At 70.6% G+C, this 54,643-nt stretch carries 59 protein-coding genes and 2 tRNA genes (2 of these 61 cut by a window edge); 35 read left to right on the top strand and 26 right to left on the bottom strand.

The features are described from left to right. A protein-coding gene (gene macS, locus AB0I59_RS03105) for a MacS family sensor histidine kinase (RefSeq protein WP_358129445.1) crosses the window boundary here: on the top strand, positions 1-541 show its end. It extends 707 nt beyond the left edge of the window; 541 of the gene's 1,248 nt are visible here — the last part of the coding sequence; its start codon lies beyond the left edge, outside the window; the stop codon is at positions 539-541. Continuing rightward, positions 453-1,082: a response regulator gene (locus AB0I59_RS03100; RefSeq protein ID WP_061253609.1), complete on the top strand. Its 630-nt coding sequence runs from the start codon at positions 453-455 to the stop codon at positions 1,080-1,082. The genes macS and AB0I59_RS03100 overlap by 89 nt, the downstream gene beginning before the upstream one ends. A gap of 31 nt (positions 1,083-1,113) precedes the next feature. Here the strand turns inward: AB0I59_RS03100 and AB0I59_RS03095 are convergent, their stop codons facing one another. Continuing rightward, positions 1,114-1,407 carry a YiaA/YiaB family inner membrane protein gene (locus AB0I59_RS03095; protein ID WP_061253608.1) on the bottom strand — a complete coding sequence of 98 codons (294 nt, stop codon included), beginning with the start codon at positions 1,405-1,407 and terminating at the stop codon, positions 1,114-1,116. A gap of 150 nt (positions 1,408-1,557) precedes the next feature. Here AB0I59_RS03095 and AB0I59_RS03090 point away from each other — a divergent pair, with 150 nt between their 5' ends. After that, positions 1,558-3,186 carry an ABC-F family ATP-binding cassette domain-containing protein gene (locus AB0I59_RS03090; protein WP_061253607.1) on the top strand — a complete coding sequence of 543 codons (1,629 nt, stop codon included), beginning with the start codon at positions 1,558-1,560 and terminating at the stop codon, positions 3,184-3,186. Here AB0I59_RS03090 and AB0I59_RS03085 read toward each other — a convergent pair. The 4 genes from AB0I59_RS03085 to AB0I59_RS03070 form a co-directional block, all read right to left on the bottom strand. Further along, on the bottom strand, positions 3,173-3,628 hold the full coding sequence (locus AB0I59_RS03085) for a roadblock/LC7 domain-containing protein (RefSeq protein WP_061253606.1): 456 nt from the start codon (positions 3,626-3,628) through the stop codon (positions 3,173-3,175). The two genes, AB0I59_RS03090 and AB0I59_RS03085, sit on opposite strands and share 14 nt — an antisense overlap. Positions 3,629-3,689: 61 nt before the next feature. Next, positions 3,690-4,397, bottom strand: coding sequence for a hypothetical protein (locus AB0I59_RS03080; RefSeq protein ID WP_358129441.1), 708 nt, complete (start codon positions 4,395-4,397; stop codon positions 3,690-3,692). Positions 4,398-4,422: 25 nt separating this feature from the next. Beyond that, positions 4,423-4,803 (bottom strand): roadblock/LC7 domain-containing protein, encoded by a 381-nt coding sequence (locus AB0I59_RS03075; protein ID WP_358129439.1) that lies wholly within the window; start codon positions 4,801-4,803, stop codon positions 4,423-4,425. A gap of 147 nt (positions 4,804-4,950) precedes the next feature. Beyond that, the gene (locus AB0I59_RS03070; RefSeq protein ID WP_061253603.1) at positions 4,951-6,000 is read right to left on the bottom strand and encodes a hypothetical protein; all 1,050 of its coding nucleotides are present in this window, start codon (positions 5,998-6,000) and stop codon (positions 4,951-4,953) included. A 321-nt stretch (positions 6,001-6,321) separates the two neighbouring features. On the opposite strand from AB0I59_RS03070, the gene AB0I59_RS03065 reads away from it, so the two are divergent. The 5 genes from AB0I59_RS03065 to AB0I59_RS03045 all read left to right on the top strand — a co-directional run bounded on the left by AB0I59_RS03065 (position 6,322) and on the right by AB0I59_RS03045 (position 12,925). Beyond that, positions 6,322-6,705: a roadblock/LC7 domain-containing protein gene (locus AB0I59_RS03065; RefSeq protein ID WP_358129437.1), complete on the top strand. Its 384-nt coding sequence runs from the start codon at positions 6,322-6,324 to the stop codon at positions 6,703-6,705. Positions 6,706-7,314: 609 nt separating this feature from the next. Further along, the gene (aspS, locus tag AB0I59_RS03060; protein ID WP_061253601.1) at positions 7,315-8,640 is read left to right on the top strand and encodes an aspartate--tRNA(Asn) ligase; all 1,326 of its coding nucleotides are present in this window, start codon (positions 7,315-7,317) and stop codon (positions 8,638-8,640) included. An 846-nt stretch (positions 8,641-9,486) separates the two neighbouring features. Then, the gene (locus AB0I59_RS03055) at positions 9,487-10,902 is read left to right on the top strand and encodes a M14 family zinc carboxypeptidase (protein WP_358129434.1); all 1,416 of its coding nucleotides are present in this window, start codon (positions 9,487-9,489) and stop codon (positions 10,900-10,902) included. A 179-nt stretch (positions 10,903-11,081) separates the two neighbouring features. Then, positions 11,082-11,972 carry a MurR/RpiR family transcriptional regulator gene (locus AB0I59_RS03050; RefSeq protein ID WP_063818654.1) on the top strand — a complete coding sequence of 297 codons (891 nt, stop codon included), beginning with the start codon at positions 11,082-11,084 and terminating at the stop codon, positions 11,970-11,972. A 71-nt stretch (positions 11,973-12,043) separates the two neighbouring features. Then, positions 12,044-12,925 carry a DUF4429 domain-containing protein gene (locus AB0I59_RS03045; protein WP_358129431.1) on the top strand — a complete coding sequence of 294 codons (882 nt, stop codon included), beginning with the start codon at positions 12,044-12,046 and terminating at the stop codon, positions 12,923-12,925. An 87-nt stretch (positions 12,926-13,012) separates the two neighbouring features. Here the strand turns inward: AB0I59_RS03045 and AB0I59_RS03040 are convergent, their stop codons facing one another. After that, positions 13,013-15,211, bottom strand: coding sequence for a PxKF domain-containing protein (locus AB0I59_RS03040; RefSeq protein ID WP_358129523.1), 2,199 nt, complete (start codon positions 15,209-15,211; stop codon positions 13,013-13,015). A 494-nt stretch (positions 15,212-15,705) separates the two neighbouring features. After that, positions 15,706-18,408 (bottom strand): helix-turn-helix transcriptional regulator, encoded by a 2,703-nt coding sequence (locus AB0I59_RS03035; protein ID WP_358129427.1) that lies wholly within the window; start codon positions 18,406-18,408, stop codon positions 15,706-15,708. Between the two features lie 63 nt (positions 18,409-18,471). Between AB0I59_RS03035 and AB0I59_RS03030 the strand changes: the two genes are divergently transcribed. Continuing rightward, entirely contained in the window at positions 18,472-19,200 is a 729-nt protein-coding gene (locus AB0I59_RS03030; RefSeq protein ID WP_061253594.1) for an ABC transporter ATP-binding protein, read from the top strand. Continuing rightward, positions 19,194-21,665 carry an FtsX-like permease family protein gene (locus tag AB0I59_RS03025; protein ID WP_358129424.1) on the top strand — a complete coding sequence of 824 codons (2,472 nt, stop codon included), beginning with the start codon at positions 19,194-19,196 and terminating at the stop codon, positions 21,663-21,665. The genes AB0I59_RS03030 and AB0I59_RS03025 overlap by 7 nt, the downstream gene beginning before the upstream one ends. Positions 21,666-21,852: 187 nt before the next feature. Here the strand turns inward: AB0I59_RS03025 and AB0I59_RS03020 are convergent. Then, positions 21,853-21,929 (bottom strand) — tRNA-Lys (locus tag AB0I59_RS03020). A gap of 146 nt (positions 21,930-22,075) precedes the next feature. Here AB0I59_RS03020 and AB0I59_RS03015 point away from each other — a divergent pair. Continuing rightward, positions 22,076-22,432, top strand: a complete 357-nt coding sequence (locus tag AB0I59_RS03015; protein ID WP_358129421.1) for a PRC-barrel domain containing protein — start codon at positions 22,076-22,078, stop codon at positions 22,430-22,432. A gap of 101 nt (positions 22,433-22,533) precedes the next feature. On the opposite strand, the gene AB0I59_RS03010 is transcribed toward AB0I59_RS03015, so the two are convergent. Next, positions 22,534-23,133 carry a nucleotidyltransferase gene (locus AB0I59_RS03010; protein WP_061253590.1) on the bottom strand — a complete coding sequence of 200 codons (600 nt, stop codon included), beginning with the start codon at positions 23,131-23,133 and terminating at the stop codon, positions 22,534-22,536. A gap of 55 nt (positions 23,134-23,188) precedes the next feature. Here AB0I59_RS03010 and AB0I59_RS03005 point away from each other — a divergent pair, with 55 nt between their 5' ends. Further along, entirely contained in the window at positions 23,189-23,704 is a 516-nt protein-coding gene (locus AB0I59_RS03005) for a DUF1360 domain-containing protein (protein ID WP_358129419.1), read from the top strand. A 28-nt stretch (positions 23,705-23,732) separates the two neighbouring features. On the opposite strand, the gene AB0I59_RS03000 is transcribed toward AB0I59_RS03005, so the two are convergent. Next, the gene (locus AB0I59_RS03000; RefSeq protein WP_358129416.1) at positions 23,733-24,704 is read right to left on the bottom strand and encodes a TIGR03557 family F420-dependent LLM class oxidoreductase; all 972 of its coding nucleotides are present in this window, start codon (positions 24,702-24,704) and stop codon (positions 23,733-23,735) included. 111 nt (positions 24,705-24,815) lie between these two features. On the opposite strand from AB0I59_RS03000, the gene AB0I59_RS02995 reads away from it, so the two are divergent. Continuing rightward, a complete protein-coding gene (locus AB0I59_RS02995) occupies positions 24,816-24,965 on the top strand; it encodes a GPGG-motif small membrane protein (RefSeq protein ID WP_228637425.1) in 150 nt (49 codons plus the stop codon). Between the two features lie 111 nt (positions 24,966-25,076). On the opposite strand, the gene AB0I59_RS02990 is transcribed toward AB0I59_RS02995, so the two are convergent. The 3 genes from AB0I59_RS02990 to AB0I59_RS02980 all read right to left on the bottom strand — a co-directional run bounded on the left by AB0I59_RS02990 (position 25,077) and on the right by AB0I59_RS02980 (position 27,166). Further along, on the bottom strand, positions 25,077-25,799 hold the full coding sequence (locus AB0I59_RS02990) for a metallophosphoesterase family protein (RefSeq protein ID WP_082776585.1): 723 nt from the start codon (positions 25,797-25,799) through the stop codon (positions 25,077-25,079). Further along, entirely contained in the window at positions 25,796-26,041 is a 246-nt protein-coding gene (locus tag AB0I59_RS02985; protein WP_061253587.1) for a BON domain-containing protein, read from the bottom strand. The genes AB0I59_RS02990 and AB0I59_RS02985 overlap by 4 nt, the downstream gene beginning before the upstream one ends. 75 nt (positions 26,042-26,116) lie before the next feature. Next, positions 26,117-27,166: a glycosyltransferase family 9 protein gene (locus tag AB0I59_RS02980; RefSeq protein WP_358129411.1), complete on the bottom strand. Its 1,050-nt coding sequence runs from the start codon at positions 27,164-27,166 to the stop codon at positions 26,117-26,119. A gap of 153 nt (positions 27,167-27,319) precedes the next feature. On the opposite strand from AB0I59_RS02980, the gene rfaE2 reads away from it, so the two are divergent. Both rfaE2 and AB0I59_RS02970 read left to right on the top strand, forming a co-directional pair. Further along, positions 27,320-28,738: a D-glycero-beta-D-manno-heptose 1-phosphate adenylyltransferase gene (rfaE2, locus tag AB0I59_RS02975; RefSeq protein WP_358129409.1), complete on the top strand. Its 1,419-nt coding sequence runs from the start codon at positions 27,320-27,322 to the stop codon at positions 28,736-28,738. Positions 28,739-28,747: 9 nt separating this feature from the next. Then, positions 28,748-29,035 (top strand): hypothetical protein, encoded by a 288-nt coding sequence (locus AB0I59_RS02970; protein WP_358129407.1) that lies wholly within the window; start codon positions 28,748-28,750, stop codon positions 29,033-29,035. Between the two features lie 136 nt (positions 29,036-29,171). Here the strand turns inward: AB0I59_RS02970 and AB0I59_RS02965 are convergent, their stop codons facing one another. Then, positions 29,172-29,570, bottom strand: a complete 399-nt coding sequence (locus tag AB0I59_RS02965) for a ChaB family protein (RefSeq protein WP_061253583.1) — start codon at positions 29,568-29,570, stop codon at positions 29,172-29,174. 167 nt (positions 29,571-29,737) lie between these two features. Between AB0I59_RS02965 and AB0I59_RS02960 the strand changes: the two genes are divergently transcribed. Further along, a complete protein-coding gene (locus AB0I59_RS02960; RefSeq protein ID WP_358129404.1) occupies positions 29,738-30,280 on the top strand; it encodes a shikimate kinase in 543 nt (180 codons plus the stop codon). Here the strand turns inward: AB0I59_RS02960 and AB0I59_RS02955 are convergent. After that, positions 30,261-30,773 (bottom strand): ATP-binding protein, encoded by a 513-nt coding sequence (locus tag AB0I59_RS02955; protein ID WP_061253581.1) that lies wholly within the window; start codon positions 30,771-30,773, stop codon positions 30,261-30,263. The two genes, AB0I59_RS02960 and AB0I59_RS02955, sit on opposite strands and share 20 nt — an antisense overlap. A gap of 129 nt (positions 30,774-30,902) precedes the next feature. Then, positions 30,903-31,523 carry an ROK family protein gene (locus tag AB0I59_RS02950; RefSeq protein ID WP_358129402.1) on the bottom strand — a complete coding sequence of 207 codons (621 nt, stop codon included), beginning with the start codon at positions 31,521-31,523 and terminating at the stop codon, positions 30,903-30,905. 124 nt (positions 31,524-31,647) lie between these two features. Here AB0I59_RS02950 and AB0I59_RS02945 point away from each other — a divergent pair, with 124 nt between their 5' ends. Both AB0I59_RS02945 and AB0I59_RS02940 read left to right on the top strand, forming a co-directional pair. Then, a complete protein-coding gene (locus AB0I59_RS02945) occupies positions 31,648-32,109 on the top strand; it encodes an SPW repeat protein (RefSeq protein WP_061253736.1) in 462 nt (153 codons plus the stop codon). Between the two features lie 141 nt (positions 32,110-32,250). Next, positions 32,251-32,961 (top strand): maleylpyruvate isomerase family mycothiol-dependent enzyme, encoded by a 711-nt coding sequence (locus AB0I59_RS02940; protein ID WP_061253579.1) that lies wholly within the window; start codon positions 32,251-32,253, stop codon positions 32,959-32,961. A 29-nt stretch (positions 32,962-32,990) separates the two neighbouring features. Here AB0I59_RS02940 and AB0I59_RS02935 read toward each other — a convergent pair whose 3' ends face one another. Beyond that, positions 32,991-34,814, bottom strand: a complete 1,824-nt coding sequence (locus tag AB0I59_RS02935) for a glycoside hydrolase family 15 protein (protein WP_061253578.1) — start codon at positions 34,812-34,814, stop codon at positions 32,991-32,993. Between the two features lie 108 nt (positions 34,815-34,922). Between AB0I59_RS02935 and AB0I59_RS02930 the strand changes: the two genes are divergently transcribed. Then, a complete protein-coding gene (locus AB0I59_RS02930) occupies positions 34,923-35,306 on the top strand; it encodes a thiol-disulfide oxidoreductase DCC family protein (RefSeq protein ID WP_082776583.1) in 384 nt (127 codons plus the stop codon). Positions 35,307-36,103: 797 nt separating this feature from the next. Here AB0I59_RS02930 and AB0I59_RS02925 read toward each other — a convergent pair. Next, entirely contained in the window at positions 36,104-36,622 is a 519-nt protein-coding gene (locus AB0I59_RS02925) for a hypothetical protein (protein WP_061253576.1), read from the bottom strand. Positions 36,623-36,782: 160 nt separating this feature from the next. Here AB0I59_RS02925 and AB0I59_RS02920 point away from each other — a divergent pair, with 160 nt between their 5' ends. The 10 genes from AB0I59_RS02920 (at position 36,783) to AB0I59_RS02875 (ending at position 44,413) form a co-directional block, all read left to right on the top strand. Next, positions 36,783-37,544, top strand: a complete 762-nt coding sequence (locus AB0I59_RS02920) for a DeoR/GlpR family DNA-binding transcription regulator (RefSeq protein ID WP_061253575.1) — start codon at positions 36,783-36,785, stop codon at positions 37,542-37,544. Beyond that, positions 37,541-38,482, top strand: coding sequence for a 1-phosphofructokinase (gene pfkB / locus AB0I59_RS02915; protein WP_061253574.1), 942 nt, complete (start codon positions 37,541-37,543; stop codon positions 38,480-38,482). Before AB0I59_RS02920 ends, pfkB begins: the two co-directional genes overlap by 4 nt. Before the next feature lie 39 nt (positions 38,483-38,521). Beyond that, positions 38,522-39,628 (top strand): mannitol-specific PTS transporter subunit IIC, encoded by a 1,107-nt coding sequence (gene mtlA, locus AB0I59_RS02910; protein ID WP_061253573.1) that lies wholly within the window; start codon positions 38,522-38,524, stop codon positions 39,626-39,628. Positions 39,629-39,633: 5 nt separating this feature from the next. Continuing rightward, positions 39,634-39,942, top strand: a complete 309-nt coding sequence (locus tag AB0I59_RS02905; RefSeq protein ID WP_061253735.1) for a PTS sugar transporter subunit IIBC family protein — start codon at positions 39,634-39,636, stop codon at positions 39,940-39,942. Next, the gene (locus AB0I59_RS02900) at positions 39,935-40,402 is read left to right on the top strand and encodes a PTS mannitol transporter subunit IIA (RefSeq protein ID WP_061253572.1); all 468 of its coding nucleotides are present in this window, start codon (positions 39,935-39,937) and stop codon (positions 40,400-40,402) included. Before AB0I59_RS02905 ends, AB0I59_RS02900 begins: the two co-directional genes overlap by 8 nt. Beyond that, complete coding sequence (locus AB0I59_RS02895; protein ID WP_061253571.1) at positions 40,399-41,427, top strand: zinc-dependent dehydrogenase; 1,029 nt, start codon at positions 40,399-40,401, stop codon at positions 41,425-41,427. Before AB0I59_RS02900 ends, AB0I59_RS02895 begins: the two co-directional genes overlap by 4 nt. A gap of 41 nt (positions 41,428-41,468) precedes the next feature. Further along, positions 41,469-41,741: an HPr family phosphocarrier protein gene (locus tag AB0I59_RS02890; protein ID WP_061253570.1), complete on the top strand. Its 273-nt coding sequence runs from the start codon at positions 41,469-41,471 to the stop codon at positions 41,739-41,741. Further along, positions 41,734-43,404 carry a phosphoenolpyruvate--protein phosphotransferase gene (gene ptsP / locus AB0I59_RS02885; RefSeq protein ID WP_061253569.1) on the top strand — a complete coding sequence of 557 codons (1,671 nt, stop codon included), beginning with the start codon at positions 41,734-41,736 and terminating at the stop codon, positions 43,402-43,404. Before AB0I59_RS02890 ends, ptsP begins: the two co-directional genes overlap by 8 nt. A gap of 56 nt (positions 43,405-43,460) precedes the next feature. Then, a complete protein-coding gene (locus AB0I59_RS02880; protein WP_061253568.1) occupies positions 43,461-43,883 on the top strand; it encodes an SRPBCC family protein in 423 nt (140 codons plus the stop codon). 80 nt (positions 43,884-43,963) lie between these two features. Continuing rightward, the gene (locus AB0I59_RS02875; protein ID WP_358129393.1) at positions 43,964-44,413 is read left to right on the top strand and encodes a ribosomal maturation YjgA family protein; all 450 of its coding nucleotides are present in this window, start codon (positions 43,964-43,966) and stop codon (positions 44,411-44,413) included. Here the strand turns inward: AB0I59_RS02875 and AB0I59_RS02870 are convergent. Further along, complete coding sequence (locus AB0I59_RS02870; RefSeq protein ID WP_061253566.1) at positions 44,392-45,219, bottom strand: ABC transporter permease; 828 nt, start codon at positions 45,217-45,219, stop codon at positions 44,392-44,394. The genes AB0I59_RS02875 and AB0I59_RS02870 overlap by 22 nt on opposite strands. Then, positions 45,216-46,172, bottom strand: coding sequence for an ATP-binding cassette domain-containing protein (locus AB0I59_RS02865; RefSeq protein WP_358129389.1), 957 nt, complete (start codon positions 46,170-46,172; stop codon positions 45,216-45,218). The genes AB0I59_RS02870 and AB0I59_RS02865 overlap by 4 nt, the downstream gene beginning before the upstream one ends. Positions 46,173-46,249: 77 nt before the next feature. Here AB0I59_RS02865 and AB0I59_RS02860 point away from each other — a divergent pair, with 77 nt between their 5' ends. After that, entirely contained in the window at positions 46,250-46,873 is a 624-nt protein-coding gene (locus AB0I59_RS02860) for a TetR/AcrR family transcriptional regulator (RefSeq protein WP_358129386.1), read from the top strand. Between the two features lie 121 nt (positions 46,874-46,994). Here the strand turns inward: AB0I59_RS02860 and AB0I59_RS02855 are convergent, their stop codons facing one another. Beyond that, positions 46,995-47,564, bottom strand: a complete 570-nt coding sequence (locus tag AB0I59_RS02855; RefSeq protein WP_358129383.1) for a CGNR zinc finger domain-containing protein — start codon at positions 47,562-47,564, stop codon at positions 46,995-46,997. Positions 47,565-47,635: 71 nt separating this feature from the next. On the opposite strand from AB0I59_RS02855, the gene AB0I59_RS02850 reads away from it, so the two are divergent. Next, the gene (locus tag AB0I59_RS02850; protein WP_061253563.1) at positions 47,636-48,409 is read left to right on the top strand and encodes a class I SAM-dependent methyltransferase; all 774 of its coding nucleotides are present in this window, start codon (positions 47,636-47,638) and stop codon (positions 48,407-48,409) included. A 21-nt stretch (positions 48,410-48,430) separates the two neighbouring features. Here the strand turns inward: AB0I59_RS02850 and AB0I59_RS02845 are convergent, their stop codons facing one another. The 3 genes from AB0I59_RS02845 to AB0I59_RS02835 all read right to left on the bottom strand — a co-directional run bounded on the left by AB0I59_RS02845 (position 48,431) and on the right by AB0I59_RS02835 (position 50,161). Further along, a complete protein-coding gene (locus AB0I59_RS02845) occupies positions 48,431-48,787 on the bottom strand; it encodes a nucleotide pyrophosphohydrolase (protein WP_358129380.1) in 357 nt (118 codons plus the stop codon). 132 nt (positions 48,788-48,919) lie between these two features. Then, positions 48,920-49,672: a hypothetical protein gene (locus tag AB0I59_RS02840; RefSeq protein ID WP_358129377.1), complete on the bottom strand. Its 753-nt coding sequence runs from the start codon at positions 49,670-49,672 to the stop codon at positions 48,920-48,922. Positions 49,673-50,089: 417 nt separating this feature from the next. Then, positions 50,090-50,161 (bottom strand) — tRNA-Arg (locus AB0I59_RS02835). A 121-nt stretch (positions 50,162-50,282) separates the two neighbouring features. Here AB0I59_RS02835 and AB0I59_RS02830 point away from each other — a divergent pair. Together AB0I59_RS02830 and AB0I59_RS02825 are read left to right on the top strand one after the other, a co-directional pair. After that, entirely contained in the window at positions 50,283-50,675 is a 393-nt protein-coding gene (locus AB0I59_RS02830) for a response regulator transcription factor (RefSeq protein ID WP_061253728.1), read from the top strand. Between the two features lie 2 nt (positions 50,676-50,677). Beyond that, the gene (locus tag AB0I59_RS02825) at positions 50,678-51,229 is read left to right on the top strand and encodes a hypothetical protein (protein ID WP_061253554.1); all 552 of its coding nucleotides are present in this window, start codon (positions 50,678-50,680) and stop codon (positions 51,227-51,229) included. A gap of 19 nt (positions 51,230-51,248) precedes the next feature. Here AB0I59_RS02825 and AB0I59_RS02820 read toward each other — a convergent pair whose 3' ends face one another. After that, positions 51,249-51,959, bottom strand: coding sequence for an alpha/beta fold hydrolase (locus tag AB0I59_RS02820; protein ID WP_061253553.1), 711 nt, complete (start codon positions 51,957-51,959; stop codon positions 51,249-51,251). 107 nt (positions 51,960-52,066) lie between these two features. Here AB0I59_RS02820 and AB0I59_RS02815 point away from each other — a divergent pair, with 107 nt between their 5' ends. Continuing rightward, positions 52,067-52,642: a TetR/AcrR family transcriptional regulator gene (locus AB0I59_RS02815; protein WP_061253552.1), complete on the top strand. Its 576-nt coding sequence runs from the start codon at positions 52,067-52,069 to the stop codon at positions 52,640-52,642. A 147-nt stretch (positions 52,643-52,789) separates the two neighbouring features. Then, complete coding sequence (locus AB0I59_RS02810; protein WP_061253551.1) at positions 52,790-53,374, top strand: hypothetical protein; 585 nt, start codon at positions 52,790-52,792, stop codon at positions 53,372-53,374. A gap of 69 nt (positions 53,375-53,443) precedes the next feature. Here the strand turns inward: AB0I59_RS02810 and AB0I59_RS02805 are convergent, their stop codons facing one another. Next, positions 53,444-54,643: the 3' end of a glycosyl hydrolase gene (locus AB0I59_RS02805; protein ID WP_358129372.1), read on the bottom strand. The gene runs 1,545 nt beyond the window's last position; only the last 1,200 of its 2,745 coding nucleotides appear in the window; its start codon lies beyond the right edge, outside the window; it ends in the stop codon at positions 53,444-53,446.

Genomic DNA, 54,643 nt, shown 5'->3' with positions numbered 1-54,643 from the left:
CGCACGCGCGGGGCTCTCCGACCTGGGGACGCTGCTGCGCCGGTTCGGCTCCGCCGCGGTGACCGTGTCCACGCCCGCGACCCCGCTGCTCCTTCCCGCCGGGCACGCGGAGGAGGTGGCGGCGGCGGTCGGCGCGGCGCTGGACAACGTACGGCGGCACTGCGGCGAGGGCGCCAGGGCCTGGGTGCTCGCGGAGGAGGACGACGGCTCCGTGACCGTGACCGTCCGCGACGACGGCCCCGGCATCCCCGACGGCCGCCTCGCCGAGGCGGAGGCCGACGGCAGGCTCGGGGTCGCCCGGTCGATCCGCGGCCGGGTCACGGGGCTCGGCGGCACGGTCGCCGTCACCTCCGTCCCCGGCCAGGGCACCGAGGTCGAGCTGACCGTACCCGCGCCCTCCCCGCTCCCCGGCGGGCCGCCTTACAGTTACGGTCGTGAACGCTCTCCGGGTGATGGTGGTGGACGACCATCCGATGTGGCGCGACGCCATCGCCCGGGATCTCGCCGAGGCGGGATACGACGTGGTGGCGACCACGGGTGAGGGCCGCCAGGCGCTCCGCGTGGCGGCGGCCGTCCGTCCCGACGTGGTGGTCCTCGACCTGCGGCTGCCCGACCTGCCCGGGGTCGAGGTGGCGCGCGGGCTGGCCGCCTCCGGGCATCCGCCCCAGGTCCTCGTGCTGTCCGCGAGCGGCGAGCAGGAGGACGTCTTGGAGGCGGTGAAGGCGGGCGCCTCGGGCTACCTCGTCAAGTCGGCGAGCCGGGAGGAGTTCCTCGACGCCGTACGGCGTACCTCCGAGGGCGATCCGGTTTTCACGCCCGGTCTGGCGGGGCTCGTGCTCGGCGAGTACCGCCGGCTCTCCGCGCAGGCGCCCCCGGACGACGGCCCGCGGCTGACCGACCGAGAGACCGAGGTGCTGCGCCTGGTCGCCAAGGGGCTCTCGTACAAGCAGATCGCCGAGCGGCTGGTGCTCTCCCACCGCACCGTGCAGAACCACGTGCAGAACACGCTGAGCAAACTGCGGCTGCACAACCGCGTCGAGCTGGTCCGTTACGCGATCGAGCGCGGACTCGACGAGGGATAGCGCCGGCTCGGCGAGCGATCGGGTCCGGACGTCAGACGCCGTCCACCTTGTACGGGTCGTGCTCGGAAAGGAGCTTCTCCAGACGCGCCTGGTCGACCCGGTTCGACATGCTGTCGAACTCCTGCCGGTCGCGTACGCACTTGGCGAGCCCGAAGGCCGACGTCACCGTGTACATGACCCCGACCGCGAGGAACGCGCGCACCCAGGGGTTGACCGGCAGGTACGCGATGCCGACCGCGACGCTGGTGAGAGCGAGCCCGAACGAGATGACGCACTGGGCGAAGTAGGCGGCGGTCATCGCGGGCTGTATGGGTTTGGGCTTCATGCTTCGATCGTCCGCCCTTGTCCGGCCGGCGCGCCTGAGTACGGATACCCGAGTCGCGGTGAGTACTTCGCGAGACACCCGGGACGCGGACTGCGCTGGTACCTGTCACCGAGCCCGGGTCGGTATCCCGGCCGATAACCTTGGATCCTGATGAGCGCCACTCTTGTTGTGAAGGAACTCGCCGCCGGACACGGTGACCGGGTCCTGTTCACGGATCTCGATCTCGTTGTCGCACCCGGGGACGTCGTCGGGCTGGTCGGGGTGAACGGCGCGGGCAAGTCGACCCTGCTGCGCATGCTGGCCGGGCTCGACGCCCCCGAGCACGGCTCGGTACGGCTCAGCCCGCCCACCGCCAACGTCGGGCACCTACCGCAGGAACCCGAACGGCGGCCCGGCGAGACGGTCGCCGCGTTCCTCGCCCGCCGGACCGGCGTCGCCGCCGCGCAGCACGCCCTCGACGTGGCCACCGAGGCCCTGGTCGGCGGCGACCCCGGCGACGCGTACGCCGACGCCTTGGAGCGATGGCTCGCACTGGGCGGCGCGGACCTGGAGGAGCGCGCGTCGGAGGTGGCCGCCGACCTCGGGCTCGCGGTCGACCTGAAACAGGAGATGACGTCCCTGTCCGGCGGCCAGGCGGCCCGTGCGGGGCTGGCGTCGCTGCTGCTCAGCCGCTACGACGTCTTCCTGCTCGACGAACCCACCAACGACCTCGATCTCGACGGCCTCGACCGGCTCGAACGCTTCGTGACCGGCCTGCGCGCCGGGACCGTCGTGGTCAGCCATGACCGCGAGTTCCTCGCCCGTACGGTGAACAGGGTCGTCGAGCTCGACCTCGCCCAGCAGCAGGTCCGCGCGTACGGCGGCGGCTATGACGCCTACCTGGACGAACGCGAGGTCGCCCGGAGGCACGCCCGCGAGCAGTACGACGAGTACGCCGAGACCAGGGCGTCGCTGGAGGCCCGCGCCCGGACCCAGCGCGCGTGGATGGAGAAGGGCGTCAAGAACGCCCGCCGCAAAGCCTCGGACAACGACAAGGTCGGACGGAACTTCCGCACCGAGGCGACCGAGAAGCAGGCAGCGAAGGCCCGGCAGACCGAGAAGCTGATCGAGCGGCTGGAGGTCGTCGACGAGCCGCGCAAGGAGTGGGAACTGCGGATGGAGATCGCCGCCGCGCCTCGCTCCGGAGCCGTGGTGGCGACGTTGCGCGGAGCGGTGCTGCGGCGCGGCGGATTCACGCTGGGGCCGGTCGACCTGCAGATCGACTGGGCGGAACGCGTCGCGATCACCGGTGCGAACGGCTCGGGCAAGACCACCCTGCTCGGGGCGCTGCTGGGCCGGCTGGCCCTCGACGAGGGCGCGGCCGCGCTCGGACCCGGCGTGGTCGTCGGCGAGGTCGACCAGGCCCGCGCCCTGTTCGAGGGAGACGAGGCGCTGCTCGACGCGTTCGGCGCGCTCATCGACCTGCCCCCGGCCGACGTCCGCACGCTGCTTGCCAAGTTCGGCCTGCGCGCCGACCACGTGCTGCGGTCGGCGGCCACCCTGTCCCCCGGCGAGCGCACCAGGGCGGCGCTCGCCCTCCTTCAGGCGCGCGGGGTCAACCTGCTCGTCCTCGACGAGCCCACCAACCACCTCGACCTGCCCGCGATCGAACAACTGGAGTCGGCGCTCGCCGCGTACGGGGGAACCCTGCTGCTGGTCACCCACGACCGGCGCATGCTGGAGGCGGTCCACACCTCCCGCCGCCTCCACGTCACCGCCGGACGCGTCACGGAGAGCTGAGTCCGTCGGCCGCGGCGTCCGGCCGCATGCTGCCCTGCCAGCCCCATTCGAACTGCGCCAGGTGGCTCGTTATCCGCTTGATCAGGTCCCGGATCTGGAAGTGCAGCATCCCGATGTTGAGGTCGTCGGTCCCGATGACCGCCAGGACGGCGTCGTCGCCCACCGCGAACACCGCCAGGTAGCCGTCGCTGCCGCGGGCCACCGCCTCGCGGAACCGCCCGCGGCCCGTCGCCTGCGTGGCCTGACGGGCCAGGCCGAGAGTCGCCGCGATGAGGGCGGCGATCCTGGTCGGCTCCAGCTCGGGAATGTCGCAGCTGATCAGGAACCCGTCGCTCGCGGCGACCATGCTGCCGTGCACGCCGCCCATCTGCGTTCTGAGGTCACGGAGTTCGGCGCGGACCCGCTGGTCGGGGGTCAGCCCTTCGATGCCCGGGGCCGTCATCCGCTGCCTCCGGCGGATCCCGGTCCGCCCTCGCGGATCTCTCGGTTCATCGCACTCCCGTTCATTGGGTCACCGCCCGGAGAAAGGACATGGTGTCATGCCGCCGGCCGGACGGCGCGTCCGCTGCTCGGGGCGTCTCGGAGGCCGCAAGACCGGCCACCGACAGGAGCCGCAGCGAGATCAGCCGGAAGACCTCGACGGTCGTGCCGAAGACGCTGTGGTCGAGTTCCCACGCGAGGTCGCGCGGCGTGGAGCCGTCGCCCATCCGGATGAGCAGGGCCCACTGGAGCGCGGACACCTGCAGGCCGGGTGCTTCGATGCGCGGGTTTCGCACGACCGTCGTGTCGGCGGTGACGGACCCGGACAGCTGCTTCAGGATCTCCTGCCGCCGGGTCACCTCGGCGTGCAGCGCGGCGAAGGACATGCCGCTCGACCTGTCGCCCGGCGGGCTTTCGAGCTCCTTGAACCGGTGGCGGGGTGAATGCCGGGAGCCGCCCGACAGCAGTTCGAGCGCGGCGTCGACGGTCGCCTCCCTGACCGCGAAGGTCCACGCGAGTGAGCGTGCCGCATCGGCCTCGCCCGGGTGTCCCCCCGGCGGCACCAGCCACTTGGACGGTTCGGGCGTGCGCTTCGACTCCGCGTAGAGGACGTCGCCCTCGCTGAGGTAGAAGGCCCCGCCCACCGCGCCCGACACGCGCAGTACACCGGTCTGCCCGGACTCGGCGAGCTTGCCCAGCCGAACGATCAGCGGATCCCTGTTGAAGTACACGGCGGTTCCCGTCCTGGCTCAGTGGTCATGCCCGCTGCAGGCGATCCGGCAGACCCGAATCGGGGCGGCCGACGAAACTCATGTCGAAGTCGCGAAGCTCCCGGTGGGCCATCGCCAGGTTCGCTTCCGCGCGGTCCAGAACCACGAGCAGCAGGAACTGCAGCCTCGGGGCCGGGCTGAACTGCCGGATCAGGTGGTAGTGACCGCTCAACGTGATGATCGCGTCTTCGAGTCCGCCGTTCGCCGCCAGCTCTCCGGCCATGAGGGAGATCACGTTGGCCACGTCGGCGGCACCCGCCGCCGCCACCCGCAGGCTCAGATCCTCCCGGTCCTGGACGTGGCCGAGGACCATTCCGGTCGAGGCGTCGATCAAACACCCGAGGACGAAGCCGTCGATCTGTCTCACCTGAGAGAGCAGAGCTTCGAAAGGAGACTCGGGCATAAGGGGTCCTTTCCACCAACAGCGAAAGCAGATTCTAGGGGACGTACGCGTCGTCACCCGGCGGGTCGCGCCCCACGGGCGAACGGTCGGGCGGGACGGTCTCCGATCGTGCTACTCCAGCCGCCTGAGTCCTTCCAGCACGCGCTCCAGGATGTCGGGGCGCGGGGGCGCGAACGGTGTCCTCCCGGCTTCCGCCAGCCCGCGTGGGAGGCCGACGGAACCGGCGCTGACGTGCGCCCGATCCCACGTCGTCGCTCCCGGCCTGCGGCGCGGCATCAGCCGTGCCGCGTCGTCCGCGGGCTCGGGCACCCTGGGCAGCTCCGCCGTGTCGTCCTCCGTCTCCGTCTCGTCGACCGCCCATTCGGGGCCCAGCCAGGTGACACCGCCGCCGGAACCGCGCGCCGCCCGGACGTCGTCGTGCTGCGGGGGGACCACCTCCCCCGGCGCCGGCAACGTGCACAGGCCCGCCCTGATCAGCCCGTCCACACTCTCGACGGTGTCGTACAGGGCGAAGCCGTTTCGCCAGGCCAGTTCCCGGAGGGTGACGACGCCGTCGATCCGGCAGGCGACCGTCCACTGCTCGCGTTTGACGATCCCCAGAGGGCGGCGCAGGTCGGACACCTTCGGGCGACCGTCGAACGAGACGTCATGCGCGGCCAGCAGCGTGACCCGGCGCGCGACCTCCGACCGCACGAACTCCGCTTCGAGCCTGAGCATCGCCCCGGCCCAGGAACGCTCCAGTGGTACGAACAGGACGCCGGTGACGGACGGTCCACCCGCCACCGGGGCCGTCATCGCCGTGATCGCGTCCAGGACGACCGAGCGCAGAACCGCCAGCATGTCGCCTTCGTCGATCAGACCCTGTTCGACGAGAAGGGCGTCGAACCCGCCCGCCCGCCGCCCCTCGGCGCGCAGCGTGTTCCATTGCTCGGTCGACACCCGGCGGGATCCGATCAGCCTGGCGGCGAGGTCCGGAACCCCGGCCGCTTCGGCGAAGGTGACGTATCCCCCGTCCAGGTAGATGGTGCCGCCGGGATCTCCGTCGATCTTCAGGGCTCCCGAGGCCCCGGTGCGCGTCAGGGCGTAGAGCTCGTCGATGATCCGCGCTTCGCCGTCCCCGTCCGCCTTCGTGAGCCGGGCTCCGTCTTCCCCCGGGAACATGTGACTATCAGCTCCCGTTCAGAATCGAGCCACCGTGGCTTTCGGCCACCCAATCCACACCATTCGGCTATAGTGCAGCGTAGCGTCGTTGCGGTAATGGCCGCCAGTGGGGTTTACGACACAGGGATTCAGAACGAATCAGTGTCCGTTTTGTCCCATAGCGCACTTTTTTGCGTGCAGAGTCAAATTTGCCTGACTGATACCGATCAGGGAAGACTCGTCGCATATGCCTCGGGCATTCCCCATGTGCCATCCCGACCGGGTGGGCACGCTCAGCGCAGAAAGCACCTAATGAATCTCACGCAAATCGTTAACAATGCCTTGAAGGCATTCCGTCACGACGTCCCCGACTACATCGGCTCCGGCATCGTCGACATCTCGACAGGAATGCTGCTGGCGGTGGACACCGTCGACAACCACCCCCGCGAAATCCTCGACGTCGTCGCGGCGGCCACCACCGACCTGTTCCAGGGCCGGACCGTGGTGCAGGTCGAGGAACTGTGGAAGCAGAACCGCGGCACGTCCGACAACCGCCACTACTTCAACGAGATCCTGGTCAACAGCGAGAACCTGGTCCACCTCTTCATGCGGAGCAAGACCAACCCCGACATCGTGGCGGTCGTGATCTGCTCGCGCCAGGTGAACGTCGGGATGCTCTTCGTCCAGGCTCGCCAGGTGATGCGACAGCTGGAGACTCCCCGCTGACCTGATCCCCGGTGCCGTCTCTCCCCACGTCTCCCCGCGCCCGACCTCGTCGAGGTCCCTGACGACCAAGATCGACGATCAGCCCAAGCCGGCCTCCCGGGCGCGGGCGCGGCCTCCACACCGTCCAGCTTCGGCATCTGCAGATCCATGACGACGCCGGGGTGGTCGTCGACCAGTAGCACGCGCGGCCGGGCCGGCCGTTCCACTGTCATCGTCCTCCTCCCGGAGCCGCCGAGGCCGTGGAGCGCCCGGGACGGGTGTACCGGGAGCGTTCCACAGCGGCACGCGACACGTGGGAATCGCAGTTGCGATATTCCACGGCGCACACGTACTCTTCCGGCAACGCGTAGACGGAGACGAGTAGTCACCGGACCAGGGCAGGTAGGAGAGAGCCGCCGGAAGCTGCGAAGGCGGACCTGTCCCCGGCGACGAAGACCCTCCCGAGCGCGGGGAGGAACGGCGCACACGCCCAATGCCCCGCCGGCCGGCCCCCGTCACCGGGCCCCGTTGAGACCGCCGTCGTCACGGCGGTGAAAGTGCGGTGGCACCGCGAGTTCCCTTCTCGCCCGCACTCCCAAGGGATCACCACTCACTGACTTGAGGTTTGTGATGATCTCCACATCCGTCCGACCCGCCTGCCGCACCCTCGCCGCGGAACTCCCGCGTCGAATCGGCCACCAGGTGACCGTCCAGGGATGGCTCCACCGCAGGCGGACCCTGAAATCCGTGGTCTTCCTCATCCTGCGGGACCGCTCCGGCCTGGCCCAGGCGGTGGTCACCGAGCCTGAGGCCATGACCCTCGCCGGCGGTTACCCCGAAGAGACCGTCCTTCAGATCACCGGGACCGTGACCGCCAACCCCCAGGCTCCCGGCGGGGCCGAAGTGACCTCCCCGGCGGTGACCGCCTTGTCGGGCCCGGCCGCTCCCCCACCGTTCGACCTCTATCGCCCCGCGGTGCCGGCCACGCTGCCGACGATCCTCGACCATGCCCCGGTCGCCCTGCGGCATCCGCTGCTGCGCGCCCCACACGCGATCTCCGCCGCCTCGGTGGCGGGCTTCCGTACGACGCTGGACGGGCTCGGCTTCACCGAGATCCACACGCCCAAGGTGGTGGCCTCGGCGACCGAGTCCGGCGCCAACGTGTTCGCGATCGACTGGTTCGGCACCCGCGCCTACCTGGCCCAGTCCCCCCAGTTCTTCAAGCAGGCCATGGTCGGCGTCTTCGAGCGCGTCTACGAGACCGGCCCGGTCTTCCGGGCCGAGCCCCACGACACCGCACGGCACCTGGCCCAGTACACCTCCCTGGACGCCGAGCTCGGCTTCATCGCCGACCACCGGGAGGTGATGGCCGTGCTGCGCGAGGTCCTCGCCGGTATGACGGCGGCGGTCGGACACCAGGCCGGCGAGGCGTGCACGCTGTTGAACGTCGAACTGCCCGACGTACCGGAACAGATCCCGGAGATCCACTTCGCCGAAGCCCAGGAACTCCTCGCCGCTCACACCGGTGAGGACCCCCGGGGAGAGCCGGACCTCGCCCCGGCCCATGAACGCTGGCTGTCGCGATGGGCGCTGCGCGAGCACGGCAGCGAGTTCCTGTTCGTCACCGGCTACCCGATGGCCAAACGCCCCTTCTATACCCACCCCGAGCCCGGCAGGCCGGAGTACTCCAACAGCTTCGACCTGCTCTTCCGCGGCCTGGAACTGGTCACCGGCGGCCAGCGCCTGCACCGCTACGAGGACTACCTCGCGGCCCTGGCGGCCCGCGGGGAGTCGCCCGTGCCGTACGCCGGCTATCTCGCCGCCTTCCGGCACGGTATGCCCCCGCACGGCGGCTTCGCCCTCGGCCTGGAACGGTGGACCACCCGGCTGACCGGGGCCGACAACGTCCGCCGCGCCACCTTGTTCCCCCGCGACCTTCACCGTCTGACCCCGTAGAACGGAATCTGAGCGGTCACCGAACGGAGAAAGCAGAGGTACCTGAAACCGCATCAGAAGGCCTTTATGGGAATCATTTCCTAAGCTTTCAACAGTCAGCACGACCACTGTTCAGACTGCGGGAACGCAATGACCCCGATTTGAACGGGCTTTCGGAAACCAAGGCGCCCGCCGCCTGAACGGAATATCCCCGCGAGCAGGCCGCGATCCGTCTGGAAACAATGCCAGCCGAGATCGCGGCCTCCCCCGGAAATAAGCTCACGAGGAGCCGTCGGGACGATTCCCAGAGCGGAAGGTCACCGAAAATCATCTCGCCTGGAAGCTGTCATTCGGCTCATGCGCGGATCGGTTACTCGGGCGGCCTTCGTCGATCATCGCCTGGGACGGCTGCGCGGACGGCGTGCCGCCGTCCCCGTCCTCGACGCCCGGTCCGCGCGGCCGGCCTGCGATGCAGCACGGAACAGACGACAGTATCCCCTTCTCTCCCGGCTGGGAAGAGCAACACCGGCCTCCTCGTGAGCCATCGACCCGCTGGCCTGCACTTATTTCCTTCTTGTTCCGTCAAGGGACTTCAGGCTGTAAATGATCCATCACTCCGGCATTCCGCGAATGTGCGGGAAAGACCCAGGCCGAAGCGGGTTGACAGGCACGCATTCATACCACAGACTACGTGAAACTTTGCAGTCAACGCGCGATCAGCGGGCGCCCACCACCAGATCCCCCGAAATAGAAGCCCCCAGAAAAGGGCGTCCTTCCGGATGCGGTTCGACTGCAGCAAGAAAGGGTTCCAGCATGTCTTCACGCGGTTCGCAGCCCCCCAAAGCAATTAGTGCCGGAAAACGCGTAATGACGCTTGCGTTGAGCGTCGGGTTGCTGGGAAGTCTCAGCATTTCGACCGCCTCGACCAGCTTCGCCGAGTCGGGTGACATCGCAGCGACCGCCCAGTTGGCGGCGGAGCAGACGGCCGGTCTGCCCAGCGGTCGAACCACCTACCGGACGATCACGGACTACAACAACGAGATGCTCACGCTGAGCGATCAGCATCCCGATCTCGTCAAGCACATCACGCTGCCGCACAAGACCCGCCAGGGCCGTGAGGTGTACGGCATCGAAGTAAGCAGCGACGTCAACTCCTCCGAGGGCAAGCCCGTCCTGTTCATGATGGGCATGCACCACGGGAACGAATGGCCCTCAGGTGAGCACACGCTGGAGTTCGCCTACGACCTGATCAACAACGCCGGGAAGGACCCGCAGATCACGCGCCTGCTCGACCAGGCGCGGGTCATCTTCGTCCCGGTGGTCAACGTGGACGGGTTCATCCTCAACCGGCGTACTGGCTGCGGCGTCTCCCCGACGTGCGCCAGCAGCGCCGGGGTCGACATCAACCGCAACTACCCCTTCGGCTGGGGGAGCAACGCGGGGTCCAACGCGACGAATCGCGGCCCCGGGCCGGGCTCCGAGCCCGAGGTGCAGAACATCATGGACCTGACCACGGCCAACCAGGTCACCGTCCTGATCACGAACCACACCTCCGGCCACACCCTCCTCCGTCCGCCGTTGGAGAAGCGCGCGGGTGACACCCCGGACGAGGCCGTCTACGCCGCGCTGACCGACGCGATGTCGGCCAAGAACGGCTACACGGGCATGAAGTCGGGCTTCGACTACGAGACGACCGGCGAGACCCCGGACTGGTCGTACTACGCGACCCGCGGCCTCGGCTTCACATTCGAGATCATGAAGACCCAGTCGACCAACAACACCTACCCCGAGGTGATCGAGGACTACCTCGGCACCGGTCGATACGCGGGCAAGTCGAACCGCGAGGCGTTCCTCGTGGCGCTGGAGTACGCGGCGGACCCGGCGGGGCACTCCGTGATCACAGGTAAGGCGCCGAAGGGCGCGGTCCTGACGATCACGAAGGACTTCGATCTGTGGACCGCGCCGATCCTGCAGGCGGGCGGCGTCATCGATCCGCCCCGGGCGATCCCCACCCACCTGCGGTCCAGCCTGGTCGCACCCACCAACGGCAAGTTCACCTGGCACGTCAATCCGTCGATACGGCCGGTTCCGGCGTACACCGGGACCGGCGTCGTCGCCACCGGCCCGGGCAACTTCCTCCGGGAGAGCTGGACGCTCACCTGTGCCCGTCCGACCGGCGAGATTCTCGAGACGGTGCACGTAACCGTCGACAGAGGCGAACAGGTCGATGTCAGACTGCAGGAGTGCAAGACACGCTTCAACGGCAACGGCCCGAAGCACTGAGCCCGCGTCGTCACGCCCCAACCAGCCGGGTGGCCTTCTGAAAGGCCGCCCGGCGCCGCGTTGAGCCCACAGGAACTACGCGACTCCCGAAGCACGGACGGCCAGGCCGATGGCCCGGCCGCCGGACGGTGCGAGTCGTCACCGGATCTGTCACTCCACGGGGAAGGGAAGTGTTCGAGATGGGGCACGCCAGAGACGCCGGACAGCCACTCGCCGTACCGGACGCGGCACGAATCGCCGCGAACCTGCGCGGGCTCCTCGGCGACCACCGGCTTTCGCCTTCGCAACGCCGGATCGCGCGCTACCTGCTCGAACACGCACAGGAGGCCGTCTTCTTCACCAGTGCCGACATCGCCGAACGCGTCGGGGTCAGCCAGCCGTCGGTCACCCGCTTCGCCGCCGCGCTCGGGTTCAGAGGGTTCCCCGAGTTCCGGGACGCGCTCCGCTCATCGGTGTTCGGAGGCCCGCAGCGGGCGCTGCCCGCGGCGGACCTCAACGAGATCCAGGAACTGGTCGGCTCCGAGATCCGCGACCTCGAACGATTACGGGACGGTCTCCAGGATCTGACGCAGCTCCGAGCGGTGGCCGGTCAGCTGGCCAGATCGCGTCCGCTCCTGGTCATGGGGCTGCGGATCTCCGCCTCTCTGGCGCACTTGTTCGGCTACCTCGCGCAGAAGGTCCTCCCGGACGTCCGCGTACTGGACACCGCGGGCTCGACCTTGGAGGACCGGCTGAGCCGAGCGGCCGAAGCCGGAGCCGAATGGGTGCTCGCCATCGGGCTGCCGCGGTACCCGCGCGAACTGGCCGACGGCCTCGTCTGGGCGCGGAGTGCCGGGCTGAAGATCGCTCTCATCACCGACCAACCGGTGGGCCGGCTCATCGAACTCGCGGACGAGGTCCTGCTAGCGCCGGTGAGCTCCGATTTCGCGTTCGACTCCCACGCCGGCCCCACGGTTCTGTGCACCGCGCTGCTGCACACCATGCTGGACACCCTCGGCACCGAAGGTCAGGCCCAGCTGGAGGCCTTCGACGACAGCGCGACCGAACGCCAGATCTTTCTTCCCTATTGAACGGCGCACGTGTCCTGACGTTCGGAAGCCGGTGCCGCCGGCTTTGCCGCGCGATGACCTAGGCTGATCACATGGCCGACATCTTCGTCGACGACGGGTCGTGGGCGGTGGACACGGACACCGTACGGATCATCCCGGGCAGCGGACGGGACGTCCACGAGCTCCGCAAGACCCTCGGAGCGCTGGAGGTGCCGATCCACGCGATAGCCGGCGCGGCGTTCGAGCCCGCTCGCAAGGGCGGCTATCTGCGGCTTCGGCTGCGATCGGGTGCGGACCCGCTGACCGACATCGCCGCCGGGGCGCTCGGCGCGCCCGCCGACCCGTACCGGCTGGTGATCCCCAAGGACCGCACCGGGGTGGCCGAGTACATCGCCGCCGAGATTCGCGACCTGCTGGCGATCTCACCACCGAGTGGCCCCCGCGACGGTTTCCTGCTTCCCGGCCCCGACCTTCCGGTGACGGCGACGGCCGGGGACGGCACGGTGAGCTTCGACGGTGCGCGCGTCCACATCGAATGGACGCTGTTCGCGAAGTCAGCGAAACAGGCGGCGGGCCCGCAGGAGTTCCCGCTCTCCGCGATCACGGGCGTGGAGTGGAAACCCCAGTCGGGCGTGGGGTACGGAAGCCTCCGATTCCGGGTCCGCGGCGAGGGTCCCACCCGATCCTCGGAAGAGGATCCACGCTGCCTGGCCTGGGGCATCCAGCGCTACGGCGGAACGACCGCGCTCGTCGCGGCCGCCGTGCACGCCCGGCTGTCCGGGCGCGCGAAAGAGACGCCCGCGCCCGCCTTGCCTCCCGCACCCGCTTCGCCGTCCGCATCGGCGCCGCCCGGCCCCGACGTGCTCATCCGCCGCCTGAGCGAGCTCGGCGGACTGCACCGGGCAGGCGTCCTCACGGACGAGGAGTTCAGCGCGGCCAAGCAGACCCTGCTCCAACGCATCAGCGAGCTGTGACACACGGTCATCTCGGGCGAACGATCAAGGCCGCCCGGTGAGGGAACGGAGGGTCGATCACTCCGTTCCCCCACCTGGGGTATCGCGTTACTTCAGCCTGATGGTCGTGAAGTGGCTGCTGCCGTCATCGAGTTTCAGCTCGAACTGGCGGCAGGTGTTCGACCAGCCGCGGTCGGTCTTCCACACGTAGTTGTACTGGCCGCCTCCGTAACTCAGTTTCGAGTTGCCGGGGCCGCTGGTCGACTCGGCCGAGCCGGTCGGCTTCCCGCTGTCGCAGGTCACCGGCCGGGAGACCGGGTAGCCAGAAGCGATCACAGCGGTGCCGTGGTCACCGCCGAGGCTGAACTTGATCGGTACGGCGCTGCCGGCCTTGCCGTCCATCATCTCGGGGAAGTAGGCGTGCCAGGGGTAGACGACCTGGTAGGTCGCCTTCTGGTCGGCGGCGTTGCCGGCATTGTCGGCGGCCTTCACCGTGAACTCGTGGAAGCCGACGGTGGAGGTGTCGAGAAGGCTGCCATCGGGCACGGTGCCGGTGCAGGTCACCACCCCGGACAGGTTGTCATCACACCGGTACGCCGCGGTCGCGGCCGTCCCGAGCGTGAAGACCGCGCCATCGGTCGGCGTGGTGAGAGAGATCGTCGGCTTGGTGAAATCGACCGTCATCTTCACCGCTCGGTCACCGGCGATCGACACGCCGCGCTCGGTCGCCACCCGACCCTCGACCGTGGTGGTGAAGTCGCAGGTGGCGTGCGGAAGCACCGCCTGCAGCCGGCCATCAGCCCCGGTCGTGCCCAGGTCGCGCAGGCCGTTACCGCAGTCGGCCCGCACCGGCGTCCCGGCCAGCGGCTGACCGGCGTCCGAGATCGCGGATACCGTCACCGCGTTCAGCGCGTTGTGCACCACCGCACCGCCCACGACATCAAGGGTGATCTGCAGCCGCTCGGGGCTGATGTTGTCCATCGTGTCCGTCGGCTTGTGGTACTGCGGTTCCGTGACGTACGTCCCGCCGGTCGGACCACAGACAGCCGGAGGGGTCGGCGGCCGGTAGTCGAGCCAGATGAACAGCGAGGACGGGATGCCCACGTCGTAGAACGCCTGGTGGTCACTCTGCCCGAGCCTGCAGTTGCGCAGTCCGTCGAACCCGGCGCGTGCGGCCGCGTTATACGCCTCCTGGACCACGAAGTTCGACTGGCCGTTCGGGGTCAGCGCCCACAGCCGGGCCGGCTCGTACGGCGTGCCGACCATGTCCATCTGCCACTCGCCGACGAACCGAGCCTTCTCCGCCGCGGTCAGCGTGTTGACGTACGCCTTCGCGCCGAGGAGACCGCCCTCCTCACCACCGAAGCCGCCGATCCGCAGCTCCTTGTCCAGCGGGTACTGGCTGAGGACCCGGGCGATCTCCAGCGAGACGCCGTTGCCCGAGGCGTCGTCGTGGGCGCCGGGCGCGCCCAGCACCGAGTCGATGTGCGCGCCGACCATGACGATCGGCGCGGCGGTTCCGGTCGGGTCCCCGACCGCGTGCCGGACGCCGATGACGTTGGTGCCCATCGGGTTCACGTACTGGTTGGTCGTGATCCGCAGCGTCAGCGGGCCCTTGGCCAGAAGATCCGTGATCCAGGTGTAGTGCGCGCTGCCGCCGCCCATCACCGGGATATTCGGCTGGGCCGTGGTGAGGGTGAACGACGGCGGCGCGGAGTTCCCGGTCGGGTAGGCCAGGATGACCGCGACCGCACCCCGGCTCACCGCGTTGACCACGGCGGTGTTGCGGACCGAGGCGGTGGCGTTGTAGTCCATCAGCACGATCTTGCCCGCGACGTCGTCGGGGAAGTCCGCGGCTGACTGGCCGGTCTTGGCGTAGACGACCTGCCCCTCCACGACAGCGTCGTTGCCGGTGAACTTCGCGCTGGTGGAGGCGGCCATCTGCCAGTTCGGTCCCCCCGGCAGGTCGGCGTTGGGGGACGTGACCTTCGCGACGTTCTTGGTCGAGACCGGGCCCCATGACTGGATGGTCACATCGAAGCCGTAGGACTTCAGGATGCCGCCGATGTACTCGGCGCCCTCCCTCTCCTGCGGGGTGCCGTTCAGCCGGGGGCCGATGTCCACGGCGAGGTGCCGGATGTGGCTGACGGAGTTGGCCGAGTCGAACTGGTCGACGATCTCGCGGTCATAGTCCTTCAACGGTGCGATCGTCGCAGCGGCCACGTCGGCCGGCAGATCCGCGCTGGGAGACCCTTGCGCCTGGACTCCGCCGACGGCGGTGGACACGGTCCCGAAGGCCAGCGCCATCGCCAAGCCACCGGCTACGGTAAGTCGTCTGAGGAGTGGGGGGTGATTGAGCGAACTCCTCACGGAGAACCTCCTGGTACTGGCGGACACAGAAGTCCGCATGGCTTCCCCGCCGTTCGGATCACGAGGGCGAGGACAAGGTTGGCGATTAGTATCAGCCAGGCAAAGAGCAGGTCAAGAGACCTATAGCGCCTGACACGGTTGACAGCCGCCGGTCATCCGGGCCCTGCTCAGTGAGGGAAAAGCACCATGTAGGTGTGAGACCGGTTCCATGTGGAGGGCCGACGTGGACCCGCGGCGGATCAGGAAATCGTGGCCTGTCTCGTCCATCACCGAGCCCAGGGTGACGATCCCATGACGATTCGTACGACAGTCGCCCGGATAACCGAATGAGCAAGGAGTGGGGCGCGGCGCGAAGATCGTGTTGGGACGGTCCGCGACTCCCTGCACATGGCGGCGTCATCTTCGCTGCCGATGAAACAGGGGCGGCCGCGTCATCCTCGAAGCCAGTCGAGCCCGGCGAGCTGGGCTCGACTGGTCACGTTGAGCTTGGGGAAGGCGCGGTAGAGGTGGTAGCTGACGGTCTTGGCGCTGAGGAAGAGCTGGGCGCCGATCTCCTTGTTGGTGCGACCGGCCGCGGCCAGGCGAACAATCTGCAGCTCCTGCGGGGAGAGAGTGGAAAAGGCATCGGACCCGGCCGCGGGCAGATCGGCGTCGCCGGCCGCCCGCAGTTCGTTCCTGGCGCGTTCCGCCCACGGCCGGGCATCCAGGCGCTGGAAGGTTTCGAGCGCAGCACGCAAGTGAACGCGTGCGGCGCTCTTCTGCCGTTCCCTGCGCAAGCGCACGCCGTAGATCAGCGCAGTGCGCGCCGCCTCCCACGGGCGCTCGCCGCTCGCGTGCAGCCGTACGGCGGTGCGGAAATACTCGTGTGCGCGATCTCCATCGGGTTCGAGAAGGGCCCGGCAGCGGTATGTGACGGCTTCGGCCCAGCCCAGCCCGGCAGCCGCAGACCACGCCTCGTAGCGGCGTAGCGGCCCGTCCGCGGACCGGCCCAGCCGGGCCGCTGCTTCGATCAGGTCGGGAGCGAAGTGAACAGCCTGGAACTGGTGGCGCACCGGCCCCGCCATGGCGGACTCCAGCCGGTCCAGCGCCTCGGCGAAACGGCCCTGGCCCAGATCGAGCAGAGCCTGGGCCCACTGCGCCCAGGCCAGACCGTTGACGATCCCATTGGCGCCGTAGTGCTCATGTGAGGCCGCGGCCAACTCAGCGCACCGATCCCCGTCGCCTCGGACGGCGGCGATCCAGGCGAGCATGCCCTGCATGCAACCGGCCCGGCTCGGCCTGCCAGTCTCGGCGGTCAGCTGCAGACCCTCACTCGCAGTGGCTGTGGCGTCCGTGAACCTGCCGAGGAAGATCTCGCTGGTGGCGAGCGTGATGTGGAGTACCGCGAGCTTGCTGATCTCGCCCTCTGCCCGGCATTCGTCGGCGGCGGCGCGCGCGATCTCCCACGCGGCCTGGAAGTCGCCGGTCTGGAGGGCGAAGTAGGAGGCGTTGATCCGGCGTGAGTGCATTTCTGAGGTGATCTGGCTGCCCCTGGTCACCAGCTCGCGCATGATCGGCAGAGCGGCCGCGGGACCTTCGATCAGCAGCAGCGCCGTTCCCAAGGCGGCCTGCCTGGCAAGGTCGACATCGTCCTCCGGGCGCAGGTCCAGCGCGCGCAGGCGGGTCGCGGCCTCGATGAGCCCCCCGGCGTTTCCGAGACCACTGGCATTGCGTGCCGCTTCGACCAGCATCAGACCGGCGGCGGCGCGGTCGTCGCCCGCCACGTCCGCCGCTCCCTTGAGTAACAGGTCGTGGGCTATGTGCGGGGCGCCTTGAGCGAAGGCGATCCTGGCCCGCAGCTTGGGGAACGTCGTGCGGGCCGACTCGTCCGGCACGAGGCCGGTGGCGGCTTCGATGAACTGCTGGGCGCGTTGCAACTCTCCGCCCTCGGTGGCCTCCACGGCGGCCGAGAGCAGCCTGCGTCCCTTCAGCTCACGATCCTCGCTCAGCTCCGCCGCCCGCTCGAACGCGGCGCACGCGCTGACGTTCGCGCCGCGGCTCCTGGCCCGCTCGGCCATCTCCTCCAGAGCTCGCGCGGCCGTCTCATCCGGGCCCGTCGCGGCGGCGGCCAGGTGCCAGGCCTGCCGGTCGGGCTGGTCCGTCAGAAGGCCGGCCAGGATCCGGTGCACCGCGAGCCGCAGGTCGTACGTGCTGAGTTGGAAGGTCGCCGCGCGCGTGAGCGGATGGGCGAACCTCAGATGCTGTCCGGCGATCCTGACCAGCCCGGAACGCTCGGCCGCCCCCAGAGCAGCGGGTTCGACACCGAGTTCGGCACAGGCCGCCGTGATCACGTTCAGATCGCCGTCATCCACCAGCGCTGCGACCGTCAGCGCCGTCTGAGCGTCCTGGGGCAGCCGCCCGATGCGGGCGGCGTAGGCCAGTCGCAGTCGCTCCGGCAGCGGCAACGGGCTCTGGTCGTAGGTCGGCAGTTCAGCGGTGCGGGGAAGTTCGAGCAGGGCGAGCGGATTGCCCGCGCTCTCCTTGATGATCCGCAGGCGCACCGGGCCGGTAAGGGTGGGGGCGGCGTCGGCGAGCACCTGAGCGGCACTCTGATCATCCAGACCGGCCAGTCGCAGCTCCGGCAGAGCCGCCGGGTCGAAGCCCTCGCGCGCGCCGAAGAGCATCACGACGCCTTCCGCGTGGAGCCGGTGCGCGGCGAAGCGCAAGGCGCGCGCCGAGGCCTGATCCAGCCAGTGCGCGTCGTCGACCAGGCACAGCAGCGGCCGGTCGGCGGCCAGCTCCGCCAGCAACGACAGCACAGCCACGCCGACATGGAACTGATCGTCGGTCCTGCTGGGAGCCAGGCCCAAAGCGCCCGCCAACGCCGCGGCCTGCGGCTCGGGGAGAGCGCCGACGCGCTCGAGTACGTGGTGCAGGAGCAGGTGGAGCGAGGCGAACGGGATGTCGGCCTCGCTCTCGATGCCCAGACCGTGCAGCACACCCATGTCCGGAGCGCGCTCTTCGGCGTAGGCGAGGAGCGCCGTCTTGCCGATGCCCGGCTCGCCCTTGACGACCAGGACGCCGGAACGTCCTGCCCGCGCCTGGTCGAGCAGCACGTCAACGGCCCGCTGATCAGATTGCCGCCCCCGAAGCACGCGACGAATCCTAGTCACTCGTCCGATACCGCCCAGCGGCCGACCTCCATAGCGTCGTCTGCCATGACCCCCACACCAGTGGTTGACCTGATCTCGGTCACCAAACACTACGTTCACGGCGTCACGGCGCTCGATGACGTGTCGATCGGCTTCGGCGCCGGCACGTTCACCGCCGTGATGGGGCCATCAGGATCGGGCAAGTCGACGATGCTGCAGTGCGCCGCCGGGCTCGATCGGCCGAGCTCGGGGCAGGTGCTCGTGGACGGCCGGGATCTGGCGACGCTCAGCGACAGGAAGTTGACGCTGCTGCGGCGCGACCGGATCGGGTTCGTGTTCCAGTCCTTCAACCTGCTGCCGTCGCTCACGGCCGCTCACAACGTCGCCCTGCCGCTGCGCCTGGCCGGCCGCCGGCCCGACCCCCAGGCGGTGCGCCGAGGGCTGGCGGCGGTGGGCCTGGCCGAGCGCATGAATCACCGGCCCGCTGAAATGTCCGGTGGCCAGCAACAGCGCGTCGCCATCGCCCGCGCCCTGGTCACCCGGCCGGCCGTGCTGTTCGCCGACGAGCCCACCGGCGCCCTGGACGCGAACACCAGCCGTGACGTGCTGCGCCTGATGCGCGACCTGGTCGACAGGCAGGCGCAGACGATCATCATGGTCACCCACGACCCGGTGGCAGCCGCCTACGCCGACCGCGTGGTCTTCCTGGCCGACGGCCGGGTGTACGGGGAACTGCACGACCCCAGCGCCGAGCTGGTCGCCACCCGGATGTTGCAGTTGGAGGCGTCGTGCTGAGGATCGCCTGGTCCACGCTGCGCACCCGATCGCTGTCTTTCGCCGGCACCTTCGTCGCCCTGGCGCTCGGCGCGGCCCTGATGGCCGCGCTCGGTCAGGTGCTGGCCTCCAGCATCTCCTCACCCGGCCAGGCTCCGCAGCGGTACGCTGCCGCGCCCGTCGTGGTCGCGCCCGACGAGCGCCTCAGCGTGAAGAACCGGCTGGGGGAGAGCAGCGCTCCGCTGGCCGAGCCGCAGGGAATCGCGCCCGAGCTGGCCGACCGCCTGCCCGGGGCCGTGGTGGACCGGGTCTTCCCCGCGCAGCTCGCCGGCGGCCCGCCGGCCGTCGGCCGACCCTGGTCCGCCGCCCGTACGGCGCCGCAGCGGTTGTCCTCGGGAAGGGCGCCCGCTGCCGACGACGAGATCGTGGTCACCGGCGGTGCCCAGGTCGGCCAGCGCGTCCAGGTGGTGACCGCGACGGGAGCCCAGACGTACCGGGTGGTGGGGCTTGCCTCGGCGGTGCCACAGCACAGCGTGTTCTTCACCGACCCGCGGGCCGCCGAACTGTCGCCGCGGATCGACGCGCTGGCCCTGTGGCGCCCTACCGGCGAGGTCCGCGCCGCCCTGGGCACGGCCACCGCGTCCGAGACCGCCGGACGAACCCCTGCGGTCTCGAGCAAGGTCAAGGTGCTGACCGGCCAGGACCGGGCGCTGCTCGACCCGTCCCGCGAGGCCGATGAGCAGGCACGCAACAACGCCAACACGATCGCCGGCATCGCCGCCGCGTTCGCGGCGTTCATCGCCATCTTCGTGGTCTCCTCCACGTTCGCCTTCGCGGTCGGGCAGCGACAGCGCGCGTTCGCCCTGCTCCGTACCATCGGCGCGACCGCAGGCCAGGTCAGGCGCATGGTGTACGGCGAGGCACTCATGGTCGCGATCATCGCCTCCGCGCTCGGCGCGCTGATCGGCCCGCTGGCCACCCGGCCGATCCTGGGCCGGCTGGGCGCGCTCGGGATGGCGCCCACCTGGCTGGTGCCCTCCACGTCCTCGGCGCCCTCCTACGTGGCTTTCGGCACGGGCGTGCTGGTGGCCGTACTCGGCGTGGTCGTCGCCGCCCGGCGGGCGGGCCGGGTGCGGCCGGCGGAGGCGCTGCGCGAGGCGGCACTGGAGCCGAAGGCCATGACGATCGGGCGCTCGCTCGCCGGAGGCGGCCTGCTCGCCACCGCGGTCATCAGCATGGCGGTCAACGCCGCCACCGACCCGGTCGGCGCCACCAACAACAAGACGTTCATGCCCATCGTCATGCTGCTCATCGCCGGCGTCGGGCTGCTCGCCCCCGTCTTCGTCCGGCCGGTCACGAAGCTGCTCGCCGCCCCGCTCGGACGGCTGCGCGGCGCGGGCGGCCTCGTGGTTTCCGCCGGAGCCATCGCCTCAACCAGGCGTACCGCCGCCACGGCGGCGCCGGTCCTGGTCACCGTGGCCCTGGCCGCGACCCTGCTCGGCGCCACCGCGATGACCGACGCCACCAAGTCCGCGATGCAGACCACACCCGTACGCGCCGACTACCTGGTGCTGCCCACCGGCACCGCAGGGCTGGACCGACAACTCGTGGAACGCCTGCGCTCCATCCCCGCCGCCGACGTCACCACCACGACCTCGACCAACCTCTACACGCTCGAAGGCGCGGGCACCCAACTCATCGAACGGCCCGCCGAGGCCGTGAACCCGGCCACGCTCACGACCGCCCTTTCGGTGCCCGTGACCGCGGGAACGCTCACGCAGCTGCGCGACGACACAATCGCGGTCTCCACCACATGGGAGCTCGACCTTGGACAGCGAGTGAAGCTCTGGCGGGCCGACGGCAGCCAGGCCACCTTCAAGGTCGTCGCGCTCCTCGCCGCCGAGTCCGCCGCGGACTCCTACGTCACCCAGGCGCACGCCTTCTCCGCCCTGCCCTCGGCCGCGTACGTGAAGCTGCGCCCCGGCGCCTCCGTCACCGAGGTCCAGAAGGCGTTGGAACGGGCCGCTGAGGGGCACAACGCGCGCGCGGTGACCAGGGACGCCTGGGCTGCCGGCGCCACCGACCGTAGCGCGTCCGCCAGCCGCCTCGGCCTGCTGGCCGTGCTCGGCATCATGCTCAGCTATACCGTGATCGCGCTGGTCAACACGCTGCTGATGGCGGCCTCCGACAGGGCGCCCGAACGCGGCGCCCTGCGCCTGCTCGGCGCCACCACGCCCCAGATCCTGCGATACGTCATGGCCGAGGCGCTGCTGGTGGTGGCTGTGGGTGTGGTCCTGGCCGCCGTCGCCACCGCGCTCGGGCTGCTCGGGCTATCTGCCGCGCTGGTGCGACTGGGTGGGTTCGCCGACATCGACGTGCCCTGGCAGCCGGTCACCGGGGTGATCGCCCTCTGCTTCGCGCTTGGGGTGCTGGCGGCCGTACTGCCGGCGAGCCGGATCAAGGGAGTGGCGATTCCCCGGACGTGACAGCGCCCAGGAGGTCCGGCGCCCCGGCACCCTCCCAGCGGCCTGCCGGGGCCTCAACGGGCGAGGCGCCCGGCGGAGGTATGCCGTACTGCTCGACAACCTCATCGGGCCACTGATCATCGACGCCATCAGGTTCGTCACCAAATGAAGAAAGCCCAGGTCGGATGTGCCGACCTGGGCTTCTTTCTGGTGCGCCGCCAGGGACTCGAACCCCGGACCCGCTGATTAAGAGTCAGCTGCTCTAACCAACTGAGCTAGCGGCGCCCGACTCCATAAGCCTAGCGAAGGTTTGAGGTACTTCGTGCACCTCGGCCGGGCCGTACCGGCTGCCGTGATCCGGCGAACTCGGACATGAACGTTTCGGGCCGTCTCCTCGGGTAGGTGGGCCTGCAACGAAGGGAGACGAACATATGACACCGGATCTCTGGTCGTACCGGGACAGCCTGGACGGCACCGGACAGGACCTCGACGTCGGGGGTTACGACGTGGAGGCCACGGACGGAAGGATCGGATCCGTGGACGACGCCACCTACGAGGTCGGCGAGAGTTATGTCGTCGTCGACACCGGCCCGTGGATCTTCGGCAAGAAGGTCCTGCTGCCGGCCGGCGTGGTCACGCTGATCGACCCGCAGGAGAAGAAGGTCTTCGTCAGCAGGACCAAGCAGGAGATCAAGAACGCCCCCGAGTTCGACGAGTCGGCGTTCAAGGAGTCGGCGTACCGCGACAGGATCGGCGACTACTACGGGCGCTTCCCCTACGCGCCATGATCCCCACCCCCACCTGATCCCCAGGTGAAGACGCGAGACGAGGGCCGTGCCACCGAAGGCGCGGCCCTCGTCTCCTTACCAAGGTGCCGTGAAATCCTGGACTACGGCCAGGAGTCTCCGGTCAGCGGGGGCGTCACCGGGCGGATGACGTCCAGCCGCTCGAGCAACGTCACGAACGTCGACGCGTACGGCGACGGCGCCACCACGGCGGCCACCCGGTTCCAGTCGACCTGCTCGCGCATGGCCCGGACCATGGGCAGCATCGCTCCGTAGTCGCAGCTGTGCTCCGACATCGGCATGATCCAGGAGATCACCAGGTCGGTCGCCTCCAGGACCTTCAGGTTGAGCGCCGCGACGTTGATCAGATCGGCTCGGGCGATCATCTCCTCGGTGACCGGCCTGTTGGCCAGCGAGAAGATCAGATCGACCAGCACACCACTCTCGTCGTATGCCTTGACCAGCCAGTCCTCCGGCGGCTTGACGGTGCGGAACCCGATGTCCTCCAGGGTCTTGAGCGCCAGCACGACGTCCTCCTCGACGAGCGCGAAGTCGACGTCGTGCAGCGAGGGAGCCGCTCCCCTGGCGTATCCGGCACAGCCGCCGGCCAGCGCGAAGCGCACCCCGGCGTCGCGCAGGCCCGCGCCGGCGCGCTTGAGGGTATCGAGAATGGCGTCCGTGACGGCGTGAGTATGACTGCCCACCCACCTCGTCTGCCCCTGAGAGTTCGGTACAAACAATCCCGGGTAGACGCCCTCAATGACCGAAACGCTTAAAGAAACCGCACAGGAGTACGAAGGCGGGGCAGATCGTCCGCTGGCGTCGTATGGCCGGATCCTCGCGGTGTACGGCGGTGCCGTGGGCGCGCTGACGGTCGTGGCGAAGCTGACCGGCCGCCGGGCGCCCGAGAGGATCGGCCCGCTGGACCTGGCGTTGATGGGCCTGTTCACCCATCGCATGTCGCGGACACTCGCCAAGGACACCGTCCTGAGCCCCCTCCGCGCGCCCTTTACAAAGTATGTCGGGGTCTCCGGCCCGTCCGAGCTGGAGGAGGAGGTCAGGGGAACCGGGCTGCGGCACGCCGTCGGCGAGCTGGTGAGCTGCCCGTTCTGCCTCTCGCAGTGGGTGGCCAGCGCGTACGCGGCGGGAATGGTCTTCGCGCCGCGCCTGACCCGCCTCGCGGGGGCGACGATGACGGCCGTCACGGTCTCCGACTGGCTCCAGCTCGCCTACAGCCGCATGGTGAAGGAGGCCGGCGAGGACACGTCCGGCTGACGGATCCCGCCGCGCGGCGGATCCCCCGTCACCGTACGGCCTGCGCGGTCCGGCAGCGGGGCAGGACCTCCTCGGCGTAGAAGGAGAAGAACCCGTCCTGCTCGGGCCCGACCTGCTGGATGTAGATCTCGTCGTACCCCGCCTCGACGTACTGGCGGATCGCCGCGATGTGCGCCTCGGGTGAGGGACCGCAGGCGATCCGGTCCGCGACCGACTCCTCCGTCACGAGCTGGGAAAGCTGCTCGAAGTGGCGGGGCAACGGCAACAACTGGGACGCCTCGCCGGGGATGCCGTTCGTGGGCCACAGCCGGTGGACGTTGCGGCGGGCCCGGGTCTCGTCCCGCGACCAGCACACCTTGATCCCGGCCGCCGTCGGCTTGCCCTGGCCGCCGGCCCGATGGAACGCCTCGATCAGGTCCGGGGTGGGCGCCGTGGAGATGTAGCCGTCGCCGATCCGGCCGGCGAGCTCGGCGGACTTCGGCCCCAGCCCGGAGATGTAGATCGGCGGCGGACGCTCCGGCAGCGTGTAGAGGCGCGCGGTGTCCACCTCGTAGAACTCGCCGTGGAAGCTCACCAGTCCGCCGCTCCACAGCCTCCGGATGATCTCGATCGCCTCCTCCAGCATCCGCCGCCGTTCCGAGGCGGGCGGCCACTGGTCCCCGAGGATGTGCTCGTTGAGCGCCTCGCCCGTACCGACTCCGAACCGGAACCTGCCGTCGAGCATGACCTGGGCGGTCGCGGCGGCCTGGGCGATGATCGCCGGATGGATGCGGATGATCGGGCACGTCACGGCGGTCGTCACCGGGAGCGACGTGACCTCGGAAAGCGCGCCGATGACCGACCAGACGAAGGAACTCTGCCCCTGCACGTCCAGCCAGGGGTGGTAATGGTCGGAGATCCACAGTCCTTCGAATCCGGCCTGTTCGGCGAGCTTCGCCTGCCGTACGAGTTCTTTCGGGTCGTGTTCCTCACTTGAGAGGAAATATCCGAACATGGTCATAGCCGCCACCTGCCCGAACGGGGCTGGTCAAACGCCGCCCCGCGCTAATCGGGGCACAAATTCGGCGAAGACCGGGAGTTAACCAGCGAATTGCTCGGGCAGTGGAGTTTCATGGCTACTCTGCTCTGGCTCATCGCCGTTGTACTGGTTATTTCGGGAATCTACGTGATCCTCGCCCGGCGGGACATCCTCTGGGGGATCGTCCTCATCGTCATCGGGTTCCTTGTGGGCCCCGGCGGCGTCAGCATCTTCCATCCATAGCCGATCGAGCGGCTGATCGAGCGCGGGACGACGGCGGCCGGTGGACTCCGGCCGCCGCCCCGTGCCCGCTGGAAATCCGCGGACGGCGGGCGGACCACGGGAGAACGCGGGTCAGGCGCCGTTCATGCAGTACACCGTGTACGCGCTGCCGATGACGGGAACGGCGACGTTCCGCACCTGGATCCCGCCGGGAGTGAGCCCCTTCTCCGTCCCGAGATGCGCGTGACCGTGCACGATCAGGTCGGCGCCCTCCTCGTCGGCCGCCTCGGCGAGCAGATAACTGCCGAGGAACGGATAGATCTCCGTGGGCTCCCCCATGAGGGTGTCCTTGACCGGCGAGTAGTGACTCAGCACGATCCGGTGATCGGTGTCCAGGCCGTGGAGCGCCTGCCGCCAGCGGTCGGCGATCTGCCTGGTGTGCCGGACGAACGCCTTGGTCTCCGGCTCGCCGAACTCGCTCGCGCACTTCCCGGCGAAGCCCCCGCCGAAGCCCTTGCCGCCGACCACGCCGAGCGTGGCGCCGTTCAGGGACATCACGGTCGCCTCGTCGTCGAGTACGGTCACCCCCGCGTCGCGCATGATCGAGGTGATCGCCTGCTCCGCGTCCGAGTGGTAGTCGTGGTTGCCGAGCACCGCGATCACGGGGATCGGCAGATCGCGGAGCTCGTCGGCGACCACCCGCCCCTCGGCCACGGTGCCGTGCCTCGTCAAGTCGCCGCCCACCAGCAGGACGTCGGCACGGTGTTCGATGCCGTGGAGCTTCGGCCGGAAGTGCCCGCGCAGGTCCTCCCCCATGTGGATGTCCGCCACGGCCGCGATTCGCGTCTGCGTCACAGATGTTCCTCCTCTCCGGGTTCACGGACCTCCACCAGCGTGATCTCGTTATGCACCGAGAGACCCGGCGCGGCCTCACGGGCGACGTCCTCGATCAGGAGGCGCCGCTCCGGAGCGCTGACCCGGCCGCGGAGGAAGATCTGGCTCCCCCGCACGTCGACCCGGATTCCCAGTTCGACGGTCCGCTCGTCCTCCGCCAGCGCCCGCTGTACGCGGGCCGCGACATAGTGCGGCGCGTCCATGGATTCCCCCTCCGATAGGACTCTCCAGCGCCTGCCCATCCGATCTGTGGTGAAACTTGGGTTTAGTCCCCCATCTCAACACCACCCCAGCAGGTCCACGGCCTGGTCGAGCACCTCGTCGACGGTGACGTCGCCCACCCACGACGCGCGGTGCGCGCACGTCTCGCCGTACGGGCCGATCACACCGGTGCCGCAGATCGGGCAGGCGACGGTCCACGAGATCAGCGGCCGGTGGTGGCTGCGGGAGAGCGGCCCGGTGGTGACCAGGTTGCGGCACCAGAAGATCCCGACGGTGGGCGTACCGGTGGCGGCGGCCAGGTGGCGCGGCCCGGTGTCATTGGAGACCAGCAGGTCGCAGGCCGCGTAGAGGGCGGCGAGCCCGCCGATCGACAGCTCGCCGATCATCGGCGTGGCCGGCCGCCGCATCGCCCGCACGACCCGTTCGACCAGGTCGCGTTCCGGTTCCGTACCGGTCACGACGACGGGACGGCCGAGCCGGTCGGCGACGGTGGCGAACCTCTCGGGCGGCCACCGCCGGCGTTCGTCGTTCGCCCCCGGATGGACGGCGATCACACCGCGCGGCAGCGAGCCGGCCACCCGGCTCAGTTCGGCCCAGTCCGTCCGGGTGACCGCCACCCGGGGTTCCAGGGCGTGGCCGTCGGCGCCGACCAGCCGGGCCACCTCCAGATAGCGCAGCGTCTCGTGCTGGTAGGGGATGTACGGCACCCACCGGTCGAGCGGCTCGGCGTCCGGTGTGCGCAGTCCGGCCGTGAGGCGGGCGCCGAGCCGCCGGAGGAACGGGTTGGAGTCGCGGCCTCCCCCGTGCATCTGCAGCGCGAGGTCGAACCGCCCGTTCAGCTCGTCGTACAGGCGATCCGGCGTGGGCCCGGTTCCGGGCGGCGCCGAGACCCCGGAGATGGGGGGCAGCGCGACGACGTCGTCCACGGGTCCGGGACGGCCGCGGAGGAACCGCGCGTGCCACTCGCGTCCGAGCAGGGTCAGCCTCGCGGCGGGATAGGCCCGCTTCAGCGCCTCCAGTGCGGGCAGGGCGAGCAGGAAGTCGCCCAGGGCATTGGCCCGGAGCACCGCGATCTGGTCGACCCCGTCGACGAGGAGGTTCGTCATGGGATCTCGACGTCGGGCGCGTCTGCTTCCGGCACAGGCTGGGACACCTGGACGCGGCTACCCGGGCGAAATCCGCCCAAACCCAATCCATTTCGCGCGCTTTATCCCGATTTCGCACAGTTTTCACTCGGCTCCGGCGGGTAGCCGCTTCTCATGACCGAAGACATCGTCGCCCGATTCGGTGATCTGACGGCCGTGGTCGTCGGGGACGTCATGCTCGACTCCTGGCTGCGGGGACGCACCGAACGGATGGCTCAGGAGGCCCCGGTTCCCGTCGTCACCCTGGAGGAGGTCGAGAACCAGCCGGGCGGTGCCGCCAACACCGCCGTGAACCTGGCGGCGCTCGGCGCCCGCGTCCACATGCTGGGCGTGACCGGCGCGGACCCGGCCGGAGCCACGCTCAACGCGTCCCTGATGAGCCACGGCATCGACGGCCTGGTGATCTGCAGGAACCGGCGGACAGCGGTCAAACGGCGCGTCGTGACCGGAAGCCAGATCGTCGCGCGCTACGACGAGGAGGACAGGTCACCGATCCCCGAGGGGGCCGAACGCGAGCTGGTCGAGTGGATCGGCGAGCTCGGGCCCGCCGCCGACGTGGTCATCGTCTGCGACTACGACGCCGGAGTGTGCACCGAGGCCGTACGGCGGGCGCTGCACGATCCGCGGATCACGCTCGTGGTCGACGCCCACGACGTCGGCGCCTGGCGGGAGTGCCGTCCCGCCGCCGTCATGCCCAACTTCGGCGAGGTGCTGCGGCTGCTGCGCGAGAGCGGTCACGAAACGGATCGTGTCCCCTTCCTCCATGCCTGCTCGCAGCGGCTGCTGGACGAGACGGGGGCCGAGCGGGTCGTCACCACGCTCGACGGCGAGGGGGCGCTGCTGCACCGGAGGGGGCGGGAGCCGTACCGGACCCACGCGACGCGCGCGCCCGACCATATGAGCACCGGCGCGGGTGACACGTTCACCGCGGCGTTCGCCCTCGCCCTGTCCGCGGGGGCGGGCGAGGAGGCCGCCGCGGACCTGGCCCAGGCGGCGGCGGGCGTCGTGGTGCGCCGGCCGGGCACGGCGGTCTGCGGCAGGGACGACCTGCTCCGTGCCGTACGGCACGGCGGCGCCCAGCCCGCGGCCCGGCTGGCCGGGCTGATCGCCGAGGAGCGGGCCCGCGGCCGCCGCGTCGTCTTCACCAACGGCTGCTTCGACGTGCTGCACCGGGGGCACGTGGCCTGCCTGGACGAGGCGGCGCGGCTCGGTGACGTGCTGGTGGTGGCCGTCAACGGGGACGACAGCGTGGCCCGGCTCAAGGGGCCGGGCCGCCCGATCAACACGAGTGAGGACCGGGTGGCCGTGCTGGCCGCGCTCGGCTGCGTGGACTACATCACGGTCTTCGACGACGACACGCCCGAGGAGCTGCTGCGGCTGGTCCGCCCGGACGTCTACGTCAAGGGCGGCGACTACCACCCCGACCTGCTGCCGGAGGCGGAGCTGGTCAGGGAACTGGGCGGCGAGGTCCGGGTGCTCGGCTACGTCCAGGACCGGTCGACGACGGCGATAGTGAACCGGATCAGAGGGTAGGTGGGCCGCATGTCCGAGGAACCCAGTAGCTTTCCCAAGGAACCCCGCGTGACGCCGGAGCAGGAGTCCCCCAAGGGGATTCCCCGCGTGCCCGCGACACCGCGGGACGTCATCCACATCCTGATCGGCGCGTTCATCCTGGTGCTGTGTTTCGGTGTCGCCCTCACCGGCGCGTTGACCCGGGTCTGGTGGGTGCTCGCCGCGGCCGGATTCGTCGCGATCATCGTGATCTTCGACATCTACCTCGCGATACGCCGCCAGCGGCGGCTCGGTCTCGGGCCGAAATCGCGAGGCTGACGCCTCCGGGTGTCCACCGCCGGGTGTCCTCCGCCGGGCGTCCTCCGCCGGGTGGCGAGAGCCCGGGCGGGGCGCCCCGCCCGGGCTCTCGCGTCCGGCCGGTGTCCGCCGGGATGGCCGGTGCCGGGATGGCCGATCAGCGTTCCCGTGCTCGCGCGGTCGCGCGGCGGTTGGCCTTCTCGATCGCGTCGACCAGCTCGCCCTTCGACATCTTCGACCTGCCCCTGACGTCGAGGCGGGCGGCTGTCTCGTAGAGGTGATGCTTGGACGCGGTCGTGTCCACTCCCTCGGCGGTCTTTCCCGGCTTGGGCGTGCTCTTCCTCGCCTGCGCGTCGGACGGCCCCCGCTTCGCCTTCTTCTCCCAGTGGTCGCCCACCTTCTCGTAGGAGTGCTTGAGCGCGGAGTACGCGGTCCGGTGGGCCCGCTGGCCCTCGCCGTATGTCTCGACGGCGGAGTCGTGGGCCTTGATCCACGTTTCCTGCGCGCCCTTGGGCGAGCGCTCCAGGGTGGACGGCAGTTCCTCGCGACCTGGCATGCGTGCGGCTCTCCTTTCCTTTCCGGGGACGTGCCCCTGGCGTCCGTCTCCGGCGGCGATCATGATGAGATCGGTGCCGGTGACGGTCGCGGCATGTCGCTCCTCACCGTCGACTCCTAACCCCCCGACGGATCTCAAACATCGCCGCGCGCGGAAGGAAGGTTCACGTGACCGACATACCGATCGTCGTGATGGGTCTCATGGGAGCCGGCAAGAGCACGGTGGCCCGGCTGCTGTCCGAGGCGCTCGGCCGGCCGGTGCGCGACAGCGACGAGGACCTCCGCGAGCGGTACGGCAGGACAGCGGCCGAGCTGGCGGCGGAGTTCGGCGCGCCGGAGCTGCACGCCCGTGAGGCGGCGCTGCTGCGGGAGGCTCTCGCGGACGACCGTCTTCCGGTGATCGCGGCGGCGGCGAGCACCGTCGAGGACGCGGAGTCGAGGAAGGCGCTGGCGGCGGCCTTCGTGGTGTTCCTGGACGGCCCGCCCGAGGTGCTGGCGGAGCGGATGCGTTCGGGGACGCACCGGCCGCGTTTCCTGCCGGACCTGGTGGAGATGCTGGCCGAGCAGCGCGGGCGGCGGCTGGCCTACTTTCTGGAGGTGTCCGACCTGACCGCGGACACCTCGCACCGGACGCCGGCGGAGATCGCGGCGGAGGCGCTGGCCCGGCACGCGGCCCGGGAGCGGTCCGAGGTCACCCCACGGCGACCCTGACCTCCGCCGGTGCGGTGGCGGCCCGGGGCCGGGCCGGCCGGGGATGGCTCTGGAACGGCCGGGCCTGGCGTCGGTCCTGGAGGGCGGCTCCGATGACGAACCAGACGGTCTTGCCGTAGCGGCCCGGCGTGACGCCCCAGTCGTCGGCGAGTTGCCCGACGATGAACAACCCCCGCCCGTCGGTCGCGTCCGGCCCGGAGACCCGGGGCCGGGGAACGCCCTCGCCGGGATCGAAGATCTCGCCGTAGACCAGGGTGCCGTGTCCGGCGAGGCGGAGCGTGAAGGCACTGCCGCCGTGCCGTACGACGTTGGTGACCAGTTCGCTGACGATGAGCGCGCAGTCGTCGATCAGCGGGTCCGCTCCCCAGGAGCGGAGCTCGCGCCGGACCAGCGCCCGGGCGTCGCCCACGCTGGGGCCCGCCGCGGGCAGCAGGCACTCTGCCGTGCGCATCGACGCCGCATTCAGCGGCGCCATCACGAAGGGAAGAACCACATGCGCCTCCTTAACCGTGGGAGCGCTCCCACAGTAAAGATACGGCACATTCCTCATGTATGTGAATTGATAGCCTCAAGATTGTTTCGGGTCAATCACCTCGAAAATCGCCTGAAATCTCGTACCCCATCAGGACGAGTGGATATTCACGCAGGTCGCCTCGCCGGTCCCGGTCTCCGGCCGCACGCCGGACACTCGGAGGCAGGGGCGGACCGCCTCGGCGTCGCCTGAAACTAGGTGAACGTCGCCGGCGCGCGCAAGCGTGACCGCCTCGTCCGCCGTCAGGTCGCGCCCCGTCGCCGCGCCACAGGCGGCGACGATCGCCTCGGTGGACGCGAACCCCGCCACGCCGTACGCCCCGGTGACCAGGCGACCGTCCAGGACGAGGCCGCAGCCGATGCCCGAGCCCATCGTGACAAGTGCGAACGTGGAGGCGACCACGCCCTCGCCGAACCAGTGCCCGGCGACGGTCAGCGCCTTGACGTCGTTCTCCAGCGTGACCGCGAGGCCGGTGGCGTCCGCGAGAAGTCCGGCCGCCAGCGGGCTCGCGGGGCGTCCCGCGCCCGTGACGACGCGGTCCACGCCCGGCGACTCCTCCAGGTAGCCCGCCTCGATGAACGGCCGGGCCGTCTTGGTGACGGCCGCCGACGACAGACCCGTCAGCCGAGCGATGTCGACGCAGGAGATCGGCCCCCGGGTGAGGACCACGGTGGGATCTGGCGGCGGATCCGGCGCCGGCCCCCGCGGCATCGTGACCCCGCCTCCGAAACCCTCGGGAAGTCCACTCGGACTTAAATGCATAAATCGGAATTCAGGGGAAGTAGCGGACTTAGAATGGTAGGTGTTCGTCTCATCCCCGGAGGGGGTGCGCAACATGTCGCACAGCACGGACATCGGGCAGCATCCTGACATCATGCAGATGCGTGCCCGATACGAGGCAGCAGCCGCGAATCCCACGGCCCAGCTGACGGACGGGCTCACGCTGGTCGCCGGCATATACCTGGCGATCTCGCCGTGGATCTGCGGATTCCAGGGTCTCAGCGGGATCACGGTCAACAACCTGATCACCGGCATCCTGGTCGCTCTGCTGGCGCTGGGCTACAGCTCCGCGTATGGCAGGACCTACGGCCTCGCCTGGGTCGCCCCCGTCATCGGGGTGTGGACGATCATCGCTCCGTGGGTGATCAGCGGCCCGAACAACATCACCCGAGTCATCGTCAGCAACGTGGTGGTCGGCGCGATCATCCTGCTGCTGGGTCTCGCGAACATGTCGACCGGCATGACGGCCGCGAAGCGTCACACGCCGCGGTTCGTCGGCAACACCCACGCCCGCTGACGGATTCGATCACCGAGGGCGCGCTCCCAGCCGGCCCCGCCCGGAAAACCCACCGGTCGTACACGACCTTCCGCCGGGAACGCGGGCGACGGGGGCGCGCCTCGGTGATATCCGCCCGGTGCCCTCGGGTAGTCGATTCACATGACCGATTCCGAACTCCTGAAAGATCTCGATCCTTTCGACATCTTCGACGCCGAGGCGGCTCGGCTGGACCGCTTCTTCTCTTCGCTCGACGACGAGGGCTGGCGCAGGCCGTCCCGGTGCGCGGGCTGGTCCGTTCGAGACGTCCTCGGCCACCTCGCCGGGGAGGAGCTGTACAACCACGCCTGCCTGGACGGGAACCTCGATGGGCTCTTCGCCATGCTGGAACGGGAAGGCGTCGGCGGGGGCTACAACGGCTTCAACGACTGGTGCGTCCGGCAGCGCCGTGACCGGCCGGTCGGCGACGTGCTCGAGGAGTGGCGCGGCCAGAACGCCGAGACGCGCGCCCGGATGCGGGCACTCGGCCGCGACGCGACGCTCACCACCTCCGCCGGGCCGTACCCCGTGGACCTGCAGACCTTCCACTACGACTCCGAGTACGCCACGCACGGCGACGACGTGGGCGCCCCGGTCTCCGCGGAGGAGGCCGGGGCGCGCACTCTGTGGCGGGTCCGGTTCGGCCTCTTCACACTCGGCGAGCAGGGCGCGGCCGTACGGGCCGAGCCGTCGGACGGTCACGTCGAGGTGCGGGCCGACGGGGCCACCGCGCGCCTGCCGTACGCCGAGTTCGTCGAGGCGACGGTCGGGCGGCTGCCCGCGGACCATCCGCTGGACGCGGAGATCGCGATGGCCCTGCGGTGCCTCGCCTGACCCCCCGGACGGCGAAGGAGGACCGCTCCTCAGCACAGGATCTGCTCCTCGGCCAACGCTCCGTCGATGGCCCAGGCGGCGTTGATGAGGCCGATGTGGCTGAACGCCTGCGGGAAGTTGCCGAGCTGCTCGCCGGTGCCCGGCTCGATCTCCTCGGCCAGCAGGCCGACGTCGTTGACGTAGGAGATCGCGGTCTCGAACACCTCGCGCGCCTGCGCGACGCGTCCGGCCAGCGCGAGCGCCTGGGCCAGCCAGAACGTGCAGAGCACGAACGTGCCCTCGCCGCCCTCCAGGCCGTCCTCGTTGCGATAGCGGTAGACGAGGCCGTTCTCTCCGGTGAGCCGCTTGGCGACCGCGTCGATGGTCGCCAGCATCCGGGGGTCGTCCGCGGGCAGGAACCCGACGATCGGCATCATCAGCACGGACGCGTCCAGGTCCGGCGAATGGAACGCCTGGGTGAAGGCGCCCGCCTCCTCGCTCCACCCGTCGGCGAGAACGACCCGGCGGATCTCGTCCCTCGCCCGGCACCAGCGCGGCAGGTGACCTGCCGCGTCTAGCCGGTCCGCGAGCGCGATCGCCCGATCCACCGCCACCCAGCACATGACCTTGGAGTACACGTAGTGGCGGGGATCGCCGCGGATCTCCCAGATGCCGTGATCGGGGCGGCTCCACTGGTGGGCGGCGGCGTCGGCCAGCGCGACCAGGAAGCCGCGCTCGTCCGAATCGGCCCAGGAAAGCTGGTCAGCCAGCCGGTACGCCGCGCCGAGCAGCGCGCCGTAGACGTCGATCTGGGGCTGGCGCCACGCGGCGTTGCCCGTGCGCACCGGCCAGCTGTTCCGCCAGCCGCGCAGGTGCGGAAGCTCCCGCTCGGTGAGATCGCGCTCGCCGCCGATGCCGAACATGATCTGGAGGGTCCGGCCGGGCTCGTACGCCGCGGCCGCCGTCGTCATGAACGAGAAGAACTCGCTCGCCTCGTCGGGGCAGGCGGCGACCCACAGCGCGTCCATGGTGAAGCTCGCGTCCCGGATCCAGGCGTACCGGTAGTCCCAGTTGCGCTTCCCGCCCGGCTCCTCCGGCAACGACGTGGTGGCCGCCGCGACGATCGCGCCGGTGGGCTGGTAGCTCAGGCCCTGCAGGATCCGCCCGGAGTGGCGTACCAGGCCGAGGTAGTGCCCCTCGTATCGCTGGTGCGCCTTCGACCAGGACCGCCACGAGGTCAGGGTCGCCTCCAGCGCGGCGGCGATCTCCTCCGTGCCGCACACCTGGGGCTCCGGCTCGTCCAGCGCGGCCCAGCGCAGGGCGAACCGCAGCACCTCACCGGCCGCGAGGGTGACCGTCGCCGTGGCCTCCTCCCTCGTGATCACGAGGTCCACCGGGCTGGACAGGATGGTCTGACCGCACCCGCCACGCGACCTGATGCCCCCGTCCAGCACGGACATCAACGGCGTGACCAGCCCGTACTCCGGTCTCGGCCGGTAGCGGACGTCCACCTCGACGGACCCGCGTACGCACGTGGCCGAACGGAGCACCAGGTGTGGCGCGGACGCGCCGAGCCGGTGCGGGTCCGCGTCCGCCCCGGTCGCCAGCGCGTCGGTGAGGACCAGCGTGCCCGTCCCGGTCTCGAACATCGTCTGCAGCACCAGCGTGGCGTCCATGTAACGCCTGGAGACGGTGTACGGCCCCGACGGGCGGATCGACCACGATCCCGCGTCGTCGTCCAGCATCGCGGCGAAGATCGAGGGACTGTCGAACCGGGGCATGCACAACCATTCGATCGTGCCGTCCTTGGCCACCAGCGCCGCCGAATGCCGGTCGGACAACATCGCGTAGTCGGCGATCGCAGTCGTCGTCATGGTCCCTCCGGGGTCCACTCGGCACGCTTGCCCTCCCTCCACTGTGAACCACCGGGAAAGGGGCCCGCCCCCTCACCCCTCGGTCCCGCTGAGGCATGATGGGAAACCGTGGAGAGATCGTTAATCATCTATGACGGGGACTGCGGTTTCTGCACCACCGCCGCGGGCTTCATCGAGCGGCGGATGGACGTGCCCGCCGACATCAGGGCCTGGCAGTTCACCGATCTCGCGGCGCTGGGCACGACCCCGGAACGCGCGGAGTACGAACTGCTCTGGGTGGACACCCGGGGCCGCGTGTACGGCGGGGCACAGGCCGTCGCCAAGATCCTGCTCGCGGCGGGGCTGCCCTGGTCACCCCTGGGGGCCATCCTGCGCGTCCCGCCCTTCCGCTGGCTGGCCCACGGCGTCTACCGGCTGATAGCCGGCAACAGGCACCGCCTCCCCGGCGGCACCCCCATGTGCGTCCTGCCCGCCGACCGGCGCGGCGGCTGAGACGAGGCGCTCCGTCGGCAGGAAGGCGAGCAGCAGGCACAGCACGTGCGGCCAGAACATGATCGAGATGGTGGCGTAGACGACGACGTGGAACCCGGCGAGGGCGCCGACCGCGACGCGCTGCCACCGGCCGCGCAGGAACAGGACCACGGGTGAGCCCAGCTCCATCAGCATGATGCCCCACTGGGACCAGTGCAGCAGCCACGGATAGTCGAGCAGCAGGCGGCCGAACCCGGTGCCGCGGCGCATCACCGCGCGGACGAGGGTCGCGCTGTTCACCCATTCGACGCCGCCGAAGCGCAGCTTGGCGAAGGCCGAGAGGAAGTACGTCGCCACGACGGCGATCTGCACGCAGCGCAGCGCCCAGCCGGCCGACTCGGCCGAGCCGCGCTCCCGCAGCCGAGCCCCCGCCACGGTGGGCAGCACGGCGAGGGCCACGACGTACGCGATGCGGTCGTGGTCGACCTTCCCGAACGAGAAACTGATGATCAGCTGCTCGACGTAGAGCAGGAAGATCGCCGCGCCGAGGAGCCGCTGCCACCTGCCGGTGGGGGCGAGGGCGGCGGCGGCGAGCGCGAGCGGGATCAGCGTCCAGGTGACCACCGCGATGAGCTCGGGGGTCGGGCGCGGCAGGTGCAGCAGGTCGGCGACGATGAGCGGCTTGTAGAGCGCGGTCGCCGACGCGTGGTGCGAGCCGAGCGGGCGGAGCACCAGCAGGTCGAGCGGGATGAACAGGTACGCGGCGATCCGGAAGACCGCCACCCGCGTCAGGGGCACCGGGCCGAAGAACCAGCGGGCTAGCGCAGCCACTCGGCCACCACCTTCTCCTCGGTACCGACGAACCTGCGGTCGCGCAGCTTGAGATACCTCATGATCAGGCGGGCGCCGGTCCAGCGGGGCTCGTTCGGGCGGAGCCGGTCGTGGGCCTCGACGAGCCGGCCGACCAGCGCCGGCTGGGACTGGAAGCGCGGGACCTGCCCCTCGACCTCGGCGCGGTTCACGCCCACCACGACGGACTCCAACGGGACCTCGCGCCAGTTTCCGTCGGGCAGGCGCGCCTCCAGGACCATCACGTGGATGTTCCCGTTGGGCGGCGTGCTGGTGGAGTACATCCGGAACGGGCCGAAGGGGAAGGCGTCGTCGTCCCCCCAGAACGTGCCGACGACGAGCAGCGCCACGCACAGGCCCGTGGCGGCCAGCCGTACCGACCTGGCCCGGCCGGAGAGCCGCGCGGGAGGCGGCCCGGAAAGTGGCCCGGGAAGCGGCCCGGAAGGTGGCACCGGGGGCTGCGCGGGGGGCGCGCCGGACGTGATCATGACCGGCAAGTCTAGCGAGGGGATGCGACGTTCATCCGGTTTTCGCCAGTCATCCCGCGACACGCCGCGAGGCGCGCCGCCATGTTGCACCCATTGACTTCCACAATATGTGGGTATAAATACAGACGAAACAACATTGAAACGGCGGTGAATCAACATCATGTACGCCGAGGAGCGGCAGCAGGAGATCCTGCGCCGCGCGCGGGCCATCGGCCGGGTGGACGTGCTGACGCTGGCGGAGGAGTTCGCCGTCACCACGGAGACCATCCGCCGCGACCTGACCGTCCTGGAGCGGGCCGGCGTGCTGCGACGGGTGCACGGCGGCGCCATCCCGGTCGAGCGCCTGGGTTTCGAACCCGCGCTCGCCGCCAGGGACGAGGTGATGACCGAGGAGAAGGAGCGCATCGCCAAGGCCGCGCTCGCCGAACTGCCCGAGGACGGCGCGATCATCATCGACGCGGGCTCCACGACGGGCCGCCTGGCGCGGGCGCTTCCCGCCGACCGCGAGCTCACCGTCATCGTCAACTCACCGCCCCTCGCGACGTCGCTCGCGACCCGGGCGAACCTCAGCGTGATCATGCTGGGCGGCCGGGTGCGCGGCCGCACCCTCGCCACCGTCGACGACTGGGCGCTGCGCCCGCTCGCCGACCTCCACGTGGACGTGGCGTTCATGGGCGCGAACGGCTGCTCGGTCGCCAAGGGGCTGACGACGCCCGACCCGGCCGAGGCCGCGATCAAGCGGGCGATGATCGGCGCCGCGGAGCGCAGCGTCGTGCTGGCCGACCACACCAAGTTCTCCGGCGTCTACCTCACCCGGTTCGCCACGCTCTCCGAGATCGACATGGTGATCAGCGACGACGGGCTGGACCCGGCGGTCGCCGCCGACGTCGCCGCGTCGGGCCCCGAGGTGGTCCGCGCATGATCCTGACGCTGACGCTCAACCCGAGCCTGGACCGCACGATCGAGATCGCGGCGCTGGACCGGGGCGCCGTCATCCGCGCGGCGACGGCGCGGCTGGACCCCGGCGGCAAGGGCGTCAACGTCTCGCGCGCGCTGCTCGCCAACCGGATCAGGTCCTGCGCGGTCGTCCCGTACGGCGGCCACGAGGGGCGCCACCTCGTGGACCTCCTCTCGCAGGAGGGCATCGACATGATCGCGGTCCCGATCGCGGGGGCGACCCGGTCCAACGTCACGCTGGCCGAGCCCGACGGCACCAGCACGAAGGTGAACGAGCCGGGCACCCCGCTGTCCGCCGTCGAACTGGAGACCGTGGCGGAGGCGGTCCTCGGGGCCGCGCACACGGCGGACTGGGTGGTCGCGTCCGGCAGCCTGCCCCCGGGGGTGCCCTTCGACGTCTACGCCGGGCTGTGCCGCCGGTTCGCCGAGGCGGGGATCAACGTGGCCGTCGACACCAGCGGCCCGGCGCTGCCTGCCGCCGCGGCGGCGGGCCCCGCGCTGGTCAAGCCGAACCGGGAGGAACTGGCCGAGGCGACGGGGACGACGATCGGCTGCCTCGGCGACGTGATCGAGGCGTCGGAGAAGCTGCGCGCGATGGGCGCGGGCACGGTTCTGGCCAGTGTCGGGCCGGACGGGGCGGTCCTCCTGCAGGACGGCCGGATCTGGCACGGCGAGTGCCCCGTGGCCGAACCCAGGAGCACGGTCGGCGCGGGCGACGCCATGCTGGCCGGTTTCCTCGCGGCGGGGGCGAGGGGCGAGCGCGCCCTGGTCGAGGCGCTGGCCTGGGGGACGGCCGCCGTCGGCATGCCCGGCAGTCGTATGCCCGCGCCCGGGGACATCCGGCGCGACCTGGTGCGCGTCGGCCCGCCGGACCCAAGACGACCGCTGCGGTCCACGGACTGAAGCGGAGCACTTCACCCCCCATCGGAAGGAGCACCACCCATGACCGAATACACCCCCGCGGTCTACGGAACGGGAGTGAAGGCCACCATCCAACGCGTCGGCGGCCACCTCGCCGGCATGATCATGCCGAACATCGGCGCGTTCATCGCCTGGGGCCTGATCACCGCGCTCTTCATCCCCACCGGCTGGCTGCCGAACGAGGACTTCGCCAAGCTCGTCGACCCCATCATCAAGGCCCTGCTGCCGGTGCTCATCGGCTACACCGGCGGACGCATGGTCCACGGCCAGCGCGGCGCGGTCGTCGGCGCGGTGGCCACCATGGGCGTCGTCGTCGGCGCGGACATCCCGATGTTCCTCGGCGCGATGATCATCGGCCCGCTGGCCGCCTTCGTGATCAAGCTGGTGGACGGCTTCGTCCAGCAGCGCACCCGGGCCGGTTTCGAGATGCTGGTGGACAACTTCACCGCCGGCATCGCGGGCGCGGGTATGGCCCTGCTCGGCATGTGGGGCATCGGCCCGATCGTCCGGGTGGTCACCGACGCCGCGGGGGAGGCCGTCGAGTGGCTCATCGGCAACAGCCTGCTGCCACTCGCCTCGGTGCTGATCGAGCCCGCCAAGGTGCTGTTCCTCAACAACGCGATCAACCACGGCGTCCTCGGGCCGCTCGGCGTCGCGGAGGCGGTCAAGCACGGCAAGTCGATCCTGTTCATGCTGGAGTCGAACCCGGGCCCCGGCCTCGGCCTGCTCCTCGCCTACCTGTTCTTCGGCCCGCGCTCGCTGCGGCCGTCCACCCCCGCCGCCATGATCATCCACTTCCTCGGCGGCATCCACGAGATCTACTTCCCGTACGTGCTGATGAAGCCGCGGCTCATCCTCGCGGTGATCGCCGGTGGCGCGGCCGGGGCCTTCACCTTCCTGATCACCGGCGCCGGGCTCGTCGCGACCCCGTCGCCCGGCAGCATCTTCGTCTACCTCGCGGTGACCCCCAAGGGTGGCTGGTTCGGCGTGCTCGCCGGCGTGGTCATCGCCACCGCGGCCTCCTTCGCCGTCGCCGCCGTACTGCTCGGCTTCGGCAGGAAGTCGGGCGACGACGAGACCCCCGCCGACGAGACCCCCGAATCCCAGCCCGCTCCCCAGGAGGCGTGACCGACATGGCCGACATCGAGACCACCGACATCCGCAAGATCGTCGTGGCCTGCGACGCGGGGATGGGCAGCAGCGTGATGCTGGCCAGCCAGCTCCGCAAGCAGCTCAAGGGCCTCGGGATCGAGGTCCAGCACACCCCGGTCAACTCGATCCCCGCCGACGCCGACGTGGTGGTCTGCCACAAGGGGCTCGCCGACCGGGCCAGGAAGACCGCGCCGGACACCGTCCTCATCCCCATCACGATCTTCATCGGGGACCCGGCGGTCACGAGGCTCGTCACCACCATCAAGAACGGCGGGACGGTGCATGGCTGACCCGGCGCCGCTCCCCCTCGACCCGCGCGCCGTACTGCTCGACGCCTCCGCGGCGGACCGCGAGGACGCGATCCGCCTGTGCGGGCGGGCCCTCGTCGCCGTCGGCGCGGTCGAGGAGCCGTACGTCGAGACGATGATCGAGCGCGAGCGTTCGATCTCCACCTACGTCGGCGAGGGGGTGGCCATCCCGCACGGCACGCTCGCCGCCAAGGACGCCGTCCACCACGACGCCGTCTGCGTCCTGCGCTTCCCCGGCGGCGTCGACTGGGGCGGCGAGCGGGTCGTCGTCTGCGTCGGCATCGCCGCCCGGGGCGACGGCCACGTACAGCTGCTCTCCGAGCTGGCGCAGATCCTGCTCGATCCGGACCGCGTCCACGCCCTGCGGGAGGCGACCCGGGTCGAGGAGGTCGTTCACCTGTTGCGATCCGACGGACAACCCACCGAAGAGGAGACCACGTGAAGGTCGCCCGATTCCACGCGCCCGGCGACATCCGCATCGAGGACGCGCCCGAGCCCGTCGCCGGACCCGGAGAGGTCAAGATCCGGGTACGCGCCTGCTCCACCTGCGGCACGGACGCGAAGATCCTCAGACACGGGCACCACCACATCAGGCCGCCCAGGGTCATGGGCCACGAGATCGCCGGGGAGGTCACCGAGACCGACGTCCCCGGCTGGGCGCCCGGCGACCGCGTCCAGGTGATCGCCGCCATCCCCTGCGGGACGTGCGGGGAGTGCCGCCGCGGCCGGATGACGGTCTGCCCGAACCAGGAGTCGATGGGCTACCACTACGACGGCGGCTTCGCCGAGTACATGGTCGTCCCGGCCAAGGTCCTCGCCGTCGACGGTCTCAACCGCGTCCCCGACGGCGTGAGCTTCGCCGAGGCGTCGGTGGCGGAACCGCTCGCCTGCGTGCTCAACGGGCAGGAGCTGGCCCGGGTCGGCGACGGCGACGACGTGCTCGTCATCGGCTCAGGCCCGATCGGCTGCCTGCACGTACGGCTGGCCCGCGCGCGGGGTGCCGCCCGGGTGTTCCTCGCCGACGTCAACGCCGACCGGCTCGCGCTCGCCGCCGACCTGGTCCGGCCGGACGCCGCCGTGCACGGCGAGGACATCGCCGAGGAGGTGCTCAAGCTGACCGAGGGCCGGGGCGCCGACGTCGTCATCACCGCCGCGGCCTCCGGAGCCGCCCAGGAGCAGGCGCTGCGGATCGCGGCGCGGCAGGGACGGATCAGCTTCTTCGGCGGCCTGCCCAAGGACGATCCGATCATCCGCTGCGACTCCAACCTCGTGCACTACAGGGAGCTGACGATCGTCGGCGCGAACGGGTCGAGCCCGGCCCACAACGCGCGGGCGCTGCGGTTGATCGCCGAAGGATCGGTCCCCGTGGCCGACCTGATCACCCATCGGCTCCCGCTCTCCGGCGTCCTCGACGGCATCGACATCGTCAGCCGCGGCGCCGCCATCAAGGTCACCGTCGAGCCTTGACCCCCTCCCCCCCGAACCTCCGTAGAGAAAGGTCCACGACGATGCCGGAGAGGACAGTCGTCATCGCCTCACGTACCGGCCTGCACGCCAGGCCGGCCAAGATCTTCGTCGAGGCGGCGGCCCGGCAGGGAACGCCGGTGCGCATCCGGGTCGGCGACGGGAAGCCGGTTCCGGCGAACAGCATCCTCGCCGTGCTGGCGCTGGGCGCCGTCCACGGCACGGAGGTCACCCTCGACGCGGACGGCCCGGACGCGGACACCGCGCTCGACTCCCTCGCCGAGCTGCTCGCCCGCGACCTCGACGCCGATGAATGAGGCTCCGGAGGGCCGGACGCCGGTGATCGGGACGCTGCGCGGGCTCGGGGTCAGCCCCGGCCTGGCGGCGGGCCCGGTGTGCCGGATGGAGGACGCCTCCCGTCTGTCCGGCGGCCCATGGACCGCCGCGAGCCCCGCGGTGGAGGCCGACACCGCCGTACGGGCGCTGCTGGCCGCCTCCCTCAGCCTCTCCGCGCTGGCGGAGAAGGCCGCCGAACCCGAGGCCAGGGCGATTCTCGAGGCGCAGTCCTTCATCGCCGCCGATCCTCTCCTCCAGGAGTCCGTGGAGGAGAACGTCCGGAACGGCATGCACGCGCTGGACGCCATCACGGCCGCCTGCGCGCGCCACCGCGAGGCGCTCGTCGCCGCGGGCGGCTACTTCGCCGAGCGCGCGGCCGACCTGGACGACATCAGGAACCGCGCCGTCGCCGCCGCGCGGAACCTGCCGATGTCCGCGCTCCCCGACCCCGGCCATCCGTTCGTCCTCGTGGCCGAGGACCTCTCGCCCGCCGACACCGTCGCGCTCGACCCGGCGACGGTGCTCGCGGTGGTCACGGAGAAGGGCGGGCCCACCAGCCACACGGCCATCCTCGCCCGCGCGCGCGGCGTGCCCGCCGTGGTCGCCTGCCGTGGCGCGCGGGAGCTCCGCGACGGGACCCTGGTCGCCGTCGACGGCGCGCTCGGCGAGGTCCGCACCGGCATCGGCGAGGAGGAGGCGGCCGGGATCATGCGGCGAGCGGCCGAGAAGCGGGACCGGCTCCGGACGAGCACCGGGCCCGGCCGCACCGCCGACGGGCACCCGGTGAAACTGCTGCTCAACATCGGCTCGGCGGCCGATCTGGGCACGGAGGTCGCCGCCGAGGGCGTCGGGCTGTTCCGCACCGAGTTCCTCTTCCTCGACCGGCGCACGGCCCCGGAGATGGACGAGCAGGTCGCCGCGTACGAGGCGGTCTTCCGTGCGCTTCCCGGCGACCGCGTGGTGGTGCGCACCCTCGACGCGGGCACCGACAAGCCGCTGCCGTTCCTCGGCCTGCCCGAGGAGACCAACCCCGCGCTCGGCGTGCGCGGGCTTCGTGTGGCGCGGGCCCGGCCGGAGGTGCTCGACACGCAGCTCGACGCCATCGCCGCCGCCGCGCGGGCGGCCGGGGTACGGCCGTGGGTGATGGCCCCCATGGTCACCACCGTGGCGGAGGCGGCGGACTTCGCCCGCCGGGCCCGGTCCCGGGGCATCGCCGACGTCGGCGCGATGGTGGAGGTGCCCGCCGCCGCGCTGCGGGCGTCCCGGCTCCTGGCCGAGCTCGACTTCCTCAGCGTCGGCACCAACGACCTGAGCCAGTACACCTGCGCGGTGGACCGCCAGCACGGTGAGCTCGCCGACCTGCTCGACCCGTGGCAGCCCGCGCTGCTGCGGCTGGTCGCCGAGTGCGCCGACGCGGGCAGGCGGGCGGGCAAGCCCGTCGGCGTCTGCGGTGAGGCCGCGGCGGATCCGCTGCTTGCCCCCGTACTGGCCGGGCTCGGCGTCACGAGCCTGTCCATGTCCGCCCTGAGCGTGCCCGCCGTACGGGAGGCCCTGGCCGCCCGCACCATGGCGGAGTGCGAGCACGCGGCGAGGTCCGCGCTGGAGGCCGACGGCCCGGCCGAGGCGCGCCGTCACGCGGGGTGATCTGAGCGGCCCCGGAAGCGGGCAGAACAGAGAGCGTGGACAAGTCTCATCTCTCTGTGACGGTGCACTCCGACGCGAGCCCGGAGCGGGTGTTCGCCGTCCTGACCGACTGGCCGAGGCACGAGGAGTGGATGTTCCTGACCCGCGCGCGGGTCACCGCCGGGGACGGCCACAGCGCCGGCAGCGGCCTGGCCGCGTTCACCGGGGTCGGGCCGCTGGGCTTCCTCGACACGATGGAGATCACCCGGTGGAACCCGCCGCACACCGTCGAGGTGCGGCACACCGGGTGGCTCGTCCGGGGAACCGGCGTCTTCCACGTGTTGCCGAGGGCGGGAGGCGGCAGCACGATCGTGTGGCAGGAGGACCTGGACATCCCTCTCGGCCTGGCCGGGCGGCTCGGCTGGCTGGCGGCCAAACCCGTCACCGCCGCCGTGCTCCACCTCTCGTTGCGGCGCCTGGCCGAGCTGAGCCGTACCTGAACCCGGGGCTCCGACCCCCGGCGCGTCTGGGACCCTGGGAGGCCGGGGAAACGGAAACAGAGACCGCCGAGGTGCCGCGATTGAACCCGCCAGAGACGCACGGGCGAGGCCCGCGGGACGAGCGAGCGCCGGCGCGCCGGCGCGTGATCGCGGTCCTCGCCGCCCTGCTCACCATCGCCGCCGGGCTCGGGATCCGGGCCGTGGGAGACGGTCCGGTGACCAAGTACGGCGGGGACGCGCTCTACACGCTCCTGCTGTACACGCTGGTCCTGGTCGTCGCGCCCCGGACGCGACCCGCGGCGGCGGCCGCGGGGGCGCTCGCCGTGAGCTGGGCGGTGGAGCTCTTCCAGCTCACCGGCGTCCCCGCCGAGCTCGCGGCGCGCAGCGTGCTCGCCCGTCTGGTGCTCGGCACCTCGTTCAACCCGCCCGACCTGTTCTGGTACGCCGTGGGAGCCGCGCTGGGCTGGACCGCCCACGCCCTGGCGGACCGGGGCGCCGGCCGGATCGTTCAGCGGTCGAGCCGCTGGTAGCGGCGCGCGGACAGCGGCAGGAAGACCAGCGTGAGCAACACCGGCCAGCCGATCGCCAGCGGCAGCGCGTGCTCGGCGGCCCAGGAGTCGCCGCCCCAGCCGGGGTTGCCGAACAGCTCGCGGCAGGCGGCGACCGTGGCCGACAGCGGGTTCCATTCGGAGATCGTCCCCATCCAGCCCGGCATCAGCGCCGGTGAGACGAAGGTGTTGGCGAGCATGGTGAGCGGCATCAGCGGCATCCACGCCGCGCTCGCCGACTCCGGGGTGAGCATCAGCCCGAGATAGATGCCGACCCAGATGAGCGCGAAGCGCAGGAGCAGCAGCAACCCCACGGCGGTCAGGGCGTTCCCGATCCCCCGGTGCCAGCCCCAGCCGACCGCGAGTCCGCATCCGAGCAGCACGGCCAGTTCCAGTACGGAGTTGACCATGTCGGCGACGGCCCGGCCGAGCACCACCCCGGACCGCGAGATCGGCATCGAGCGGAAGCGGTCGGTGATCCCTCGGGCGGCGTCGTTGGTAACGATGATCATGGTGGTCATCACGCCGAGCGTCATCGTCTGGGCGAACATCCCGGGCATCAGGAACTCCCGGTAGTCGCCTCCCCCGGCGACGTTCATGGCGCTGCCGAGGACGAAGCCGAACAGCAGCACCATCACGATCGGGAACAGCAGCAGGTTGAGGATCGCGGCCGGGTTGCGGACCAGGTGGACGAAGTAACCGCGGGCGATCACGCGGCCGTCCGCGAACGTCCAGCGCAGCCGCTGGAGCCGGGAGCGGGGGATCACGGGAGCGATGAGCGTGGTCATGCCGCCGCCTTCCTCCCGGACTCCCCGGTCAGGCTGAGGAACACCTCGTCCAACGTCGGGCGGCGCAGCGCGACGTCCTCGACCGCGATGCCGCGCTCTCGCAGCTCGCGTACGACCTCGGTCAGCGCGCCGATCCGGTCGCGTACGGGAACGGTCAGGCGGCGGGCGTCGGGATCCGCGGCCGGTTCCGCGCCCGCCGCCGCGGCCAGGACGCGGGCGGCTTCGGCGAGGTCGGCGGCGTCGCGGACGACCAGATCGATCTGGTCACCGCCGATCATCGACTTGAGCAGGTCCGGGGAACCGCCCGCGATCACGCGTCCCGAGTCGATCACGGCGATCTGGTGGGCGAGCTGGTCGGCCTCGAACAGGTACTGCGTGGTCATCAGCACCGTGCTGCCCGCCGCCGCCAGGTCGCGCACCGCCTGCCACACCTCGTTGCGGTTGCGCGGGTCGAGCCCCGTGGTGGGCTCGTCCAGGAACAGCACGCGCGGGGCGAGGACGAAGGCCGCGGCCAGGTCCAGGCGGCGCCGCATGCCGCCCGAGTAGTGCTTGACCCGTTTCCCCGCGTCGTCGGCGAGGCCGAACCGGTCCAGCAGTTCCCCCGCCCGGCGGCGGGCGGTGGCCGCGTCCAGGTGGTAGAGGCGCCCCCACATCTCCAGGTTCTCCCTGCCGGTGAGGATCTCGTCCACGGCCGGTCGCTGCCCGGCGAGGCCGATGCGGTAGCGCACCTGGGCCGGTTCGGCGGTCACGTCGAAGCCGGCGACGACGGCACGTCCCGCGTCCGCCCGCAGCAGCGTGGTCAGGACGCGTACCGCGGTGGTCTTGCCCGCGCCGTTCGGACCGAGCAGGCCGCACACCGTCCCCTCCGGAACGGTCAGGTCGAACCCGTCGAGAGCGTGGGTGTCGCCGTAACGCTTGCGCACGCCCTCGGCGACGACTGCAAAGGAATCCATGCGGCTCATTGTGAGACATCAATGTCCCAAAAACAAGCGCCACAGTCTCGTTATGGAAAGCACTGTAGCCTTTGGCCGTGAGCGCGACGCGTCAGCCTGTCTCCGAGGAGCCCGAACCCGACCCGCGGAAGCCGGAGGCTCGCGAGTCCGGAACGCGGGGCCGCACCCGCCGGGCCATTTTGGGCGCGGCCGCCTCGGTCCTCGCCCGCGACCGGGCCGCCACGCTGGCCGACATCGCGGAGGCCGCGCAGGTGGGCCGGAGTACGCTGCACCGCTACTTCCCCGACCGGCAGGAACTGCTCAACGCGACCGTCGTCGACTCCTTCCATGTGGTCGAGCAGTCCGTGGCGGCGGCGGCGATCGACCAGGGACCTCCCCTTGAGGCCATGCGCCGCCTGATCACGGCCATGGTGGACGTCGGCGACCGGCTCGCGTTCCTCTTCGGCGATCCGCGCGTGCTGGAGGAGTTCAGCGCCTGCTTCGAGCCGGACCTGTCCGTGCCGACCGCGATCAGCCTCATCGAGCGCGGCCAGGCCGAGGGCGTCTTCGACCCGCAGGTCAGCGCCGAGTGGATCCAGCAGATGCTGTACGCGGTCACCTACACCGGATGGGAGGCCGCGGCGAAGGGCCTGCTGCCCCGCCACGGCGTGGCCTCCACCGTCATCCGCACGTTCGAGAACGGAGTGACCGCCCAGGGGTGACCGCCCAGGGGTGACCGCCCAGGGGCGGCCAGGGGCCGGCGCGAACGGCTCGGCCACTGCGGGTTGAGTGGCCCTCCGGGATGCGATCTCCGCCCCGGGCCGCGATGGGTGGCATGGGGCCTCAGGTGTTGCGGGCGCGGAAGGCGGCGGTCTTGACCCGGTTCTGGCACGGGGTCGAGCAGAACCGGCGCGTCCCGTTGCGGGAGACGTCGACGTAGACGCGATCGCAGTGCGGGGCCGTGCACACGCCCAACCGGTCGTACAGCTCGCTCCCGAGGACGACGGCGAGGCCGGTGGCACAGCTCGCCGCCCAGTCGCCGGCCAGCGTGCCGCCGCGCCCGTGGAAGTGCACGTGCCACGGCTCCCCGTCGTGCCGGTCGAGGTGCGGCCGGGCGTCCGTCTCGTCCAGGAGACGGTTCACACCGTGCGCGGCCGTGTCGATGTCGCCTTTCGCCACCGACTCGAAGACCACGCGCAGCGCCTCGGCGACAACGGTGAGCTCGTCCGCCTCCCTCGCGCCGAGCCGGTACGGCCCCTGCTCGCCCATCCCGAGGACGCGGGCGACGACGGCCGATCGTTCCTCGCCCGCCGGAGGCGTGTACACCCTGCCTCGGGACTCGCCGGCGGTCAGTGTGTTGACCAGGGTGACGGCGACCGCCACCACCGCGTCTGTGTGACTGTTGAAATTCACTTGACCAGTTACACCTTCGGGATTTAGTTTGTGACTGGCAAAAGCATATGTGGCAGTTACAAGGAGGAGCCATGCTCACGTTCGACACCGCCAGGAAGTGGATCGACCGCTGGGACCGCCAGCAGGAGGGCTACCTCCCCGGCCGTGAGGAGCGGTTCAGGGCGCTGATCGACGCGGTCGAGGCGGGAGTGGACCGGCCCGACCCCCTCGTGATCGATCTCGGCTGCGGCCCCGGCTCACTGGCCGCCCGGCTGCTGCGCCGGCTTCCGTGGGCCAGGGTCGTCGCGGTGGACACCGATCCCCTGCTGCTGTCGCTGGGTGAGGCGGGCTACGGCCACACGTCGGGGTTGCGCTTCACCTCACTCGACCTGCGCACCCCGGGATGGAGCGCCGAACTCGGCCTGGACCGTCCGGCCGACGCCGCCGTGAGCACCACCGCGCTGCACTGGCTGCCCGAGGAGCACCTCCGGGCGATGTACAAGGAGCTGGCCACCGTGCTGCGCCCCGGCGCGCTCTTCCTCAACGGCGACCATCTCGACGCCGACGAGGCGACCCCGACCCTGGCCAGGCTCGAACGCGCCGTGCACGAGAGCGAGGAGCGCCGGGCCTTCGCCGACGCGCGTCCCGAGGACTGGCGCCAGTGGTGGGACGCGGTCCTCGCCGACCCCGCGCTCGCCGAGGCCGGCGCCGCCCGCGCGCGCAGCGCCGCCGCCGTCGAGCACCACGGATCGGAGTCCAACCTGCTGTCCACCCACGTCGCCGCCCTGCGCGACGCGGGCTTCGAGCAGATCGGCACGCTCTGGCAGCGCGGGAACAACCGCCTCCTCTGCGCCGTACGGGCGTGACGTGACCTCGGCGCGTGTCCGTCAGGAGCCCAGCGGAGGAGCCTTCCTGGCGGAGCCGCGATAGAGCTCGGCGTCGTACCGGCGGTCGTTCTCGTCCAGCTTCGCGTCGGCCGCCTCGACCAGATCGACGCCGAGGACGTCGGCGAGTCGGACGAGGTAGGCGGTCACGTCACCGAGTTCCGACCGCACCCGGGCGCGGATCTCCGGGCTCAGATCCGCGCACTCGTCCGAGGTCAGCCACTGAAACTCCGCCACCAACTCCCCCACCTCGCCGGCCAGCGCCATCGCCAGGTTCTTGGGCGTGTGGAACTGCTCCCAGTCGCGGGCGCGGGCGAACTCGCGCAGCCGTACGGCCAGTCGGTCCAGCTCGGTCGTCACGTCTCGCGACCCTACCCGCCGCCCGCCCGGGGATCTTCCTCAACCTCCCCGGAGCGGTGGAGCCGGACGGTACCAGCCAGCTCTGGAACTCCGTGAAGAGTCAAGCCGTGCGCCCCCGCGCCTCAGGCCGTGCTATTCGTCAGGCAGCAGGTACCGCCAGGAGAGCACGAAGAGCACCCTCGAACTGGTCGTGAAAAGCGACCGGCCGTACTCCTGCCCAGCGGGAACCGCCTCGGTGATCGCACTCACCGCCGCCCCCTCGAGGTCCTTCTGCCAAACCGGGTCCACCGAGCCCGAAGGCTCCGGGACCCCCGCGGGCCACGGCGCCGGCTTGCCCTCCGCCGACGCGGCCCCTTCGGCGACTACTCGGACGCGGGTGGCAACGTAGTCGGTGCCCTCCGCAGCAGCCCTGGTCGCCAGGCCTTCCATCAGCTTCTTCGCGTCCGAGAGCTCCTTCGGGTAGAAGTCCGCGACCTGGTCCAGGGCCGGGGCCCGGACCTCCAGCAACTTTCCGTCCTTCCCCCGTACTCCGAGGACGGTGGTCGGCACGTCCGTCACCGCCGGCGCGCCCGGCTTCGGCTCCGCGGTCGGCGGTTGCCCGGTCAGGTAGTTCTCCAACGACGCGACCGTCTCGCTCGCCTCGGCATCGGTGAGCCTCAGCTGCTTGCTCGCGTCGGCGATCACTAGGCCGTCGCTGTACAGCACCACCCTCGGCGGACGCAGCACGTTCGTCGTCGGGGTCACGAATCCGTCTTCGGCTCCCCACAAGGCGACCGGCTTCGCCGGCCCGTCGTCAGCCGGGGTCGCCGTTGTGTCCGATTCCGTTCTTCCACAGGCCGCGGCCATGGACAGCACCGCCACGAGCAGGATCATTCGTAATCTCATCCCCCAGAAACGTAAATCCCCCTCATATCGGTTCAGCCGGCGTCGTATTTCGCGGGTGTTCGGCCTGCCGAGGCCGTAGGACTACGGCGAGACGACTGCCATCTACCCGAGGAACGATCTGCGGCACGCAGCCCTGTCCACCTGGCTCAACGCCGGAGTGGACGCCACCGAGGTAGCCGCCCGCGCGGGTAACAGCGTGGAAGTTCTCCTGAAGCGCTATGCCAAGTGCCTGGATGGCCGTCAGGAGCAGAACAACCGCCGGATAGAGGCTGCGTTGACCCGATGAAAGCTGGTCCACAACTGGTCCACAACCAGCGAGCGCCAATGAGAACGGGCAGGACTCCATGAGACTGGAGACCCGCCCGTTCCTACGTCGTTCGCCCTGGTCAGCGGCTAGATCCGCTGGTCAAGATTGTGTGCCCCCTGCAAGATTCGAACTTGCGCTCCCGGCTCCGGAGGCCGGTGCTCTATCCCCTGAGCTAAGGGGGCTCAACGAGAGTTAAGGCTACCAGTTCCGGGGGACTCCTCGCGCACAACGATATGCGCCGTCTTTGCGACGATCCGGCGAAAGTCGCGCGTGGACCCCCGGGGAGGAGTTAGCTTGGCGCCCGTGAACGACGTTCTGGGCCGAGTACTCGTCGTGGACGACGACGAGGTCATCAGGCAGCTCATCGCGGTCAACCTGACCCTGGAGGGGTTCGAGGTGGAGACCGCGCACGACGGGCAGGACTGCCTCGACCGCGTCCACGAGGTCGATCCCGACATCATCACGCTGGACGTGATGATGCCGCGCCTGGACGGCTGGGAGACCGCGACCCGGTTGCGCACCGACAGGAGCACCAGCCACATCAAGGTCGTGCTCATCACGGCGCGGGCGCAGGAGGACGACAGGCGGCGGGGGCTGGGCATCGGGGTCGACGCCTATCTCACCAAGCCGTTCGACCCGGCCGAGTTGATCGACGTCGTCCGCGAACTCGCCGACGGAAGCGCCCTATCGTCGTAAGTATGAAGCTGGCGGTATGGCGCGAATCCGGACCTGTCCCACGTGACCGGGCTCGGGACCTGTTTCTCGACGGTCCACCGGAGCCGGACGAGGACTTCGCCGAGGCTTTCGCCGAACTCTTCCCCGGCGTACGGATCGACGACATCGTCCCGGAGCGGATAGACGAGATCTCGAACGCGGTCTTCCGGCTCGCCCGGGAGCACGGCCTGGTCTGCTACGACCCGCAGCGCGACCTCGTGCACAACCTCGAACCGCGCGGCGTCCATCCCCAGTTGGAGATGCACACGGGTGACGGGATGATCGTGACGGACCCCGACCTGAGACTGATCGCCGACGTGCTGGGCACGCTCTCGTCGGAGAATCCGTTCGTCGCGCTCGTCTGTTTCGGCCAGCATTTCATCCAGGTCTCTCCCGGATACGAGCTGGAGTTCAAGGAGGGCGGGAAGATCCGCGGGACCGTGACCACCGATCTCGCCGAGGTGCGCCGCGCCTTCCTTGAGTACGCCACGGGCGACCGGGCGTTCCTTCAGCGCCACGAGTGGAAGCCCGTGTAGGCGCGCCTTCTCCGCCGGTTCACGCCGCCCGATCCCGTACGGCGTCCGCGGCCTGGTCGAGGAACCCGGCCATCCGGTCGGGGGCGGCGAGTACGGTCAGGTGGCCCCGCCCGGAGATCCGGGTGAGGCTGCCGTTCCGGCAGGCCCGCAGGAAGTCGAGCTCGTTCACCCGGAAGGGATCGCGGGCCCCGTTGACCAGCCACACCCGGCCCGGATAGCGCGCCAGGGACACGACGGGATCCTCGGACGTCACCGCCTCGACCACCGAGGGGACGACCTCGCAGAACAGGCCGCCCGCCACGACGGCCTCCCCGGCGGGCCCCGGCAGGGCGCGCCGGAAGCCGGACGCGCTGATCCGGTTCGCCAGCGCGGGATACCCGGCGGCGAGCCGCCCGGCGAGCCGGTAGACGCGGGCGAAGGCGCCGCCCGGACGGGCCGTACAGCCGATGGCGACCAGGCCGGCCACCATCGACGGGTGGCGGGCGGCGGTGGCGATGCCGACGTAGCCGCCGAGGGACAGCCCGGCCACGAGCGCCCGCCCGCCGAGCCCGGCGATGCACTCCGCCACGACGTCGCACGCCGCGTCCATGTCGTACGGCATGCCGCTCAGGGAGCCGTGTCCCGGCAGGTCGGGCGCGGCCGACGGGCTGCGCAGCAGCGATCTCACGGGCGACCACATCGAGCCGGTGACCCGGATCCCGTGGACGAGGACGACGGGAAGATCCGCCATGACCACCCTCCTGTGTCAGAGCACCAGACACACAACGCGACGTTGCGTTGCATACGCATCAAACCACAACGCAACGATGCGTTGCGAATGGCGATAAGGTGACCCCCATGGCACCGCGCAGGAAACACGACATCCTCAACGCGACCCTGGACCTGCTCGCGGAGAAGGGCTATGAGGGCCTGACGGTCGAGGGCGTGGCCGAGCGGTCCGGGGTCAACAAGACGACCATCTATCGGTGGTGGCCGTCGAAGGCCGCCCTGCTCGGCGCGGCACTGGTCGAGGCGCGGGCGCTCGACTTCGAGGCGCCCGACACCGGCTCACTGCGCGGCGACCTCCACGCCGTGGTCGAGGCGACCGCGCGGCTGCTCACCACTCCCCCCGCGTCCGACATCGCCGTCGCCGCGCTCGGAGCCGCCGCGGGCAACCCCGAACTGGCCGCCGCGATCCAGGGCTTCTTCGCCGACAGGTACGCCCGGGAGCTGCCCATCTTCGAGCGCGCCCGGGCCCGTGGGGAGATCGACGACGAGCCGGATCCGATGATGATCATGGATCTGCTGGCCGGAGCCGTCTGGCTGCGCGTGGTGTTCCGCGGGTTGCCGCTCGACGAGAGCTTTACCGGCGACGCGGTCAGTGTCGTGCTCGGCGGGGTAGCAGCGGAGCCAGGCTCCCGCCGCGGCGACTGAACCGCGCGCGAGGGCCCATCCATGCCACGTCGTCCATCCCACTCCACGTCGTCCATCCCACCGAGCCTGAACGCAGCGGAAACCCGAAAGGAGGGAGGGGCGACCTTCCCCACCTCACGCGGGAGGGGTGTTCGCCCCGGAATCCCGATGATCGATCGCGAGTTCAGCCCATCCCAGCTCCCGCGCGAGGCGCCCTCGCGGCGCGGGATCCGCCGCGGGCTCCTCTTCGGAGCCACCGCGCTGCTGTTCGTCACAGGTACGGGCCTGGCTGCCCCGGGCGCCCAGGCGAGCGTCCCGGGCAACCGCACCCAGCCGAGCCCGTCGCCGACCGGAGCCCCCGCCGAGTCCCCGACCGGGGGCCGGGGGCCGGGCGGCCACATGATGGAGGGCCCGCTCGGCGCCGTCCACGGTGAGCTGGTCGTCCCGAAGCGCGGCGGCGGCTACCAGACCGTCACCACGCAGACCGGGAAGGTGACCTCGATCAAGAAGGACTCCGTCGCGCTCAAGAGCACCGACGGCTTCGCCCGCACCTACAGGATCGACGACTCCACCCGGGTCTGCGCCGGCCGCAGGGGCCTCGACGAGATCAAGGCCGGTGACACGGTGTGGGTGATCAGCCCCGGCAAGGAGAACAACGCGACCGCCGCCCTGTTGGTCGACCTCAGCCGTCCGCAATGGTCGGTAGGGCACGGCGGCGGCGGATCCCCGGCGCCGACGACCTCACCGTCGTGATCGGAACCGTCGTGATCGGAGGTACGGGCGGTCGCCGGAGGTGTCCTCCGGCGACCGCCCGGCCGCGGGTCAGGTCGTCGAGAACGTGAACCAGTTGAGGTTGACGAAGTCGGCGGGCTGCCCGCTGCTGAACGTCAGGTAGACGGTGTGCGTTCCGGTCACGCCGGAGATGTTCGCGGGGACCGTCTGCCAGCTCTGCCAGCCGCCCGTCGATCCGACCGCGAAGCTGCCGACGGGCGTGCCGGTCCGGCTGTCCAGCCGGACCTCGACGAGCCCGCTGACGCCGCCCGCCGCGCCGGAGGCGACCCTCGCCTTGAACTGGGTGGCCGCCGTGCCGCCGAACTGCACGTTGTCGTACCGCAGCCAGTCCCCGTTGCCGATGTAGGCCACGTTCTGGCCGCCGCCGGTGTCGGTCGTGGTCTCCAGCGACGTGCCGGACTGCTCCTGGTACGCCTCGGCCTCGATCCTGCCCCGCGCGTCGACGCCGCCGCCCGTGGGGGAAGCCGACGGGGAGGGTGACGGGGACGGGGAGGGCGACGGTGAGGGTGAGGGCGACGGGGAGGTCCCGCCCGCGCTCGTCGCCGTCGAACGGGCCGGGACATTGAGCGTCGCGCCGTCCGAGAAGGTGACCGTACGGCCGGCCGTGCCGAAGTTGTGCGCCACGTACGTCCGCGTCGAGCCGTTCACGAAGACGGCGGCGGTCGGGATGTTCGCGGTCACGGCGGTGTCGACCGTTCCCAGCCTGGCCAGGTTGTAGATCCAGTGATAGGTGTGCGCCAGGGACTCGCCCGACTCCGGCGTCAGCGTCGTGTAGCCGCCGTCCCAGTTCGCCTTGGCCGCGGCCGGGTCGGCGAGGGCGCGGAACTCCCAGACGACGTCCTTCCACTCGACCGCCGGTCCCGGGTTGTTCGCCTCCATCTCGGCGAGGTTCTGCCGCACATCGGCCTGGTAGAGGCCGTGATAGAGCGAGCCGCCCGTGATCGGCAGCATGTTGATGCCGTGGATCTCCTCGGGGTTGGCCGTCCACCAGGTGGAGTACGCGGCGCCGCTGCCCCAGATCATGCCGGCCGTGTCGTGGCCGAACCCGGAGGGGAAGACCACGTTGTCCTTGTCGAACCAGTACTGCGCGATGGCCGACGTCTGGGTCGTGTACAGGTAGATGCCGAGGTCGCGCAGGGCGGTGTCACCGGTGGCCGCGCCCAGCAGGATGGCGCCGTTCGCGAAGTTCATCCCTTCCGAGGAGGACTCCTCGTTGTTGCCGGCCGCGAA

This window comes from Microtetraspora glauca (assembly GCF_040656155.1).
Classification (GTDB): Bacteria; Actinomycetota; Actinomycetes; order Streptosporangiales; family Streptosporangiaceae; genus Microtetraspora; species Microtetraspora glauca.
The sequence above is the reverse complement of the archived record's forward strand: the minus strand, read 5'-3'. Positions and strand labels throughout refer to the sequence as shown.

Coding starts and splice junctions, on each gene's coding strand:
- AB0I59_RS03095 (WP_061253608.1), bottom strand. CDS start 1,407: ATGAAGCCCAAACCCATACAGCCCGCGATGACCGCCGCCTACTTCGCC.
- AB0I59_RS02905 (WP_061253735.1), top strand. CDS start 39,634: ATGGCCGACATCGAGACCACCGACATCCGCAAGATCGTCGTGGCCTGC.
- AB0I59_RS02970 (WP_358129407.1), top strand. CDS start 28,748: ATGTCCGAGGAACCCAGTAGCTTTCCCAAGGAACCCCGCGTGACGCCG.
- AB0I59_RS02950 (WP_358129402.1), bottom strand. CDS start 31,523: ATGCCGCGGGGGCCGGCGCCGGATCCGCCGCCAGATCCCACCGTGGTC.
- mtlA (WP_061253573.1), top strand. CDS start 38,522: ATGACCGAATACACCCCCGCGGTCTACGGAACGGGAGTGAAGGCCACC.
- AB0I59_RS02870 (WP_061253566.1), bottom strand. CDS start 45,219: ATGACCACGCTCATCGCTCCCGTGATCCCCCGCTCCCGGCTCCAGCGG.
- AB0I59_RS02985 (WP_061253587.1), bottom strand. CDS start 26,041: ATGGACGCGCCGCACTATGTCGCGGCCCGCGTACAGCGGGCGCTGGCG.
- AB0I59_RS02820 (WP_061253553.1), bottom strand. CDS start 51,959: ATGGCGGATCTTCCCGTCGTCCTCGTCCACGGGATCCGGGTCACCGGC.
- AB0I59_RS03015 (WP_358129421.1), top strand. CDS start 22,076: ATGACACCGGATCTCTGGTCGTACCGGGACAGCCTGGACGGCACCGGA.
- AB0I59_RS03050 (WP_063818654.1), top strand. CDS start 11,082: ATGGGGCACGCCAGAGACGCCGGACAGCCACTCGCCGTACCGGACGCG.
- pfkB (WP_061253574.1), top strand. CDS start 37,541: ATGATCCTGACGCTGACGCTCAACCCGAGCCTGGACCGCACGATCGAG.
- AB0I59_RS02840 (WP_358129377.1), bottom strand. CDS start 49,672: ATGAGATTACGAATGATCCTGCTCGTGGCGGTGCTGTCCATGGCCGCG.
- AB0I59_RS03030 (WP_061253594.1), top strand. CDS start 18,472: ATGACCCCCACACCAGTGGTTGACCTGATCTCGGTCACCAAACACTAC.
- AB0I59_RS02920 (WP_061253575.1), top strand. CDS start 36,783: ATGTACGCCGAGGAGCGGCAGCAGGAGATCCTGCGCCGCGCGCGGGCC.
- AB0I59_RS03085 (WP_061253606.1), bottom strand. CDS start 3,628: ATGACGGCCCCGGGCATCGAAGGGCTGACCCCCGACCAGCGGGTCCGC.
- AB0I59_RS02995 (WP_228637425.1), top strand. CDS start 24,816: ATGGCTACTCTGCTCTGGCTCATCGCCGTTGTACTGGTTATTTCGGGA.
- AB0I59_RS02865 (WP_358129389.1), bottom strand. CDS start 46,172: ATGGATTCCTTTGCAGTCGTCGCCGAGGGCGTGCGCAAGCGTTACGGC.
- AB0I59_RS02925 (WP_061253576.1), bottom strand. CDS start 36,622: ATGATCACGTCCGGCGCGCCCCCCGCGCAGCCCCCGGTGCCACCTTCC.
- AB0I59_RS02980 (WP_358129411.1), bottom strand. CDS start 27,166: ATGACGAACCTCCTCGTCGACGGGGTCGACCAGATCGCGGTGCTCCGG.
- AB0I59_RS02850 (WP_061253563.1), top strand. CDS start 47,636: ATGCTCACGTTCGACACCGCCAGGAAGTGGATCGACCGCTGGGACCGC.
- rfaE2 (WP_358129409.1), top strand. CDS start 27,320: ATGACCGAAGACATCGTCGCCCGATTCGGTGATCTGACGGCCGTGGTC.
- AB0I59_RS02810 (WP_061253551.1), top strand. CDS start 52,790: ATGATCGATCGCGAGTTCAGCCCATCCCAGCTCCCGCGCGAGGCGCCC.
- AB0I59_RS03055 (WP_358129434.1), top strand. CDS start 9,487: ATGACGCTTGCGTTGAGCGTCGGGTTGCTGGGAAGTCTCAGCATTTCG.
- AB0I59_RS02900 (WP_061253572.1), top strand. CDS start 39,935: ATGGCTGACCCGGCGCCGCTCCCCCTCGACCCGCGCGCCGTACTGCTC.
- aspS (WP_061253601.1), top strand. CDS start 7,315: ATGATCTCCACATCCGTCCGACCCGCCTGCCGCACCCTCGCCGCGGAA.
- AB0I59_RS02815 (WP_061253552.1), top strand. CDS start 52,067: ATGGCACCGCGCAGGAAACACGACATCCTCAACGCGACCCTGGACCTG.
- AB0I59_RS02945 (WP_061253736.1), top strand. CDS start 31,648: ATGTCGCACAGCACGGACATCGGGCAGCATCCTGACATCATGCAGATG.
- AB0I59_RS03005 (WP_358129419.1), top strand. CDS start 23,189: ATGACCGAAACGCTTAAAGAAACCGCACAGGAGTACGAAGGCGGGGCA.
- AB0I59_RS02825 (WP_061253554.1), top strand. CDS start 50,678: ATGAAGCTGGCGGTATGGCGCGAATCCGGACCTGTCCCACGTGACCGG.
- AB0I59_RS02935 (WP_061253578.1), bottom strand. CDS start 34,814: ATGACGACGACTGCGATCGCCGACTACGCGATGTTGTCCGACCGGCAT.
- AB0I59_RS03045 (WP_358129431.1), top strand. CDS start 12,044: ATGGCCGACATCTTCGTCGACGACGGGTCGTGGGCGGTGGACACGGAC.
- AB0I59_RS03040 (WP_358129523.1), bottom strand. CDS start 15,211: ATGGCGCTGGCCTTCGGGACCGTGTCCACCGCCGTCGGCGGAGTCCAG.
- AB0I59_RS03000 (WP_358129416.1), bottom strand. CDS start 24,704: ATGACCATGTTCGGATATTTCCTCTCAAGTGAGGAACACGACCCGAAA.
- AB0I59_RS02890 (WP_061253570.1), top strand. CDS start 41,469: ATGCCGGAGAGGACAGTCGTCATCGCCTCACGTACCGGCCTGCACGCC.
- AB0I59_RS02940 (WP_061253579.1), top strand. CDS start 32,251: ATGACCGATTCCGAACTCCTGAAAGATCTCGATCCTTTCGACATCTTC.
- ptsP (WP_061253569.1), top strand. CDS start 41,734: ATGAATGAGGCTCCGGAGGGCCGGACGCCGGTGATCGGGACGCTGCGC.
- AB0I59_RS03090 (WP_061253607.1), top strand. CDS start 1,558: ATGAGCGCCACTCTTGTTGTGAAGGAACTCGCCGCCGGACACGGTGAC.
- AB0I59_RS03100 (WP_061253609.1), top strand. CDS start 453: ATGGTGGTGGACGACCATCCGATGTGGCGCGACGCCATCGCCCGGGAT.
- AB0I59_RS02965 (WP_061253583.1), bottom strand. CDS start 29,570: ATGCCAGGTCGCGAGGAACTGCCGTCCACCCTGGAGCGCTCGCCCAAG.
- AB0I59_RS03070 (WP_061253603.1), bottom strand. CDS start 6,000: ATGTTCCCGGGGGAAGACGGAGCCCGGCTCACGAAGGCGGACGGGGAC.